Annotated in this window: 68 protein-coding genes (2 of these 68 only partly in view); 7 read left to right on the plus strand and 61 right to left on the minus strand. The window is 32.7% G+C overall.

All coding sequences use genetic code 11. The annotated features are described in order from the left end of the window. The 14 genes from V7P59_RS03085 to V7P59_RS03150 all read right to left on the minus strand — a co-directional run. Nucleotides 1-855 carry the 5' portion of a UDP-glycosyltransferase gene (locus V7P59_RS03085; protein ID WP_333808708.1) on the minus strand. Its footprint begins 543 nt before the window's first position, so only the first 855 of its 1,398 coding nucleotides appear in the window; its start codon is at nt 853-855; the stop codon falls past the left edge of the window. A gap of 63 nt (nt 856-918) precedes the next feature. After that, nucleotides 919-2,403 carry a hypothetical protein gene (locus tag V7P59_RS03090; RefSeq protein ID WP_333808710.1) on the minus strand — a complete coding sequence of 495 codons (1,485 nt, stop codon included), beginning with the start codon at nt 2,401-2,403 and terminating at the stop codon, nt 919-921. Nucleotide 2,404: 1 nt separating this feature from the next. Then, nucleotides 2,405-3,223: a polysaccharide pyruvyl transferase family protein gene (locus V7P59_RS03095; protein ID WP_333808712.1), complete on the minus strand. Its 819-nt coding sequence runs from the start codon at nt 3,221-3,223 to the stop codon at nt 2,405-2,407. A 1-nt stretch (nt 3,224) separates the two neighbouring features. Further along, nucleotides 3,225-4,100 carry an N-acetylneuraminate synthase family protein gene (locus V7P59_RS03100; RefSeq protein WP_333808713.1) on the minus strand — a complete coding sequence of 292 codons (876 nt, stop codon included), beginning with the start codon at nt 4,098-4,100 and terminating at the stop codon, nt 3,225-3,227. A gap of 398 nt (nt 4,101-4,498) precedes the next feature. Then, nucleotides 4,499-4,849 (minus strand): GIY-YIG nuclease family protein, encoded by a 351-nt coding sequence (locus V7P59_RS03105; RefSeq protein WP_333808715.1) that lies wholly within the window; start codon nt 4,847-4,849, stop codon nt 4,499-4,501. Between the two features lie 334 nt (nt 4,850-5,183). Continuing rightward, a complete protein-coding gene (locus tag V7P59_RS03110) occupies nt 5,184-6,341 on the minus strand; it encodes an acylneuraminate cytidylyltransferase (protein WP_333808717.1) in 1,158 nt (385 codons plus the stop codon). Nucleotide 6,342: 1 nt separating this feature from the next. Continuing rightward, nucleotides 6,343-7,476 carry a glycosyltransferase family 4 protein gene (locus V7P59_RS03115; RefSeq protein ID WP_333808719.1) on the minus strand — a complete coding sequence of 378 codons (1,134 nt, stop codon included), beginning with the start codon at nt 7,474-7,476 and terminating at the stop codon, nt 6,343-6,345. After that, nucleotides 7,473-8,546 carry a glycosyltransferase family 2 protein gene (locus V7P59_RS03120; protein ID WP_333808722.1) on the minus strand — a complete coding sequence of 358 codons (1,074 nt, stop codon included), beginning with the start codon at nt 8,544-8,546 and terminating at the stop codon, nt 7,473-7,475. The genes V7P59_RS03115 and V7P59_RS03120 overlap by 4 nt, the downstream gene beginning before the upstream one ends. After that, complete coding sequence (locus tag V7P59_RS03125) at nt 8,543-9,571, minus strand: glycosyltransferase family A protein (RefSeq protein WP_333808724.1); 1,029 nt, start codon at nt 9,569-9,571, stop codon at nt 8,543-8,545. Before V7P59_RS03125 ends, V7P59_RS03120 begins: the two co-directional genes overlap by 4 nt. 8 nt (nt 9,572-9,579) lie before the next feature. Next, nucleotides 9,580-10,365: a glycosyltransferase gene (locus V7P59_RS03130; protein WP_333808726.1), complete on the minus strand. Its 786-nt coding sequence runs from the start codon at nt 10,363-10,365 to the stop codon at nt 9,580-9,582. A gap of 5 nt (nt 10,366-10,370) precedes the next feature. Continuing rightward, nucleotides 10,371-11,204, minus strand: a complete 834-nt coding sequence (locus V7P59_RS03135) for a polysaccharide pyruvyl transferase family protein (protein ID WP_333808728.1) — start codon at nt 11,202-11,204, stop codon at nt 10,371-10,373. Next, entirely contained in the window at nt 11,197-11,784 is a 588-nt protein-coding gene (locus V7P59_RS03140; RefSeq protein WP_333808730.1) for a CatB-related O-acetyltransferase, read from the minus strand. The genes V7P59_RS03135 and V7P59_RS03140 overlap by 8 nt, the downstream gene beginning before the upstream one ends. After that, on the minus strand, nt 11,763-13,055 hold the full coding sequence (locus V7P59_RS03145; protein WP_333808732.1) for an ABC transporter ATP-binding protein: 1,293 nt from the start codon (nt 13,053-13,055) through the stop codon (nt 11,763-11,765). Before V7P59_RS03145 ends, V7P59_RS03140 begins: the two co-directional genes overlap by 22 nt. Before the next feature lie 490 nt (nt 13,056-13,545). Further along, nucleotides 13,546-14,415 (minus strand): ABC transporter permease, encoded by an 870-nt coding sequence (locus tag V7P59_RS03150; protein ID WP_333808734.1) that lies wholly within the window; start codon nt 14,413-14,415, stop codon nt 13,546-13,548. A 427-nt stretch (nt 14,416-14,842) separates the two neighbouring features. Here V7P59_RS03150 and V7P59_RS03155 point away from each other — a divergent pair, with 427 nt between their 5' ends. Beyond that, nucleotides 14,843-15,568 (plus strand): tyrosine-protein phosphatase, encoded by a 726-nt coding sequence (locus V7P59_RS03155; RefSeq protein WP_333808736.1) that lies wholly within the window; start codon nt 14,843-14,845, stop codon nt 15,566-15,568. A gap of 384 nt (nt 15,569-15,952) precedes the next feature. Here the strand turns inward: V7P59_RS03155 and V7P59_RS03160 are convergent, their stop codons facing one another. The 9 genes from V7P59_RS03160 to recR all read right to left on the minus strand — a co-directional run bounded on the left by V7P59_RS03160 (nt 15,953) and on the right by recR (nt 26,870). Continuing rightward, nucleotides 15,953-17,062, minus strand: coding sequence for a polysaccharide biosynthesis protein (locus V7P59_RS03160; RefSeq protein WP_333808739.1), 1,110 nt, complete (start codon nt 17,060-17,062; stop codon nt 15,953-15,955). Continuing rightward, complete coding sequence (locus tag V7P59_RS03165; RefSeq protein WP_333808741.1) at nt 17,059-18,198, minus strand: aminotransferase class I/II-fold pyridoxal phosphate-dependent enzyme; 1,140 nt, start codon at nt 18,196-18,198, stop codon at nt 17,059-17,061. The genes V7P59_RS03160 and V7P59_RS03165 overlap by 4 nt, the downstream gene beginning before the upstream one ends. 19 nt (nt 18,199-18,217) lie before the next feature. Then, a complete protein-coding gene (locus V7P59_RS03170; protein ID WP_333808743.1) occupies nt 18,218-18,820 on the minus strand; it encodes a sugar transferase in 603 nt (200 codons plus the stop codon). Between the two features lie 282 nt (nt 18,821-19,102). Continuing rightward, entirely contained in the window at nt 19,103-20,380 is a 1,278-nt protein-coding gene (locus V7P59_RS03175; RefSeq protein ID WP_333808745.1) for a nucleotide sugar dehydrogenase, read from the minus strand. Beyond that, nucleotides 20,380-21,774, minus strand: coding sequence for a UDP-glucose 6-dehydrogenase (locus V7P59_RS03180; RefSeq protein ID WP_333808747.1), 1,395 nt, complete (start codon nt 21,772-21,774; stop codon nt 20,380-20,382). Before V7P59_RS03180 ends, V7P59_RS03175 begins: the two co-directional genes overlap by 1 nt. An 85-nt stretch (nt 21,775-21,859) precedes the next feature. After that, on the minus strand, nt 21,860-22,840 hold the full coding sequence (locus V7P59_RS03185) for an SDR family oxidoreductase (protein WP_333808748.1): 981 nt from the start codon (nt 22,838-22,840) through the stop codon (nt 21,860-21,862). A gap of 11 nt (nt 22,841-22,851) precedes the next feature. Beyond that, nucleotides 22,852-25,311 carry a polysaccharide biosynthesis tyrosine autokinase gene (locus V7P59_RS03190; RefSeq protein ID WP_333808749.1) on the minus strand — a complete coding sequence of 820 codons (2,460 nt, stop codon included), beginning with the start codon at nt 25,309-25,311 and terminating at the stop codon, nt 22,852-22,854. A gap of 5 nt (nt 25,312-25,316) precedes the next feature. Then, a complete protein-coding gene (locus tag V7P59_RS03195) occupies nt 25,317-26,114 on the minus strand; it encodes a polysaccharide biosynthesis/export family protein (protein WP_333808750.1) in 798 nt (265 codons plus the stop codon). 135 nt (nt 26,115-26,249) lie between these two features. Beyond that, a complete protein-coding gene (gene recR, locus V7P59_RS03200) occupies nt 26,250-26,870 on the minus strand; it encodes a recombination mediator RecR (RefSeq protein WP_333808751.1) in 621 nt (206 codons plus the stop codon). A 78-nt stretch (nt 26,871-26,948) separates the two neighbouring features. Here recR and V7P59_RS03205 point away from each other — a divergent pair, with 78 nt between their 5' ends. Then, nucleotides 26,949-28,397, plus strand: coding sequence for a sodium:solute symporter (locus V7P59_RS03205; protein ID WP_333808752.1), 1,449 nt, complete (start codon nt 26,949-26,951; stop codon nt 28,395-28,397). Here the strand turns inward: V7P59_RS03205 and V7P59_RS03210 are convergent. Beyond that, nucleotides 28,368-28,724, minus strand: coding sequence for a CoA-binding protein (locus tag V7P59_RS03210; protein ID WP_333808753.1), 357 nt, complete (start codon nt 28,722-28,724; stop codon nt 28,368-28,370). The genes V7P59_RS03205 and V7P59_RS03210 overlap by 30 nt on opposite strands. Before the next feature lie 102 nt (nt 28,725-28,826). On the opposite strand from V7P59_RS03210, the gene V7P59_RS03215 reads away from it, so the two are divergent. Together V7P59_RS03215 and V7P59_RS03220 are read left to right on the plus strand one after the other, a co-directional pair. Further along, entirely contained in the window at nt 28,827-29,258 is a 432-nt protein-coding gene (locus V7P59_RS03215; RefSeq protein WP_333808754.1) for a hypothetical protein, read from the plus strand. 101 nt (nt 29,259-29,359) lie between these two features. Next, entirely contained in the window at nt 29,360-29,983 is a 624-nt protein-coding gene (locus V7P59_RS03220) for a MarC family NAAT transporter (protein ID WP_333808755.1), read from the plus strand. A 105-nt stretch (nt 29,984-30,088) separates the two neighbouring features. Here the strand turns inward: V7P59_RS03220 and ctlX are convergent, their stop codons facing one another. The 37 genes from ctlX to rpsL form a co-directional block, all read right to left on the minus strand. Next, a complete protein-coding gene (gene ctlX / locus V7P59_RS03225) occupies nt 30,089-31,024 on the minus strand; it encodes a citrulline utilization hydrolase CtlX (RefSeq protein WP_333808756.1) in 936 nt (311 codons plus the stop codon). Between the two features lie 78 nt (nt 31,025-31,102). Then, entirely contained in the window at nt 31,103-32,017 is a 915-nt protein-coding gene (locus V7P59_RS03230; RefSeq protein ID WP_333808757.1) for a dimethylarginine dimethylaminohydrolase family protein, read from the minus strand. Nucleotides 32,018-32,135: 118 nt separating this feature from the next. Continuing rightward, nucleotides 32,136-33,419: a citrate synthase gene (locus tag V7P59_RS03235; protein ID WP_333808758.1), complete on the minus strand. Its 1,284-nt coding sequence runs from the start codon at nt 33,417-33,419 to the stop codon at nt 32,136-32,138. A 199-nt stretch (nt 33,420-33,618) separates the two neighbouring features. Then, a complete protein-coding gene (gene eno, locus V7P59_RS03240) occupies nt 33,619-34,914 on the minus strand; it encodes a phosphopyruvate hydratase (protein WP_333808759.1) in 1,296 nt (431 codons plus the stop codon). A 100-nt stretch (nt 34,915-35,014) separates the two neighbouring features. After that, complete coding sequence (gene carA / locus V7P59_RS03245) at nt 35,015-36,124, minus strand: glutamine-hydrolyzing carbamoyl-phosphate synthase small subunit (RefSeq protein WP_333808760.1); 1,110 nt, start codon at nt 36,122-36,124, stop codon at nt 35,015-35,017. Between the two features lie 133 nt (nt 36,125-36,257). Further along, nucleotides 36,258-36,743, minus strand: a complete 486-nt coding sequence (rplQ, locus tag V7P59_RS03250) for a 50S ribosomal protein L17 (RefSeq protein WP_333808761.1) — start codon at nt 36,741-36,743, stop codon at nt 36,258-36,260. A gap of 62 nt (nt 36,744-36,805) precedes the next feature. Then, complete coding sequence (locus V7P59_RS03255; RefSeq protein ID WP_026725623.1) at nt 36,806-37,798, minus strand: DNA-directed RNA polymerase subunit alpha; 993 nt, start codon at nt 37,796-37,798, stop codon at nt 36,806-36,808. 20 nt (nt 37,799-37,818) lie between these two features. Beyond that, nucleotides 37,819-38,424, minus strand: coding sequence for a 30S ribosomal protein S4 (rpsD, locus tag V7P59_RS03260; protein WP_026725624.1), 606 nt, complete (start codon nt 38,422-38,424; stop codon nt 37,819-37,821). Between the two features lie 83 nt (nt 38,425-38,507). Beyond that, the gene (rpsK, locus tag V7P59_RS03265) at nt 38,508-38,891 is read right to left on the minus strand and encodes a 30S ribosomal protein S11 (RefSeq protein ID WP_008254446.1); all 384 of its coding nucleotides are present in this window, start codon (nt 38,889-38,891) and stop codon (nt 38,508-38,510) included. An 11-nt stretch (nt 38,892-38,902) separates the two neighbouring features. After that, on the minus strand, nt 38,903-39,277 hold the full coding sequence (gene rpsM / locus V7P59_RS03270) for a 30S ribosomal protein S13 (RefSeq protein WP_073583306.1): 375 nt from the start codon (nt 39,275-39,277) through the stop codon (nt 38,903-38,905). 2 nt (nt 39,278-39,279) lie between these two features. Continuing rightward, the gene (gene ykgO / locus V7P59_RS03275) at nt 39,280-39,396 is read right to left on the minus strand and encodes a type B 50S ribosomal protein L36 (protein ID WP_002987490.1); all 117 of its coding nucleotides are present in this window, start codon (nt 39,394-39,396) and stop codon (nt 39,280-39,282) included. A gap of 10 nt (nt 39,397-39,406) precedes the next feature. Further along, nucleotides 39,407-39,622, minus strand: coding sequence for a translation initiation factor IF-1 (infA, locus tag V7P59_RS03280; protein ID WP_026725626.1), 216 nt, complete (start codon nt 39,620-39,622; stop codon nt 39,407-39,409). A 5-nt stretch (nt 39,623-39,627) separates the two neighbouring features. Then, the gene (gene secY, locus V7P59_RS03285) at nt 39,628-40,971 is read right to left on the minus strand and encodes a preprotein translocase subunit SecY (protein ID WP_111566952.1); all 1,344 of its coding nucleotides are present in this window, start codon (nt 40,969-40,971) and stop codon (nt 39,628-39,630) included. A gap of 12 nt (nt 40,972-40,983) precedes the next feature. After that, a complete protein-coding gene (rplO, locus tag V7P59_RS03290) occupies nt 40,984-41,436 on the minus strand; it encodes a 50S ribosomal protein L15 (protein WP_073583310.1) in 453 nt (150 codons plus the stop codon). Between the two features lie 12 nt (nt 41,437-41,448). Beyond that, a complete protein-coding gene (rpmD, locus tag V7P59_RS03295) occupies nt 41,449-41,631 on the minus strand; it encodes a 50S ribosomal protein L30 (RefSeq protein ID WP_111566953.1) in 183 nt (60 codons plus the stop codon). 13 nt (nt 41,632-41,644) lie between these two features. Continuing rightward, entirely contained in the window at nt 41,645-42,169 is a 525-nt protein-coding gene (gene rpsE / locus V7P59_RS03300) for a 30S ribosomal protein S5 (RefSeq protein WP_035693159.1), read from the minus strand. 6 nt (nt 42,170-42,175) lie between these two features. Further along, complete coding sequence (gene rplR / locus V7P59_RS03305) at nt 42,176-42,526, minus strand: 50S ribosomal protein L18 (RefSeq protein WP_231836126.1); 351 nt, start codon at nt 42,524-42,526, stop codon at nt 42,176-42,178. 11 nt (nt 42,527-42,537) lie between these two features. Then, on the minus strand, nt 42,538-43,080 hold the full coding sequence (gene rplF, locus V7P59_RS03310) for a 50S ribosomal protein L6 (RefSeq protein ID WP_194095193.1): 543 nt from the start codon (nt 43,078-43,080) through the stop codon (nt 42,538-42,540). Nucleotides 43,081-43,095: 15 nt separating this feature from the next. Next, nucleotides 43,096-43,494 (minus strand): 30S ribosomal protein S8, encoded by a 399-nt coding sequence (gene rpsH / locus V7P59_RS03315; protein ID WP_231842246.1) that lies wholly within the window; start codon nt 43,492-43,494, stop codon nt 43,096-43,098. Nucleotides 43,495-43,599: 105 nt separating this feature from the next. Further along, nucleotides 43,600-43,869 (minus strand): 30S ribosomal protein S14, encoded by a 270-nt coding sequence (gene rpsN / locus V7P59_RS03320; RefSeq protein WP_014387709.1) that lies wholly within the window; start codon nt 43,867-43,869, stop codon nt 43,600-43,602. A gap of 3 nt (nt 43,870-43,872) precedes the next feature. Next, a complete protein-coding gene (gene rplE / locus V7P59_RS03325) occupies nt 43,873-44,424 on the minus strand; it encodes a 50S ribosomal protein L5 (RefSeq protein WP_333808762.1) in 552 nt (183 codons plus the stop codon). Nucleotides 44,425-44,426: 2 nt separating this feature from the next. Then, nucleotides 44,427-44,741, minus strand: coding sequence for a 50S ribosomal protein L24 (rplX, locus tag V7P59_RS03330; RefSeq protein WP_026725635.1), 315 nt, complete (start codon nt 44,739-44,741; stop codon nt 44,427-44,429). Between the two features lie 11 nt (nt 44,742-44,752). Further along, nucleotides 44,753-45,121, minus strand: a complete 369-nt coding sequence (rplN, locus tag V7P59_RS03335; protein WP_007803649.1) for a 50S ribosomal protein L14 — start codon at nt 45,119-45,121, stop codon at nt 44,753-44,755. 2 nt (nt 45,122-45,123) lie between these two features. Continuing rightward, nucleotides 45,124-45,381, minus strand: a complete 258-nt coding sequence (gene rpsQ / locus V7P59_RS03340) for a 30S ribosomal protein S17 (RefSeq protein ID WP_026725636.1) — start codon at nt 45,379-45,381, stop codon at nt 45,124-45,126. An 18-nt stretch (nt 45,382-45,399) separates the two neighbouring features. Continuing rightward, on the minus strand, nt 45,400-45,591 hold the full coding sequence (gene rpmC, locus V7P59_RS03345) for a 50S ribosomal protein L29 (protein WP_073583320.1): 192 nt from the start codon (nt 45,589-45,591) through the stop codon (nt 45,400-45,402). Between the two features lie 12 nt (nt 45,592-45,603). Beyond that, nucleotides 45,604-46,023, minus strand: coding sequence for a 50S ribosomal protein L16 (gene rplP, locus V7P59_RS03350; RefSeq protein WP_008254483.1), 420 nt, complete (start codon nt 46,021-46,023; stop codon nt 45,604-45,606). Nucleotides 46,024-46,042: 19 nt separating this feature from the next. After that, nucleotides 46,043-46,774 (minus strand): 30S ribosomal protein S3, encoded by a 732-nt coding sequence (rpsC, locus tag V7P59_RS03355; RefSeq protein ID WP_333808763.1) that lies wholly within the window; start codon nt 46,772-46,774, stop codon nt 46,043-46,045. 8 nt (nt 46,775-46,782) lie between these two features. Then, nucleotides 46,783-47,193: a 50S ribosomal protein L22 gene (gene rplV, locus V7P59_RS03360; RefSeq protein WP_194095206.1), complete on the minus strand. Its 411-nt coding sequence runs from the start codon at nt 47,191-47,193 to the stop codon at nt 46,783-46,785. Nucleotides 47,194-47,202: 9 nt separating this feature from the next. Beyond that, nucleotides 47,203-47,481, minus strand: coding sequence for a 30S ribosomal protein S19 (rpsS, locus tag V7P59_RS03365; protein ID WP_073583326.1), 279 nt, complete (start codon nt 47,479-47,481; stop codon nt 47,203-47,205). 10 nt (nt 47,482-47,491) lie between these two features. Further along, nucleotides 47,492-48,316 (minus strand): 50S ribosomal protein L2, encoded by an 825-nt coding sequence (rplB, locus tag V7P59_RS03370; RefSeq protein WP_333808764.1) that lies wholly within the window; start codon nt 48,314-48,316, stop codon nt 47,492-47,494. A 6-nt stretch (nt 48,317-48,322) separates the two neighbouring features. After that, nucleotides 48,323-48,613 (minus strand): 50S ribosomal protein L23, encoded by a 291-nt coding sequence (gene rplW / locus V7P59_RS03375; RefSeq protein WP_194095209.1) that lies wholly within the window; start codon nt 48,611-48,613, stop codon nt 48,323-48,325. Nucleotides 48,614-48,620: 7 nt separating this feature from the next. Beyond that, on the minus strand, nt 48,621-49,250 hold the full coding sequence (gene rplD, locus V7P59_RS03380; protein WP_194095210.1) for a 50S ribosomal protein L4: 630 nt from the start codon (nt 49,248-49,250) through the stop codon (nt 48,621-48,623). Next, the gene (gene rplC / locus V7P59_RS03385) at nt 49,250-49,867 is read right to left on the minus strand and encodes a 50S ribosomal protein L3 (protein WP_297869298.1); all 618 of its coding nucleotides are present in this window, start codon (nt 49,865-49,867) and stop codon (nt 49,250-49,252) included. The genes rplD and rplC overlap by 1 nt, the downstream gene beginning before the upstream one ends. 234 nt (nt 49,868-50,101) lie before the next feature. Further along, entirely contained in the window at nt 50,102-50,407 is a 306-nt protein-coding gene (rpsJ, locus tag V7P59_RS03390) for a 30S ribosomal protein S10 (RefSeq protein ID WP_009779180.1), read from the minus strand. A gap of 11 nt (nt 50,408-50,418) precedes the next feature. Beyond that, a complete protein-coding gene (gene fusA, locus V7P59_RS03395) occupies nt 50,419-52,575 on the minus strand; it encodes an elongation factor G (protein ID WP_333808765.1) in 2,157 nt (718 codons plus the stop codon). 11 nt (nt 52,576-52,586) lie between these two features. Beyond that, entirely contained in the window at nt 52,587-53,063 is a 477-nt protein-coding gene (gene rpsG / locus V7P59_RS03400) for a 30S ribosomal protein S7 (protein WP_291107331.1), read from the minus strand. A gap of 24 nt (nt 53,064-53,087) precedes the next feature. Then, nucleotides 53,088-53,495, minus strand: a complete 408-nt coding sequence (rpsL, locus tag V7P59_RS03405; RefSeq protein ID WP_231836113.1) for a 30S ribosomal protein S12 — start codon at nt 53,493-53,495, stop codon at nt 53,088-53,090. A gap of 334 nt (nt 53,496-53,829) precedes the next feature. Here rpsL and V7P59_RS03410 point away from each other — a divergent pair, with 334 nt between their 5' ends. From V7P59_RS03410 to V7P59_RS03420, 3 genes are all read left to right on the plus strand, one after another. Then, complete coding sequence (locus V7P59_RS03410) at nt 53,830-55,491, plus strand: hypothetical protein (RefSeq protein ID WP_333808766.1); 1,662 nt, start codon at nt 53,830-53,832, stop codon at nt 55,489-55,491. A 95-nt stretch (nt 55,492-55,586) separates the two neighbouring features. Beyond that, nucleotides 55,587-56,321 (plus strand): 23S rRNA (guanosine(2251)-2'-O)-methyltransferase RlmB, encoded by a 735-nt coding sequence (gene rlmB / locus V7P59_RS03415; RefSeq protein WP_333808767.1) that lies wholly within the window; start codon nt 55,587-55,589, stop codon nt 56,319-56,321. 42 nt (nt 56,322-56,363) lie between these two features. Continuing rightward, nucleotides 56,364-56,498 carry the start of a hypothetical protein gene (locus V7P59_RS03420; protein WP_333808768.1) on the plus strand. 228 nt of this gene lie beyond the right edge of the window, so 135 of the gene's 363 nt are visible here — the first part of the coding sequence; it begins with the start codon at nt 56,364-56,366; the stop codon falls past the right edge of the window.

Below are 56,498 nucleotides of genomic sequence, written 5' to 3' on the forward strand. Positions count from 1 at the left end.
TTCACGAACAGAAATCGCTAAATCTTCTAGATAATATTGATCTAATGGTGATGTTACTATATCGTCACCTGAAAAACAAATGTATTTTTTTTCTGGATCTAAATTATGTGTCGTATAAAAATCGTCTTTGGTTTGTAACAAACTCGTATCGAAATGACTTTCAAATTGAGGTGTTCCTGTTACAAAAACCTGATCAGGTTTTACATACGGGCAATATTGAAGCAATTCCTTCTTCATGTAATCGCTCCACACAAAATAAAAATCGGGTTCAATTAACGTGGTAGCTTTTGGTAAATTATCCCATGAAAAAATAAAAGAAGCCGTTGGAATTCCTAAATCTTGAGCCGCTAAAATAGGCGCAATGGCTTGAGTAGGTCGAGGGTTTGTACAAAAAACAATATCGGGTTTATGCTCTAGTAGTTGCTTTTTACAGTATTCGTATTTAGACGTACTTCGTTCTAACTTTTTAATTTTAGCTCGAATGCTCTCTACTCCTTTTTCAGTAGATTTTGTAGCTACTAAAAAATCGACATTTAAACTTTTGATGATATTTTTTATTCCTTTATAAGATTGTGGAAAATTATAAGTATTGTAAACCGTTTCGTTGAACTTTTTATCAAAAACATTTAACTCGCACCGCTTTCTAGCACGAGTATATACGGTAGTCCAAGGATGCAATTGATGATTTGTTATGTTTACCTCATCATATCCTAATTCTTCTTTTATTTTAAAAGGCGTATTATTCCAATACACAATTTCATATCCTAAAGCTGTACCTATAGCATTAAAATTGGTTAAAGCGAAATTACGCAAACCAACACCATCAGGTAAAAAAATAAAGGCTTTTTTACTCATTTTCAAATTCATTAAATAGAGGGCAAATATAGTATTTCCAAAAAGAAATTAAGAACTTAATTACTACGTATTTAGAAATGGATTAGGATATTCTTTGATAGATTCCATTCGATTTGAACTTTTTAAATTGTGAATACACGAAGCAACATCATTTAAAAATCGCTCTTCTTCTGGATTAAAATAGTAAACCAATTTACCATCTATATACTGAGAAAACATTTCTTTACCAATATTATTAATCAATATAGTGGGAACACCTAACAAATGCGCTTCAATTAAACAACCTGAAAAATTGGTTATATGAACAATTGAAGAAAGTAATGCTTTTGGCAATGGCGTTTCATCAATAGAACTTTGAATGATTGCTTTATCTTCAATTTGATTTTGAATTAAAAACACTTTAATTTCTTCTATTTTGATGTAATTTCTAGGATGCAATCGCAATATCCACTGATAGGGTAAATCCTTAATTAATTGAATAATTTTAGGCGTTAACATATCTTGAATTTCAAAAGGAAACGTTTGCAAACTGTAAATAATAGTGTTGCTCTCGCTTCTTTCAAAAGGATTATGTTTCAACCAATAATTAACGAAAGGCTGTCCTACCACTGTTGCAATACTATGATTTTTTGCACACCATTTTTCAATATTTATTTTTGAGAATTCATCCCAATTCCAAAATTCTTTAGGCAATAAAGCATATCCATCTGATGGAAATTTAGTCCATGCTGAAAAAACCATATGAATATTAGTTTGTGGACCGTGTTGAAAATCAATCGTTTTTATTCCCATTTGATTTGCGGTCAAAAGAGCTGCATACAAATCGTCATAACCATAAAAACCTAAAAAAACAACTGTTTTAGGTTGTGTCTTCTTGTAAAATCTTCTAAAGAAAGGTTGCAAAGCAACAACTCTTCTAGACCAGTTTTTCAAATCCGAAACGGAGAATCGCAACAAATCCAATCGAATAGGCAATTGCTTTAAATAAGCATAAAAATCATCATAATTTTCTAAAGAAATACTATCGTTTTTATGCATAAACTTTTCTTTAAACTTTAATAAATTCTTATAATTTCTTACTTCTTGTTCTAAAGAAATAACAGCTTCTTTATTAAAAGTATTAGGATAAACTTTTTGATATTCTACATTATAAACCTCATTTTTAAGATGGTGAATATCCACTAAAGAATCATAAAATCGATTAAAATAAAGTCCGTTTTGCTTTACCCTATGAATGTGTGAACCGAATAATAAATGTGATTTCTTTTTTAAACTAAAGAAGAAAAAGTTCAACTTAAAAAAAGAAGAAAAAATTAGAATCAGCTTAGAAAATATCGTTTTTTTTGAACTAGAAGGTTGTTTAACATCAGAAGTTATTTCCTCTTTTTTTATCTTTTTATTCATCATCATTAAAAGATGAATGTACAGTTTAATTCGGAGATAAGGCCATATTTTGATATGATTAATTTCCCATTTTTCAACCGGCCATTTTTCTTCAATATAAAGAATGATTTTTTTTATTTCGTCTTGGGAACAGATGCTATTCATATCAATTTTTAAAAGGACAAATTTGCATTAATCCATTTCTTAAATCTTCTAACACTTGAAGATTTGGCAATGAAACATATTGATCAAATAAGTTGTTCATTTCATCATTAGTGTAGGCTTCTGTTTTTATTTCAGGATGATAAAATGGAATTTGAACCGATTCCATATAATCTTGATATTTGATATCATCACCAAAAACTTTATCTGAAAATTTTTGCCAGACAGCTGGAATTCCATAAGTATGCGCAATTATTACACCGTGTAAAGAAGAAGAAATAATCTTCTCACATTGCAAAAATTCAATTGTTTTAGACTCAATATCATTAGTCATCATATCTATTAAATGAATGTCGGGTCTATTTTCAAACCACTTCTCTACTACTTTATAATCGTTGTAATGCGGAACGATGCCATATTGATATTTCTTTTCTACTTTTGGATTAAAATAGCGAGGTAATAACAAAGCAGGATCACCATAAACCTCAGGCACTTCATAGCCCAAATCCATTAAATACTTTCGGGTTTGAGGACCACGAACGGCTAAAAACTTAGCATTTTTAATTTTGATTTCCTTATTAATAATGCCACTTCCCCAAACAATACATTTGTGATTTACATTAGCTAAAATGCTTCCAATAGTTACATAAATGGGGGAGAAAAAATCTAAAAAAGAAAACTTTTTAGGCCAAGCAAAAACCACTTTTTTACCCGATATTTTTTCCACTAAAAATTTACCCAAGACATCTCCATAATTTTCTTTGGATTTGCCTTGGATAATTTTTTCGTTCCACCAAAATAGTCGGATAGTATTTTTAAACATACTAAACTTTCTTGTTTTTCAGTTTGTCTCTTTGTACTTGTTCAATGGGTAAAATATCTTGGCTTTTATATGCCAAGGCTTTATGAACCGCTTTCAAATCGCGGCATAATTTACGCAATCCTTCTGGTTCTAAAGAAGCTGCATGATCAGTTCCTTTCCAAGTTCTATCTAAAGTATAGTGACGTTCAATAACATTTGCTCCTAAGGTAAAAGCTGCTACATCAACTGCAATTCCTAAATGATGTCCAGAAAAACCAATATGTTTTACTTTATCACCATATTTTTCAATTAATAATTTGATATCCAACAAACAAACATCTTCAAATGGCACTGGATATCCAGAAGTACAATTGTACAAAACTAAATCTTTATTTCTCCCTTTTTCAATAAAGAAATTAACTAAATCATCCGCTTCTCCTTTTGTAGTCATTCCAGTTGAAATATGGATTTCCCCTTTGTAATTATCACATAACCAACCTAACATATCATAGTTATTGTTACATGCAGAAGGAATTTTAATATATTCAGGATTTAAAGATGCTATTTCTTTCGCTGAAGTCGTATCCCAAACAGATGTAGAATACACAATACCTATTTCTTCACAATAAGCTTTTAATTCAGCATGTTGCTTCACATCAAATTCCAAATACTCTCGGTGAGCACCATAAGTATCACCATAAGAGTTTGCAGGATTGGGATGTGGTGCATTATATTGATCTTCTGTCAATAATTCTTTATTATTACGCTTCTGAAATTTTACTGAATCCGCATTACAAAATATTTTAGCTATTTTGATTAGTTCTTTTGCGATTTCCATTTCACCTTTATGGTTACAACCAATTTCGGCGATTACGTAGGGTTTTTTATATTCTGACATTTTAATTCTATTAGAATGGCAAAGAAAAATAATTTTATCGAATAATCACAATGTTAAGTGATTATTCTTTGGCTAATTGAATTTAGAAAGGATAATAGTTGTCAAATCGAGCGTAGTCGAGACACTGTCATTTCGAGCTTGCCTGTACTGAGCTTAGTCGAAGTATCGAGATAGTTTTCATCAACCTTCAACTCCGCTCAGGGTGACAATAGTGGAATTACAATTTCTAAAGAACTACTGCTCTGTCATATCGAGCGAAGTCGAGATAGTTTTCATCAACCTTTAACACCGCTCAGGGTGACAATAGTGGAATTTAAATTTTCTTATAACAACTGCTCTGTCATATCGAGCGCAGTCGAGATACTCTTGTCAAGTTGAACGTAGTCGAGATACTTTTATCACATTGAGCGGTTGCCTGTTCCGTCTTTTTGGAATCGAGACTCCCTGTTTTTAAAATGAGTTTCATTCTTACACTCAGCAAAAATTGGCAATAAATCCCATTCTCCTTTAACTAAAGCTTCTTTCTTAGCTCTACTCCATTTTTTTATTTTCTTTTCAAAAGATATAGCTTGATTAGGCTCTAAAAATTCCTGATACCAAACTAACTCAACTGGTCGTCTTGAAAAAGTATAAGCATCTAAATACTTACCAGCATTATGCTCCGTAACTCTACGGTCTAAATTTGAAGTAATTCCAACATAATAAGAATCGTCGGAACATTTAAGGATGTAAACAAAATAAAGTTTCATGGCGTAAATATTTATAAATGTAAAAATAGGAATTATTTATAAATTAAAAAAGTCTCGACTCCGCTCGACTTGACAAAATCCTGCTTTAAATAAATAATAGTGGGAAATATATAACTTAAGAACTACTGCTCTGTCATATCGAGCGAAGTCGAGATAGTTTTCATTAGTTCTCGACTGCGCTCGAAGTGACAATAGTGGAATTACAATTTCTAAAGAACTACAGTTTTGTCATATCGAGCGGAGTCGAGACTGTAACTTCGAGCAAAGTTGAGATATTTTCAAATCGAACGAAATCGAGGCTGTCATATCGAGCGCAGTCGAGATTAATCGAAAATTAAAATCTACTATTATACTTAATCACCCACTCACAAACTTCTCTAATAGCGCCATCAGCAGAATTGTAAGATAACGTAAAATCTACGTGTTGTTTTACTAATGCAGTGGCATTCGCTGGAGCAAATGACCAACCAACCGTACAAAGGTTTGCCAAATCATTTACATCATCGCCCACATAAGCTAAATTAGCCCAGGAAGTTTGTTGTTGATTGATGAAATTTTGCAAAAAGGAATACTTGTCTTTAACTCCTAAAAAAGTATGCTTAATTTGAAGTTTTTGCATACGTTTTGATACTAAATCAGAATTCTCAGAAGTGATTACGACAACTTCAACGTTATGTTGTCTTAGAATTTCTAATCCCATACCGTCACGCATATCAAACTTTTTCATCAACTCGCCTTCTGCACCATAATAAACACACCCATCTGTAAAAACGCCATCAACATCTAATACTAAATAATGGATTCGTTCCTGTTTCTTAAACGATTTTTGGCGTTCTGCTAGTAAACTTTCAATAATTGTCCAATCGGAAAGACTATCGATTTCCATTAAAGTTTCTTCTGGCATTTCAACTAAACCTATGATTTCACTTACCCTGTTTTTACTTTTAATGAAAGCATCTTTTGTTGTAACATAAACAGCTCCATTTTCCATCAACAAACCAGCAAAATCTTGTCTTCTCGGTCTGTTAAAAACATCGTAATTTTGAGGAGTTCCATCTGTATTCCAAGTAAAACGATGTGTCTTTACTACACTTAATGCTGATGTTTTTCCCTCAACACTTATTTGATATAAAGTATTATTAATATCTTGTGAGGTAGTTAATGGTGACGTAGCTTGCAACAAACATAAAACATCAAAATCATAATTAATTTTTTCGGCAAACTCTATCATAGCACTTTCTGTTGATGCTGTATCGTTTGCGTTTTCATCATTGCGAAGTAACCCTTTTACTTTTGAAGTCCAATGATATTCTTTACTTATAAAGTTTAAAATTTCCTCATCATCTGTAAACACATAAACTTCGTCTAAATCAGAAAAAATAGCGGCACCTAAAACCCATGAAAACAAAGGACGACCTAATAATTTCTTTTTATTTTTTCCAGGAATTCCTTTGGAACCTTTACGTAATGGAATTATGGCTACTTTTTTCATTTTAATTTAATTTTTTATAGATAGAAATCACTTCATTTTTAACTTTTATGTAATGTAACTTTGGAACAATTTTTATTTGATTTAAACTTTCTGCATTGTCAAAATTACAATTATTGAGAGCACGATTTACAATTTCTTTTATTTTTTGTTCATCCTCACAATCTTCAATCAACAAACCATTTACACCATTTTGAATCAATTCAGCAGTGGCACCTCCCGGATTGGATTGGATTGGAAAAGCACCCATAAAAATAGCTTCTAACATGGTATTTGGCATTCCGTCCGAATTACTATTTCCTATACAAATTAAAGACTTACCCATTAATTTCAACACTTCTTCGTGCAGAATTTTACCTAAAATCTGGAAATTCTTCCACTTTTTTAACTCCGAGTTAGTTACATATTCAAAAGTTTGAGGATCAGAACCAAAAACTACAATTTCATAATTAAGTAATTGTTCTTTTAAAGTTGTTATCGCTTTTAAAACCGGAATAGCTCTTCCTGAACGACCTTGAAAGCCTTTTATCAGAATAGTTTTTCGTTGTGAAATAGGCAATTTATAGGTTTCCATTTCGTTTAACTCAAAACCACCACCACCAGGAAATACACCTAAGAATTCACCTGAAAATCCGTATTGTTTGGCAATTTCATAATCGCGAAGGCAATCGGTAAATAAATAATTAATTCGGGGTAAAACACGTTTAATATCTTTTAAGTAAGCAGGTTCGTTTTGAAAATAAAACAAATCGCTTCCCCAAGAGGAGTAAATCCATTTTTGAGCTGGATTTTTTTCCATTACTTCAATTATGGGAGAACAAGACAAATACAAAGCAAAGCTGTGTACAACGTCGGGTTTAATCTCATTCAAATAATTTTCAAAAGTTTTAGCTGTGTCTTTTTCGTTAAATTGCTGAATGAATTTATATAATTTCGGAAACTTATTTTTAACCAATATACGCCCTGGATAATCCCATTTTAATTTCCAATCTACTTTTTGTTGTATCCATGAAATTTTAGAAACGTGCTGGCTCATTCCTGTAATATCAAACCAATACACTTCGTGTCCGGCATCTTGTAGTTGATTTGCCCAACGAAAGAAATGCAAAGTAGGTATGGAAACCATTAAAATTTTCATACTACAAAATTTATAACTAAAACAATTTTATTCGTTTGTCTATTAAACGAATAGTGATAAGGACAATTGCGATAATTTTTTATAATTTCTTCCAATACTAAATTGTTTACATATTCCATTTCATAAAAAGGAAGTGCTTTTTTTCCTAGAATTCTTTTGATAAAATTTTTATTTTTCTCTTTGCTCGAAAGATCATGAATTTCTATTTGAATTACTTCATTTTTAAAGTTTTTCAATTGCGCTAATAGAGCATTCACTTGAAGTGAAGAAGAGGAAATAATTATTTTCTTTTCAGGAAATTGCAATTTTTGATAATCAGCATCATGAGTTAATTGTCCCCAATTTTGATACTGATTAACTACCGTACGTTTATTGTTTTGCGTTTGAATCATGTAAGCATGATTGATGCGTTCTAGTTGTGAATGGTAAGGATGGGTACTCTTTTTACTGCGATACGCTTTTGGATGCCATTGATGTTTCACCAAAACTTGTTCTTCATAAAATACAACTTGCAATCCTAAATTCTGCATTCGGATATGAGCATCGGTATCTTCTGCACCCCAACCCTGATAAAACTCATCAAAACCATTGACGCTTTTTAAACTTACTGTTGGGAACATAGTATTCCCCGTTACATCTTTACCGCCTTTGAAATCTATCTTAAAATCTTCAAAACTTTGTTTTTTAACCGATTCTGTCTCGCTTAAAAATCCGTACTGAAAATAATGTACGATATTAGGATTTGCAATACTTTTCAAAGTTTGAATATAGTTGGGATGAAAAATCAAATCAATATCACCTACCACAAAAAAAGGTTGGGAAGATTTTTGAAGCGCTATATTAATAGCACGACATTTGCTCCACAACTGACCCGAAGTGGGACAAGAAATAAATTGAATTTGAGGATATTGAAGCACTAATGTATTTAGTTCGTTCAAATACGTTTCGTTTGAACCATAATCAACCAGAAACCATTCAAAATCAACATCGGATTGGTTTTGAAGAGAATCCAAACAATTTTTAATGATTCGGATATCCCGATTTCTATTGGTTAAAACTAAAGTAATCAAGATGTAAAATTATTTATTTGTTCTTTTGTTAATCCTTTACTTTTTAAAAGTACCCTTTTTATAGGTTTAAAGTACAATATTTTTTTAAATAGATATTCCGAAAACAAATATTCTAATCGATTTCTTTTTAAAACAGTAAATTTCGAATATGTATTTTCCTTTTTGGGAACTTCGATAAGTGAATGATACATTTCATTCATCCAAGGTTCCATATGATTTCCTAAATGATACGCATAATTATCGTAAGTAGACAATCGATAACCTCCTCTTCTTATAACTGGAAAATCTGTATATAAATGTTCACTATCGCCACCTAATTTAAATTTGCTGTTTTCTTTAGGTAATTCTTGAAAAACTTCACTTTTATATGTAGCTACAAAATGAGGGCAACCTAAAACAGCAATGGTTCCATTTTTTGATTCAAGTGTTCCTATAGCATCTCTCCATTTTTCATCTAACCAAGGCCAACCAATACTATTTGCAAAACGAGTTAAGGCTTCTGAATTTTTAACAGCTCTAAAAAAAAGTTTTTTTGAAAATAAATGATGTAACCAAATATTGGCTGTCAAATGAAAATGCTTTCTGAAAACGGGTACAGGAGAAACGGCTCCTGCTTTAGGAAAAGCTTCAAAAACTTCCGAAACAGCTTCTTCCCATCCATTACAAAACAAAACATCGGCATCTGTTATGGTTATTAAGCGTTCTTCAGCAGTTCTAAGCGCTTTTAAAATACTATTGATTTTTCCGATGGCTTCTTTTTCAATAATTAACTCATCGATAAAACCTTTTTTTTGTAATTCATAAAGTTTATCATTTACCGAATCACATGAGTTATTACTTACTACGGATATTTTTAATGGAGTTGCGCTAGTTTTAATAACCGAAAACAAACAATATTCAAATATAGGATAAGCTTCTTTGTAATAGTCTTCTTCATTTGGAATATACAAAGGAATAATTACCCGATGTGAAGAATCACTCGGATTTAATAATACATCCTTTGAAATATTTATTCCTTTTCTCATAAAAACAATTAATAATCAAACTTTTTAGGCTTTTTTATAACAAATTTAAAAACAAATAGCAATCTTCTTAAAGAGTAATAAATATTAACCCCAAATAATTTACAATTATTAATATTAAAAATCAAAAAACCTTTTAATACACTAATAAAAGAAATATCTTGGTGCCAAATTTGATAATTACCTAATAAATCTCTAGTAAATCTAAAATAATTTTGAGAATCACTTCTTTTTATCTCATAATTAAAAACTACTGGAGCAAAATCAATATCATACCCTTCTTTCAAAACTCTTTTAGTCCAATCTTTATCCTCAAAAGTCGGAACTAATTCATTAAATGGTATTTTTTGCCATACAAATTTATTAAAAGCAGATCCCGAAAAAATTAAACCTGATTTGTTTGGATCTTGTCTTGCCGAAATACCACTTATAAAATTTCTATAATCATTTGTTGAATGTAAACATCTAAGACCTGCCAAATTTGGATTTTGAAGAAATTTTTCTTTAATAACCTTAAAAAAATCTGGACTAACTGGATAAGAGTGAGCACTAAAAATCACAATATACTGATGTTTTGCTGCCTCAGCTGCTATATTAGCACTTCCTCCATAAGAAAATTTTTCAATCGTTTTAAATTTTGCACCATACTTTAATGTAACATCCTTGCTATTATCAGTTGAAAGATTATCTAATACAATAATTTCATCAATATCACCTGAATATCGATTTTTTAAATTAGACAATAGAAACTCTAAGGCTTTTGACTGATTTTTATTTCTTATGACTACTGATAACATATTTGTTAGAAACTTTTAAAATGATTATTTTTAAACGGACACGAAGCAAATAAAACTTCTTGTGTTTCTATTAAATTATCTTTTGATGGTAATAATATAGAAGTATTTTCACTTAATAATTTTTCAAAATCAGCAACCGAACTTTCAGAAGGATTGACATAAAATTCTTTAGAATACGTGATATTTAATGACTCAAAATAATCATAGAACTTTATATTATCTCCGGCTAATTTATTAGAAAATTTAACCCACAAAGCAGGTATTTCATAAGCATGAGATACAATCACACCATGCAAAGAAGAAGAAATAATTTGCTGACATTCTAGTATTTCTTGAGTTGTTTTTACAACATCATTAGTCATTAAATTAATCACTTTTATTGTTGCATCATCTTTAAATCGAGTAACAATAGCATCATAATCAACATAATGCGGAATGATTCCTAGAATGTACTTTTTTTCAACATTATTAGGTATAAATTTAGGCAATAACAAGGCAGGATCACCATATACTTCAGGAACTTGATAGCCCAATTCTAATAAACGTTTTCTAGTTCTTGGTCCACGAACAGCTACAAATTTTGCAGCCCTAACATTTTCATTTTGTTTAATAATACCACTTCCCCAAACAATTGAATTTTTACTGGCAGCACAAATAATACTTCCAACGGTTACATAATGCCTAATAACCCATTTATACCAGCGATGCATAGGATGCGAAACTTTAACCACTTTTTTACCCGATAATTTTTCTGCTAAAAAAGGAGCTAAAATATCTCCGTAATTATCAATCTCTCCTTGCGCTTTGAGTGCCCACCAATAAACATGAATTTTATTCATTAGCATTATAATTTTTAAAGAAGAAATCTTTATTTGCTTTTATTTTTTCATCATCCCAGTTCCACCATTCTGAAGCTAGAAGTATTTTTTTTGAAGCTTCTGTAAATCTATCTTTTATAAACTTAGCCGGAACTCCTCCTACAATGGTGTAAGGTTCAACATCTTTTGTTACTACGCTTCCAGTTCCAATTATTGCTCCATGACCAATTTTAACATTTGGCAAAACACTTACATTGTCTCCAATCCAAACATCGCTTCCTATTTCTATTGAAAATTTGTTTGTGTGAAGGTTATCTTTTTTTGGCTTTTCTTGAAAATATTTTTTGTAAAAACCATATTGCATAACTGCAAAATTGTAATCGTGATTAGATGTAATAAATTTTATATCTCTCCCGAATGCGCAAAATGAACCAATTTTAACTTTACCTGAACCTCTTATTTCAAAATTTCCATTGTGAAAAGTTTCTTTACCAACTTCAATATTTTTTGTAGGCAGAATTAGCACTGGAAGTTTTTCGTATTCCAATACATTTTTCAACTTCTTTGAAAACCAATGTTTTATTTTTGATTTAATTCCCATTTTGCATCAGAATAAACATATAAATTCCCTTTTGGAATTCTTCCTGTTCCATAAACATCATTAGGCACTACTGTAAAACCTAAACATTCTTCTTTTATATCAATAGTAGTATTATTTTCTGCCAAAGCAATTGTAACTACGTAATCACCTGGCATTAATTTTAAATCTGAAGCAGTTGCTTTAAAAACAAAATCTCCTTTTGAATCAAAAACAAAATCAGTTATTTCATGTGATCGTATAGCTGCAATTCTTGTACCACTGGCAGTAGAAATAATAATACTTGCTTTTAGATTATTATACACTTGTTTTGCCAACACAAAAATGGAAAACTCTAAAATATTTCCCATTAAAACACCACTTGAATTGGAACGTTCGCCTTTTAAATTCAAAGAACTAACTTCAAACTTAGCAATTTGAATAGGAACTTCTTTTTTTTCAAACTCAATATAATTATTACTATTGAATGAAAAAATACTACTTTTTAGATATAAATTGATAGTTTCATCTATATCACCAAAGAAAACTGTTTTTCCATTTTCAATTAACATTCCTCTCGTACACAAACTTCTAACCGCTGCCATATTATGACTCACAAACAAAACCGTTCTACCTTCGCTTTTAGAAATGTCTTGCATTTTTCCAATCGCTTTCTTTTGAAATTCGGCATCACCTACAGCTAATACTTCGTCTACAACTAAAATTTCAGGCTCTAAGAAAGCTGCTACTGCAAAAGCTAAACGAACGGTCATTCCACTACTGTAGCGTTTGGTTGGTGTATCGATGTAGCGTTCGCAACCACTAAAAGCTACTATTTCATCCAGTTTTGAAGTGATTTCTTTTTTGGTCATTCCTAAAATTGCACCATTCAAATAGATGTTTTCTCTACCAGTTAATTCTGGATTAAAACCCGTTCCAACTTCTAATAAAGAAGCAATTCTCCCTCTAGATTTTATAACACCCGTAGTAGGTGCTGTTACTTTTGATAATATTTTTAGTAACGTAGATTTCCCAGCTCCATTTTTTCCAATAATACCTAAAACTTCTCCTCTGTTAACTTCAAAATTGATATCTTGTAATGCCCAAACATAGTCGCTATTTCCCTTTGAACTTCTGTCATTGGTTTCGCCTACTTTCAAATAAGGATCTTCTTTTCCACGAATAGCATGCCACCATCGATTCAAATCATGACTCAATGTTCCGGTGCCCACAGTTCCTAAACGGTATTGTTTAGAAATGTTTTCGGCTTTTAATATGATATCTTTTTTACTCATTTTATTTTTAAATCCATTTTGTCATACTGAGCGAAGCCTATTGTTTTCATTAGTTCTCGATTCCGAAAAAGTCGGAACAGGCAAACGTTCGAAATGACAATCGTATCAATGCAATTCTAAATTAATTATTTTTAGGAACACAGATGAAAGAAATTTTAGAAATTTAAACATAGTGTTCTTTGTGTAAAACTTAGTGTTCTCTGTTGTTAAAAGAAATCCGCAACACCCCTAAAGTCCCTCCGAATGATCGGAACAAGCTCTCAAGGGGACAATCTTTCTAAGAACTTTTCATTTTAACTCAATTCAAAAAAGAAAATCAGTCATCATCAGCGCTTCGAAGAACCCCTTTCATCCGCCTACCAATCTCCCAATCTCCTAGTCTCAAAATCTTCCAATCTCCAAGTCACCCTCTCTCCCCATCACCCATCATCCATCACCCATCACCCATCATCCATCACCCATCACCCATCACCCATCATCCATCACCACACTAAACCGTATCGATAAAACTTTTTTCAGTCTTGTTAAAAATCAATAACCCTACAAAAAAGACTACAATAGTTACTCCAACTGTATAAAGCAATCCTGAAACAGAAATACTTCCTTCATGTAATAACATATAGCGTGCTGTTTCTATTACATAAGCCAATGGATTATATTCAATTAACCAACCAAAAGCTGGTAATTTCTCTTTTAATAATGCCATGGGATACATAACTGCCGAAACATACATTAAAAGCTGAACGCCAAATCCAACCAAGAAACTTAAATCACGATATTTGGTAACCAATGAAGAAATTATCATTCCTAATCCTAAACCAAGAATTCCCATTATGGCAACTAATATTGGAAAAAACAAAGTAGCTGCTGTCAATTGGATTGACATTCCTTGGAAAGCATAATAAATATAAAAAACAACAAAAATTAAAAACTGAATTCCAAATTTAACCAAATTTGAAATCACAATTGACAAAGGAACAATAAGCCTTGGAAAATAAACTTTCCCAAATATAGAAGCATTTTTCTTAAAAGTGTCCGAAGTATCGTTTAAACAAGAAGTAAAATAATTCCAAACCATTACACCTCCTAAATTAAACAAAAAGGCAGGTGTTGTTCCTGTTTCTATTCCAGCAACATTGTTAAAAATAATCGTAAAAATAATCGAGGTAAACAAAGGCTGAATCAAATACCAAAGCGGACCTAAAATAGTTTGCTTGTAAACCGTTACTACATCACGTTTTACAAACAACATCAGTAAATCTCGGTATCGCCAAACTTCTTTGAGATTTAGTGAGAAAAATTTGTTTTTAGGCGCAATCTCAAACAACCATTCTTCATCTGAAAACTCGGTTTTATTCATGTAATAATGTACTTTCTTTATTAATGTTCAAAATTAACCTTTTTTAAATAAGAAGCAAACTTTATTCCGCAAAGACTATTTTAAAAAATCATATTTCAACACCAAAACAAATAACAAGTTTTATTGTAAAACCCAATCATAACTCTTTTAAAACCCAATTATGAACCTAACTTTGAAGAGTAGATAAAGAGTAGATAAAGGGAAGATAGAGTATAGTTAATGTATGGTTGGTGTATTGATAGTGTATGGTTAGTGTATGGTTAGTGTATGACAGAAGTATGGATTAAGTATGACAGAAGTATGGTAGAAGTATAAAAAACATATCTTGAAAAAGAAGTTTAACAATAAAATTATATTGCATCTATTGTTTTTTTATGCAACATTTCACAAATCAAAAAAACCTTATCTTTGCGCCAAATAAGTAGCAATGTTATCTCTTTTTAAAAGCAAACCAAAACTTTCTCAAGTTATTCCTACTGGATATACAGACATTCACTCTCATATTTTACCAGGAATAGATGATGGTGCTAAAACCCTAAATGATACAGAATTTCTTTTAGAAGAAATGCAGAAATTAGGTTTTGCTAAATGCATTGCTACACCCCATACCATGAACAATATTTGGGATAATACTCCACCAACAATTAATGATGCCTTACAGCAAATAAAATCTAAACTCAACCTACCTTTTGAAATCACTACCGCCTCCGAATATTTATTAGACGAATCGGTACTATTAAAAGCAAAAAACAAAACACTTCTTACTTTAAAAGAGAATTACATTCTAATAGAATTATCGTATTTAAACCCTCCTATACAGTTATACGATTTTTTATACCAAATTCAACTTTCAGGATATCAAGTCATCTTAGCTCATCCAGAAAGATATAGCTATTCTCATACCAATAAAAAAGAATACCAAAAACTCAAAAAAGCAGGCTGTTTCTTTCAATTAAACTTATTATCAACAGTAGGATATTACGGAAAAGAAGTTGCAGAAACGGCAAATTATTTACTAAAAGAAAATCTTTACGATTTTACAGGTTCTGATATTCATCACAAAAATCATATTAAGGCTTTTCAAAGCAAATTAATATTCAATAACGGTGAAAAAATTACGGAAGTAATGAAGAAAAATGATTTTTTTAAGTAGAATACTATAAACTCTTTCAAGTTCAAATACAATCTCGAAGATTCGGGACGAAAAATCGAAAATTAGTTTTCAGTCTCAAAGAAAATCCGTAAATATCTGCATTCAAATTTTACCACAAAGACCACAAAGAATACACAAAGAGCACAAAAGAAAAGAAGTTGTATGAGTGTCAATAAAGTATCAGTTGTACAAGAGGTTCCTGGCGGAATAACAAAATGGTGATTAATCGACGTCCTCAATATTCTTCTCTCCCAATCTCAAAATCTCCCAATCTCCCCATCACCCAGTCTCCAAATCTCACAGTCTCCCAGTCTCCAAATCTCCAAATCTCCAAATCTCACAGTCTCCCAGTCTCCCCATCTCCAAATCACCCTATCTCAAAAACTAATCCAAATCAGTATACACCGAATGTTTACTTTTAAACTCAGGAACAATTTTTTTCATTTCTTTTACTATATCGACCTCCTGTAAAGTAGTTAAATGAAGTAAAAATGCGCTTATTTCTTTTGCCTTTTGTTCTTTTTGACTATTATTTACTGGCTGAACCAACTTAATTTGAGGATGATTCGTTTCAACCAACACATCATTTATTGTTGTTAAATCCTCCTGTAATTTTTCGCCAGGTCGTAACCCAATCCATTCGATCTTGATATCGATTTCGGGAAGTAAACCCGCAGATACAATCATTTGATGAGCTAAATCAACTATTCGGATAGGCGCTCCCATATCAAACATAAAAATTTCACCTCCTTTGCCCATAGCTCCAGCTTCTAAAACCAATTCACAAGCTTGTGTCAGCGTCATAAAATAACGTTCCATTTCAGGATGTGTAATTGTTACTGGACCTCCTGCTTTAATTTGTCGACTAAATATAGGTCCAACAGATCCGCTTGAACCAAAAACATTCCCAAATCGTGTAATAATGAAATTCGTTTTTTCGCTCATTTCGTTTTCAGACAGAATGTATTGTTCTGCAATTCGCTTACTTGCTCCCATAATACTGCTGGGATTTACAGCTTTATCTGTAGAAATAAAAACAAAAGTTTTAACGTGAAATGCAACTGCTAAATCAGCAATGATTTTGGTGCCCAAAACATTATTCTGAATAGCTTGATAAGGAAATCCTTCTAAAAGTGGTACATGTTTATTAGCCGCAGTATGATAAACAATATCAGGTTGATGCGTTGCGAATAACTGTTGCATTAACTTTTCATCCTTGATATCTCCTAAATAAGGAATCAATTGAGTTGTTTTTTGGATACCTTCTAATTTCAAACACAATTTATTTAAGGGCATTTCTGCCACATCAACTAAAAGCAATGTCTTTGGAACATACAATAACAATTGTTTTACTATTTCGCTCCCAATAGAGCCTGCAGCACCTGTTACTAAAATGATTTTTCCTGAAACTTGTTCCGAAATTTGCTCTTTATGAAGCAAAGCTTGTGGTACTTGTAACAACTGTTCTATTTGAAATTTCCGTTCTTTTGTCATACTTCAAATGGTTTAAAAAACGAAACTAAAGCATCTTTAATGCGATTTAAATCCTCTCCTGACAAACTTGAGCCAGAAGGTAAACACAAGCCTTTTTTAAATACATCTTCAGCAAATCCATCTCCAAAATACAAACAATCTTGAAACAAAGGTTGCAAATGCATAGGTTTCCAAACAGGTCTCGATTCGATATTATGTTGTTCTAAGTGCATTCTCAAAGCTTCTCGCTTTTCATAAGAATCCAAAAGAATTACATTCAACCAATGATTAGATACAAAATCGGTATCAGGTTCTTCAAATAAAGTTACTCCTGAAAGCTCATTAAAAAATTGTTTATAATAAATATGATTTTGTCGTCTAGATAAAATATGATTTTGAAGCACCTCTAATTGCCCTAACCCAATACTTGCGGCAATATTACTCATGCGATAATTATATCCCATTTGAATATGTTCGTAATGCGGAGCGTTTTCTTTAGCTTGAGTAGCCAAAAATATAGCCTGCTTTTTTTCATGTTCTGAATGGGTTATTAAAGCTCCACCACCTGAAGTCGTAATAATTTTATTGCCATTGAAAGATAATACTCCAAAATTCCCAAAAGTTCCACAAAACTTCCCTTTATAAGTACTTCCTAAAGCTTCTGCACTGTCTTCTAAAATAGGAATATTATATTTTTTAGAAACTGTGATAATTTCATTCATTTTAGCGGGCATCCCGTATAAATGAACTATTAAAATTACCTTGGGTTGGATACCATTTTTTAGACGGTTCTTAATGGCCTCTTCTAAAGCTATTGGGCACATATTCCAAGTATCTTTTTCACTTCCAATAAAAATAGGTTTAGCACCTAAATAAAGAACAGGATTTACAGATGCGATAAAAGTTAAACTTTGGCATAACACCTCATCATTTTTTTTAACTCCTAATAATTGCAATCCTAAATGAATGGCCGCTGTTCCTGATTGTAAAGCAACAACTTGATGATTATCTCCTATGAAATCAGCTAATTTATTTTCGAATAAAGTAATATGAGGTCCAACAGGCGCAATCCAATTATCTTGAAAAGCCTGAGCAATATAATCTTGCTCGGTTCCTCCCATATGAGGCGGCGATAAAAGAATGCGTTTTAGATTCATATAATATTGCTGATTAACCTTACCATTGTCCTTCAAAAGGTTCTATAGGAATGTCGCTCTGTGGACGATTCTTTTTGAAGTTGAAAAGGGTAACAAATGTTAAAAATAGTATTTTGCAGTCAAAAATAAAAGAAATATGATGCACATAATATACATCTAAGTCAAAACGTTCCTCCCAAGTTAACGCATTACGCCCTTTTACCTGAACATAACCTGTAATTCCTGGCAAAACCTGATGCCTTTGATTTTGATAATCAGAATACAAATGCACATAATCAGGCAACAAAGGTCTTGGTCCAACCAAACTCATATTTCCTTGCAACACATTAATCAATTGTGGTAATTCATCTAAAGAAGTGATACGAAGAAATTTTCCAAAAGCAGTAATTCGAGCATCATCAGGTAATAATTTACCAGATGCATCTCGCTCATTTGTCATGGTTTGAAATTTATAAATAGGAAAAAGCTCTAAATCTTTCCCTACGCGAGTTTGGATAAAAAAGATTTGCTTTTGCAAAAAGAAAAGAATCAAAACAATTATAATAAAAACAGGACTTAACAAGAAAAGCGCCATCAATGCGACTAGTTTATCCAATACTATTTTTATTCCATTTTGATACATAGGTTTTCAAGGGCAAGTTCAAAAATCAAGTTTAATTTTTAGCATATAAGTAAAAAATCATGTTTAATTAAGTTGAAAAGTTCATAAAAGAGATACTTGACACCATAACAAACGTTGTATTCTTAATATCTCATATCCCAATCAATCAGTCCCCCAATCTCCCCTACACATTTTCTTCCTCTATCTCAATCTCTCAATCACTACGTCTCCACGTCACCCTCTCTCCAAGTCTCAAAATATCCCTCTCTCCAAGTCTCAAAATCTCCCTCTCACCAAGTCTCCCTATAGTCTTCCGTCTACTTTTCCAGAAAGAAATCCCTTCACATCATACACAACATTCGTCTCTTTGGTTAGAGCAGCTATATCTAAATCCGCGAATTCTTTATGCGAAACTCCTAAAACCAATGCATCAAATTTTGAATTAGGAAGGGTTTGAGTAGTTTCAATTCCATATTCATGCTTAACTTCTTCTGGTTTAGCCCATGGGTCGTAAATGGTAATATGGATTCCATATTCTTTTAAAGCGTGAACAATATCAACAATCTTGGTATTTCGAACATCTGGACAGTTTTCTTTAAAAGTGACTCCTAAAAGTAACAATTGAGCTTCATGTAGAACAATTTCTTTTTTAATCATCAACTTAACTACTTGCGAAGCTACGTATTCTCCCATACTGTCATTCATACGACGGCCTGCCAAAATGATTTCGGGATGATAGCCTGCTTCCAAAGCTTTTTGTGCTAAATAGTATGGATCAACACCAATACAATGACCCCCAACTAATCCGGGTTTAAAAGGAAGAAAATTCCATTTGGTTCCAGCCGCTTCTAAAACTGCTTTCGTATCAATTTCTAAGATATTGAAAATTTTTGCCAATTCATTCACAAACGCAATGTTAATATCGCGTTGCGAATTTTCAATTACTTTAGCTGCCTCTGCTACTTTAATTGTGGGTGCTAAATGCGTTCCTGCTGTTACTACACTGCTATATAAAGCGTCAACTTTTACGCCTATTTCTGGTGTAGAACCTGCAGTTACTTTTAATATTTTCTCTACAGTATGTTCTTTATCTCCTGGATTAATTCGTTCTGGAGAATATCCTGCAAAGAAGTCTTCATTAAATTTCAAACCCGATAATTTTTCTAACACTGGAACGCATTCCTCTTCTGTAACTCCTGGATACACAGTAGATTCATAAATTACAATATCGCCTTTCTTTAAAACTTTAGCAACGGTTTCACTAGCCTTATAAAGCGGTGTTAAATCAGGTTTATTATGTTTGTCTACAGGGGTTGGAACTGTAACAATATAATAATTACAATCCGCTATATCGGCTAATTGATTTGAACAAAATAATCCTTTTTCATTTAAAGAATGAGTTACCAAAACGGATTTCAGTAAATCTTCTTCAACTTCTAACGTCACGTCAATTCCTTGATTTAATTCAGAAATACGTTGTTGATTAATATCAAAACCAATCACTGGATACTTTGTTGCAAATAATCTTGCCAATGGCAAACCTACATATCCTAAACCTATTATTGCAATTTTTACACTCATTATCTCGACCCAATTCCTTGGTAAATAAATCCTATTTTTTCTAATTCTTCTTTATTCAAAATGTTTCTACCATCAAAAATGAAAGCTGGTTTCAACATATTATCATAAATTTTTTGCCAATCTTGGGTTTTAAACTCATCCCATTCAGTTAAAACGGCAATTGCATGTGCATTTTGGCAAGCATCATAAGCATTTGTCATTACTTGTACTCCTTGTTTATTTTCAGACTCTGAACGCGTTTCTAAATAATTCAAATCGAATTGAATTTGTTCTTCTCCAACTTTTGGATCAAAAACAGCAATTGATGCTTGTTCACTCAATAAATCATCTGCAACATAAATAGCAGCTGACTCTCTTGTATCGTTTGTGTCTTTTTTGAAAGCCCAACCCAAGAAAGCAATTTTCTTACCTGAAACTGTATTATACAAGGTTCTAATAATATTTTTAGCGAAACGACGTTTTTGATGATCGTTCATAATAATTACTTGTTCCCAATAATCAGCAACTTCATTTAATCCGTATGACTTAGCAATATAAACTAAATTTAAAATATCTTTCTGAAAACACGAACCTCCAAAACCTACCGAAGCTTTTAAGAATTTTGATCCAATACGACTATCCATTCCTATTGCTTTGGCTACTTCATTAACATCAGCTCCGGTTACTTCGCACAACTCACTCAAGGCATTTATAGAAGAAACACGTTGGGCTAAAAAAGCATTAGCAGTTAATTTTGATAATTCAGATGACCAAACATTTGTGGTTAAAATTCTATCTTTTGGAACCCAATTAGCATAAATATCTACTAATGTTTGGATTGCTTTTTGTCCTTCAGCAGAGGTATCCCCACCAATTAAAACGCGATCTGGAGCAAACAAATCTTCAATAGCAGTTCCTTCTGCTAAAAATTCTGGATTAGATAAAATTTGAAACTGAACCCCATTTCCTGTATGCTCTAAAATTTCTTTTATGGCACTTGCTGTTCTAACGGGCAATGTTGATTTTTCAACCACAATTTTATCAGTTTTGGCTACACGTGCAATTTGGCGCGCACATAATTCAATATATTTTAAATCCGCAGCCATTCCCTTACCAACACCATAAGTTTTAGTAGGAGTATTTACCGAAATAAAAATCATATCAGCTTCATCTATAGCTTTATCAACTTCGGTGGAAAAAAACAAGTTTCTACCACGAGCTTCTGCCACTACGTCACCTAATCCTGGCTCATAAATTGGAATATTATTTACATCTTCATCATTCCAAGCCGCAATTCTTTTCTCATTTAAATCGACTACTGTAACTTTAATATGCGGACATTTTTGTGCTATCACAGCCATTGTAGGACCACCAACATATCCAGCTCCAATACAACAAATATTTTTTATATTCATAAACATATTTTATATCAACAATAGAATACTATTGTCATTTTATAACTATTTTTAAATTTCAATCTCCCATCCCCTAGTCTCCAACTCATCTCTTCTCCCAATACCATTTAACGGTTTCTTTCAATCCATCACGCATAGAAAACTGAGGTTTATATCCCAATAATTGCTTAGCTTTTTCAATACTGGCTAAAGAATGAGGTATATCACCTACTCTATTGGGGCCATATATAATAGCAACATCTTTTATTTTATCATCAAACTCCGATAGAAATTCTTTAAGTGTATTCACTAATTGATTTAAAGTTGTTCTTTCTCCAAAAGCTGTATTATATACTGTATTAATTGCCTCTGAATTTTCAACAACCATTGCCAATTCATTCATCTGAATAACATTATCAATATAAGTAAAATCTCTCGAAAAATCTCCAGTTCCGTTTATAACTGGACTTTCATAGGCTAAAAATTGGGCAACAAATTTAGGAATTACAGCCGCATAAGCACCATTTGGATCTTGATTTCTTCCAAAAACATTAAAATAACGCAACCCAATAGTTTCTATTCCGTAGGTTTTTGCAAACACATCAGCATATAGTTCGTTAACATATTTTGTAACTGCATAAGGTGATAATGGTTTCCCAATAATATCTTCTATTTTAGGTAATACTTCTGAATCGCCATAAGTAGAAGAACTAGCTGCATAAATAAATCGTTTAACTTTGGCATCTCTAGCTGCAACTAACATATTTAAAAATCCGGAAACATTGACATCATTTGTAGTAATGGGATCATTAATAGAACGTGGTACACTTCCTAAAGCAGCTTGATGCAAAACATAATCAACACCTATAACTGCTTCATGACAAGTTACTATATTTCGAATATCGCCTTCAATTAAAGAAAAATTGGAATCAGAAAAAAAATCTTCAATATTATGTTTATAACCCGTAGAAAAATTATCTAAACAAACTACTTGATTATTGTTCTTCAAAAAATACGCACACAAATTAGAACCAATAAAACCAGCTCCACCCGTAATAAGTATTTTTTTATTTGTAATCTTTGTCATTTTGTAAGATACTAACTATTTTTCTTAAACTTATCCATCCACTTTTGCCATCCTTTTTTAGGCTCTACCTCATCATGATAAGCTTCGCCATAAGCTCCATAACCGTATCCATAGCCATAGCCATAACCATATTTAGCTTTGTTTTGGAAACCATTAAATACAACACTAATATTCTGTAATTCACCACGTTTATGTTTATCATTTACTACATTTAGCATTCCTTTTTTAGTAAATCCTTGTCTTGTAACATATAATGTAGCATCACAGAAATGGGCTAACTCAAGAGCATCTGAAACCAATCCTACTGGTGGCGTATCTAAAACGATATAATCATACTTGCCTTTCAATTCTTCAATCATTTCAGCCATAGCTTCACTCATTAATAACTCTGATGGATTTGGTGGAATTGGTCCAGAAGGTATAACATCTAAATTAGGAATGTGTGTTTTTTGAATTACTTCATCAATGGTTTTCTGACCAATTAAATAATTTACAACACCTGTAATATTATCGATATTGAAATCACCAAAAATTCTTGGCTTTCTTAAATCTAAACCAACAATCACTGTCTTTTTATCACTCAAAGCAAAAACAGTAGCTAAATTTATTGAACAAAACGTTTTACCTTCACCACTTACAGATGATGTTAACATTAAAATTTTAGCACCTTCTTTTTGTTGTTTCTTATACATAAACTGTAATGATGAACGTATAGCCCTAAATGATTCTGCTAAAGGTGATTTAGGTTTTTCAAAAACAGATAAATTATTTTCGGTATTTTTCTTTCCTATAACTCCAATGAGAGGAATTGCAGTTAGTTTTTGTATGTCTTCAACTGAATTAATATTATTGTCTAATAAAGTTATAACAAAAACTATAAGCAACGGAATTAAAAATCCAATAAGAGCTGCTAAAATATAGTTTATACTGGTTTTAGGTCCTCTTAATCCTCCACCAACATCTTTTGCAGGATCTAAAAACTTAATATCTGAAATATTGGCTGCTTTTACAATTTCGGCTTCGCTCCTTTTCTCTAAAAAAGTGCTATATATTTTATCTTTTAAATTGTATTTACGCGTTATTTTTATATGTTCTTGTTTGTTTTCTGGTAATAGACTGGCTTCACCTTCAGCTTTTGCAATATTTTTATTAATTAATGATAAATCTAATGCCAATCCGCTTTTAGCACTTGCTATGTTTTCTAACAACACCTTTTTTGTAGATTCCATTTCCACATCAAATTCAGAAAACATTTTTTTGTTTTTTACTGAATAAGACATGCTCGCTCGCTCTGCTGAAAGTTGAATTAATTTTGAAACATTTCCCACTACATTTGGATCATCGATGCCTGCCACAGAAGGTGCTGGTAATTTAGAATAATCAGTAGTTTTCTCTAAATAGTTTTTTAGTAAATTATAATAGGCAATTTTTCTATTAACAGCATCTTTCTCAACATCATAACCTGATAATTTTGCACTTAGAAGTCCACTTCCTCCTTCTTCTTCTAATTCAAAAATATTCTTACCTCGTCTAAATTCTTTTAATTCGTTTTCTGCTTCTTTTATTTGCCCTTCCATTTCTTTTAAAGTACTATCGATGAAACCAATAGTATTGTTGGCAAATTGATTTTTACTTTCTAACTGAATTTTTCTAAGAACATCTATTGTTGTATTTAAGTACTCAACAAGTCGGTATTTATTAGGACCTTCCATTTGTAAACGCACAACAGATAAAGCCTTAGCATCTGCACTTACATCAATACCTCTATAAGCAGCAACAGTTGAATTAAAATCATCAAAACGAACGTAATATTCTTGATTAGCATAATCATAGGCTTCAGGTTTAATGATTAATTTAAGATTCAAAAATGGTAATTCTATCAATTCGTTAATTTTAAACACTTTTTTAAATTCACCACCTGAAACATTTACTGGCTTTACAGCCAAATCAGCATATTGTATTACTGAAGCAGAAGTAGTCTCTCCAAAATCAACACTTAATTCATACTGAGAAGGGGAAAGAAATTTAATCTTTATTAATTGTCCAAATAATTGCCCTTTTGTTTTATCTATCTCTACATAAAACGGTACTTCTCCATATGCATCTTGATAAAAATATTCTCCTTTTTTTAGATACTTTATATAGTATTGAAGCCTATCCACTACGATTTCATTATGCGAACGTGATTTTAAAGTGGTAATAATAGTTTGTACTTTATCTGAAGTTCCTCCCCAATTAAAAACCAAACTCGTATTTGAAGTAAAAAATGGATTATTTTGATCTTCTACAACAATTAAAGATTCCATTCCGTAAATACTTTCTTTTCTAATATTTACATTATAAGCATATACAAAAGTAAGAATCAACGAAATTACAAACCACTTCCAATAGCTAATAATTTTAAAAAGAAATCCTTTAAAATCAAATGAATTCTGAGATTCAAAAAAATTAAAATCTTTAGTATCTAACATTTATTTTATAAAGTTTTAGACAATACAAGTAATGTCGTTATTAAAGAAATTGCTGTCATTATAGTAGCAACAGATTGCATACCTGTTACACCCGTGCCCCAAGATTTTTGCTTTAATGGCTTTACAATTATATAATCATTTGGCTGAATATAAAAATAAGGAGAATTCATGGCATTAGCATCAGTTAAATCAATATGGTAAGTTTCAAAACCATGAGGAAATTTTCTAATAATTTGAACTTCTTTGCGGTTTCCAGTTGTAGTAATATCTCCTGAGTTTGCAATAGCTTCCATAATGGTAGCTCTATCTTGATATAAAACCCCCATTCCAGGACTACCAATTTCTCCGTTAATAGTATAGCGTAAACCTGCCAATTTTACCGTAACAAAAATATTAGCTTCTTTTCTAAAATATTCTTCAAGCAATTGCTTCTCAATTTTTTGTCTTACTTCATCCGTTGTATAACCTAATACATTTAGTTCTCCTAAAACAGGAACTCTAATATTTCCATGGTCATCTACCGTATATCCATTAAAATATAATGTTTGCGGAGATGCTTGATTTTGCCCTGAACCAGAAACTTGCGAAACAGAAAACATATCCACTAATTTTTGATCTAAAGCTTTTATATTGATACTTAATATATCGTTTGTTTGAATTCGATAAGGTTTTGAAGCAAGTTGTGATACCTTAATTGAATCCGATTTTGAAGTAGCACTTGGCTGCAAATAAGTTAAGTCCTTGTTAGAGATACAAGAGGTTAACAAAGCTGTAAGTAGGGCTAAAAAAACTATTTTTTTCATGTGTTAACTGTACTGAAAACGCTTGACTTTTAAGAACAAATCTTTAAAAAAGACAAACTTCACTAAATTAGGTAACAAATATAGTTTTTACAATTAAAATAATGAAGTTATTAGTGATTTTTGATGAAATTTTTGTTAATAAGGCTTTATAGAAGTTTCAAATGGAATCCGATTTAACAAACTTCTACCTAAAGTTACTTCATCTGCATATTCCAATTCATCGCCCACAGCAATTCCTCGAGCTATTGTTGAAGTCTTAATTTCAAATTCCTTAATTTGTTTATAAATATAAAAATTGGTTGTATCGCCTTCCATCGTAGAACTCAGTGCAAAAATAATTTCGGAAACATTTCCTTCTTTTACTTTATCTACAAGCGAACTAATTTTTAATTGACTTGGTCCAACACCCTCAATTGGGGAAATTTTCCCTCCTAAAACATGGTAAACCCCTTTAAACATTCCTGTATTTTCCAACGCCATAACATCACGAACGTCTTCTACCACACAAATGATAGATTTATCTCGAGAAACATTTGAACAAATTCCACAAATATCATCATCAGAAATGGTATGACATTCTTTACAATATTGAATATCATTTCGCATAGTCGTTAAAGCGGAAGACAAAATTTCTGTTTGTTCTAAAGGTTGTTTTAGCAAATGCAAAACCAATCGCAATGCCGTTCTTTTACCAATTCCTGGCAATTGAGACATTTCGTTAACCGCATTTTCAAGTAATTTAGATGGTAATTCCATAACGCAAAATTACAAAACTAAGTGCAAATCTGTATTCATTTACATTTTCTTTTATCTTTGCCATAAACTAATCCAATTATGCAACCTACATCAATCCTTTTACTGATTTTAGGCTATTTTTCAATTTTAATTTTATTCTCTTATTTTACGGGAAGGAAAAACGACAATTCTAACGAATCTTTCTTCAAAGCAAACAGACAAGCCCCTTGGTATTTAGTTGCTTTTGGAATGATAGGTGCCTCATTATCGGGGGTGACTTTTATTTCTGTTCCAGGAAAAGTTGAAGGTTCTCAATTTGTTTATTTCCAACTTGTTTTAGGTTACATAGTAGGTTATTTTGTTATTGGAACTGTTTTATTACCATTATATTACAAACTCAATTTAACTTCTATTTATAGCTATTTAGGAGATCGATTTGGACGATTTTCGTATAAAACTGGAGCTTGGTTTTTTATTATTTCAAGAACAGTTGGTTCCAATTTAAGATTGCTTTTAGTTGCCGATGTTTTACAAACTTTAGTATTTGAAAAACTCGGAATTCCGTATTGGATTACCGTTTCTACAACCATTTTTTTAATATGGGTTTACACTTTTAAGTCGGGGATTAAAACTATAATTTGGACAGATACTCTTCAAACATTTTTCATGTTGCTTTCAGTAGCAATTTGCATTGTTACGGTTTCTGAAGATTTAGGATTAAACATCAATACCATTTCAGGATTCATTGCTGATAGTGATTTCTCAAAAACTTTCTTTTTTGAAGATCCAAGTGTTCCTGAATATTTTTGGAAACAATTTTTATCTGGAGCATTTATCGCAATTGTAATGACTGGTTTAGATCAAGACATGATGCAAAAAAACCTAACATGTAGAAGTTTAAAAGATGCTCAAAAAAACATGTTTTGGTTTACAATCGTATTAACTTTTGTAAATTTTATGTTCTTAGTTTTAGGACTTTTATTTACCGAGTATGCTTTAAAAAACAATATTGATGCTCACAAAGACCAATTGTTTCCCATATTAGCTAATGAGCATTTAGGAACTATTGTGGCTTTCAGTTTTATATTAGGGCTTATTGCTGCTGCTTACTCAAGTGCCGATAGTGCTTTAACTTCATTAACTACATCATTTAGCATTGACATTTTGGAAATAGAGAAAAAATACGATTCTTCAAAACAAATTGCTATTAGAAAACGTATTCACTTAAGTTTTGTGTTTGTATCAATTTTTGTGATTTTACTTTTTAAATATGCTTTCAACGATTCAAGTATTATTGATAAAGTACTAAAATTTGCAGGATTTACATACGGACCTCTATTAGGTTTATACAGTTTTGGTTTGTTTACAAAATGGAAAATTAAAGACAAATTTACCCCTTTAGTAGCAATAACGTCAGTAATTTTATCCATTCTTTTAAACTTAAAAAGCGAAGCCTGGTTTGGATTCGCCTTTGGATTTGAAATTTTAATTGTAAATGGTTTACTTACATTTATTGGATTAATATTGATTCGTAGCAAGCAAAACTAGAGTACACGCTACTTCATATTGAATATTATTAGCTTGCAATATTTTATAAAACTCAGGATTTTCGGTTCCTGGATTAAAAATAACACGTCTTGGCTTTAAAGAAAGAATGTAATCGTAATACTCTTGTTGCGCTTTTGGATTGAGATACAAAGTTACAGTATCTACTGCATGAAAATCCAATTTTTCTGTTTCAATTGGAATATCAAATGCCATTCCTTTTTTGGCTCCAATAGCCACTACTTGATGACTTTTATCTACTAAATTATGAATGGCTTTATACGAATATCGCTCTTTGTTTGTGGAAGCTCCAATAACTAATGTTTTCATTTTACTACTATTTAGAAATTTAAAGTTACGATAAATAAACAAATAATAAAAATTTGCTAAAGTCTGATTGTGAAACAATTTTTGAAGTAATTTTAAACAAAAATGCTTTACAATATCTCCAATAAAGACCCAAAAAATGAAAGAGAAATCAACGAATTGGTTGGCAAGCCTTTTTCATTAATTGACAACATCAAAAAAGGCGGCATTGGTTCTCCAAAATTATTCATCACAAGATGCAGTCAAGAAATTTATAATTTATTACATGTAAATAACACTGTAAAATTCTGCAACATTGAATTAAGACCAAAAGGAATTATTATTGGTTTTCAATCTAGGTTAGATATTTATGCTTTGGTTATTCCTTATTATAAGTTGGTTGTATTTAAACCTGGAGATTCTATTACTTTTCATATCGATCATCATTACATTTCTATAGATTGCTCAAAAAACAGCAAAGGAGTACAGAAATTTATAGATAAAATGGAATTGGAAAAAGAAAAAAACATTCCACTTTCTCCATTAGATACTTATTAGTTTTTCTAAACTTACGATTTCTAAACCTAAAAGTAATTTAGATTTTTTTTTGAATCAAAAATAAAATAATTACCTTGTACTATATTTGTAAAAATTTTACGATGGAATTATTTATTTATCTATTTGCCGCTTTATTTTCGGTACTAAACCCAATTGGAACTGTTCCTATTTTCGTTGCTTTAACCGAAGGTTATACAAGTGCAGAAAGAGCCAAAGTTTCATTAATTACGAGTATTAACGTATTAATTATATTACTGATTTCGTTTTTTATTGGTCAGTATGTGTTAAGCTTTTTTGGAATAACTATTACCGCATTACGTATTGCTGGAGGAATTATTATTACTAGCTCTGGATTTGGGTTACTAAACGGGAATTTCAATAAAAATAAAGGAATCAACAAAAAAGTTCAAAAAGAAGCTCAAAACAGAACACACATTGCACTTACTCCTTTAGCAATGCCTATGCTAGCTGGTCCTGGATCTATTTCATTGCTTATTGCTTACTATCAAGAACACAATTCTACTTCAGACATTATTATTTCTACACTATCAATAACAGTTGTTGCTGTTACAATTTACTTAGTTCTTCGAAGCGCTCATTATTTAGCCAAATTATTAGGTTCTTCTGGAATTGTGGCAATTTCAAGAATTATTGGTTTCTTAACAATTGCTATTGGTATTCAATATATAATTAGTGCTGTATTAAGTATTATTAGAGGAATTTAAAAAAGTTGGAAATCGGAAGTTGGAAAATAAAAAAAATCCCAAATTTAGAATTAGTTCTAAGTTTGGGATTTTTATTTTTTAAAATCACTAGAAATGATGTTACAGTTATTCTTTTGGTAAGAAAATTTCTGCCATCATACAACGAGCACTTCCACCACCACAAGCTTCAATTGTATCTAAACTTGAACTTACAATAGTTACGTGTTCTTCTAATTGCGCTATTTGCTTTTTAGTTAAACTTTGGTGAGCTGAAGCACTCATAATTAAATATCTTCTGTCATCGTTTCCTTTTACTTCTAACATATTTCCTGCGAAGTTGTTTACTTGATCTTCAGTGATAAGAATTACTTCTTTTTCATCACCTTTCAAGCTATCTAAAACCATTTTGCGTTCTTTTTTGTCATCGATACAATCTGCACAAATAACCGCAAAAGTTTCGCCCACACACATAATTACATTCGTGTGATAAATGTGTTTTCTTTCTCCATTAACTGTTTGAAACGCTTCAAAAATCACAGGTGTAAATTCGAAATCTTCACAAAATTCGATAAACAACTCTTCATCTGCTCTTGGTGATAAAGCACAATACGCTTTTCCGTTTGCTCTATCTAAAACAATACTTCCCGTTCCTTCTAGGAAAACATTATCTTCTTCAGCAGAAGTATAATCCATTATCTCATTGATAACGAATCCTTTTTCTTCTAAAGTATCTAAAATATCCTCTCTTCTTTCTAATCGACGGTTTTCAGCAAACATTGGATATAAAACGACATCACCATTTTCATGAAATGAAATCCAGTTGTTTGGAAAAATGCTGTCTGGTGTATCAGGACTTAATGTATCCTCAACTACCACCACATTTAAACCTATCATTTTAAGTTTTTGCACAAAAGTATCAAACTCTTCTTGTGCTTTTGCATTTACCGATTCAGGCGTTAAATTATCCAATACTTTTTGATAATAATTATTCACCGCTGTTTGTTCGTTCATACGGAATGCTACCGGACGAATCATCAATATGGAGTTAGTTGTTTGGTTCATTTTATATTTTTGTTTGAAGTTTCAGGTTTCAGGTTTCAAGTTTTAGAACTTGGAACGTTAAACTTGAAACAAAGTTTTTTAATCTCTAATCAAAGGTAAAGTTGAACATCTCAACAATCCTTCTTGTTTTGCAATTTCAGCATACGGAATTTCTTCTACTGTAAATCCGTTTTCACGCAACCAATTGTTTAGTCTCGTAAAATTCTTTTCAGAAACAACAACATCTGGAGCAATAGAAAACACATTAGAATTCATGTGATACATTTCCTCTCTCTCGATGTGGAATAAATTCTCTTTTCCGAATAAATTCACTAGGAACATATAATCTGCTTCTTCACGGAAACCACTTTTGTAAATGATTCCTTTGTTTGTTCCCACAGGTTGAAAACAACAATCTAAATGTAACGCATTATCACGAGGTTCAATTTTCGATTTTACTAAATCAAACTCTTTAACAATTTTATTAGGAAACAATTCTTTTATAAAATTAACCCCTTGCATATTTGTTCTTGCTGTGATATAATCTTTATAATCTGAACCTTTATAAGTTCCGATGAAGATATATTCGTTCCATGGCATTACGTCGCCACCTTCAATATGTACTTCATCTGGTGGACGCACTACTTTTTTAGGGTCAATTTGATCGATTATGTATTGAATAGCGTCTAATTCACGCTCTCGATCTGGCAAAATATTAGCTTTGATAAAAATGTCATCGATTACAAATCCGATGTCTCTAGCAAAAATTTGATTATAATTTTCAATGATTTGAGGTCTGTAAACTTTTACGCCGTATTTCTGGAACACTTGATTAAAAGCTTCCATTTCCTTTACCATATCTTCTTCTATTGGATAGGTTCCGGCTTTAATATGCTCTAATGATTTTGGATCATAGGCTTCTTCGATGGTAGGTGTTGGACCGTTACTAACAGCGGTTCCTAACACCACGGCCCTCAATCGGGAAGTTTCGTTTTTTATGTTTAATTGTAACATAACTTAGGTTTTATTGGATATGGATAATTTTGCCTTTAGGCAAATATACGGAAATGAAGATTAATAAACCATTAGTTTTAACGTATAAAAAAACCCATCATTGATGGGTTTCTTAAAATTATCTATCTTTCATTTCCTTAAAAGTACGTAGTGGATAACCAGTATAAACTTGTCTTGGACGACCAATTGGTTCTTTATTAATTCTCATTTCTTTCCATTGTGCAATCCAACCTGGTAAACGACCAATTGCAAATAAAACGGTAAACATTTCAACTGGGATTCCCATAGCACGGTAGATAATTCCTGAATAGAAATCTACGTTTGGATATAAGTTTCTTGATTTGAAATATTCATCTTCTAATGCTACTTTTTCTAATTGTTTTGCGATATCTAATAATGGATCATCAACTCCTAACGCTGTTAATACATCATCAGCTGCTTTTTTAATGATGGTAGCTCTTGGATCAAAGTTTTTATAAACACGGTGACCGAATCCCATTAAACGGAACGGATCATCTTTGTCTTTTGCTTTTAAAACGAATTTAGCTACATCACCACCATTATCATGAATTTCTTGTAACATTTCTAAAACCGCTTGGTTAGCACCTCCATGAAGTGGTCCCCAAAGTGCAGAAACTCCTGCAGAAATTGAAGCAAATAATCCAGCATGAGAAGAACCTACAATTCTTACCGTAGAAGTAGAACAGTTTTGTTCATGATCTGCGTGTAAGATGAATAATTTATCTAAAGCTTCGATAACTTTTGCGTCTGCTTTGTAAGGTCCTGTTGGTAATTCAAACATTAAACGCATGAAGTTTTCAACGTAACCTTTTGTATTATCATAGTAATTTAATGGATATCCCATTGATTTTCTGTAAGTCCAAGTAGCAATTACCAAGAATTTACCCATAGTTTTGCAAACTGCCTCATACATTTCTTTCTCGTTATGAGGATTTACAGATTTAGGATTGAAGGCTGTCAACGCACTTGTTAATGAAGCCAAAACACCCATTGGGTGAGCTGTTTTAGGGAAACCATCGATGATGTTTTTCATTTCCTCATTAACTAAAGTGTATTTACGGATATCGTTCTCAAATTTTGTTAATTGAGCAGCTGTTGGCAACTCTCCAAAAATTAACAAATAAGAAACTTCTAAGAAATTCGCTTTATCAGCTAAATCTTCAATAGCATATCCTCTGTAACGTAAAATTCCTTCTTCACCATCTAAGAAAGTAATTTCACTTGTACATGATCCTGAATTTTTATAACCTGGATCAATTGTAATAGCACCAGATGCACTACGCAACTTGTCTATATCGATAGCAACTTCATTTTCAGTCCCCACAATTACAGGGAACTCATACTTTTTGCCATCAAGCTCTAATATTGCAGTTTTTGACATATTATTTATGTAGTATTTTATGATAAAATTAAAGTGAATTGCGAATTTAACAAATAATAATCAAACAATAAAGAAAATAACTATAATTTATGGTTAAATAATATACATGAAAAACCCTTTCAAAAGTAAGATTCTGAAAGGGTTGATTATTTTAATATTGAAAACCTCCGAGTTTCGGAATTGTATACCAATAAATTTGCTATTTTTTTACTTTAAAAGCATTTACACCAGGGAAATAAGCCACATCTGCTAATTCTTCTTCAATTCTTAATAATTGATTGTATTTTGCCATACGATCAGAACGAGAGGCCGAACCTGTTTTGATTTGTCCACAGTTCAAAGCCACTGCTAAATCAGCAATTGTGTTATCTTCTGTTTCTCCAGAACGGTGTGACATTACTGAAGTATATCCTGCATTATGTGCCATATTAACTGCTGCAATGGTTTCAGTTAAAGTTCCAATTTGATTAACTTTAATTAAAATTGAATTCGCAATAGATTGGTTAATTCCTCGAGATAATCTTTCTACATTTGTAACAAATAAATCATCTCCAACTAATTGTACTTTATTACCGATTTTTTCAGTCAATAGTTTCCAACCTTCCCAATCGTCTTCGTACATTCCGTCTTCGATAGAAATAATGGGATATTTTTCTGTTAATTCTGCTAAATAAGAAGCTTGCTCTTCAGAAGTTCTTATTTTTCCAGTTTCACCTTCAAATTTAGTGTAATCGTATTTCCCGTTTACATAAAATTCTGAAGCCGCACAGTCTAAAGCGATCATAACATCGTCACCAAAAGTATAACCTGCATTAGTAACGGCTAATTTGATTGAATCTAAAGCGTCTTCTGTTCCACCAGCTAAATTTGGAGCAAATCCACCTTCATCACCTACTGCAGTAGATAAATTTCTATCGTGCAATACTTTTTTCAAGTTGTGAAAGATTTCAGTTCCCATTTGCATCGCATGAGTGAAATCTTTTGCTTTCACAGGCATAATCATGAATTCTTGAAACGCAATCGGAGCATCTGAATGCGAACCACCGTTGATGATATTCATCATTGGAACTGGTAATGTATTAGCAGAAACACCACCAATATATCGATACAATGGCAATCCTAATTCGTTTGCAGCTGCTTTAGCAACTGCTAAAGAAACGCCTAAAATAGCATTAGCACCTAAATTCGATTTATTAGCTGTTCCGTCTAATTCAATCATCATTTTGTCGATTAAATTTTGTTCGAAAACCGACATTCCTACAATCGCTTCTGCAATTTTTGTATTTACATTTTCAGCCGCTTTTAAAACTCCTTTTCCCATGAAAGCTTTACCGCCATCACGAAGTTCTACTGCTTCATGTTCTCCGGTAGAAGCGCCACTTGGCACAGCTGCTCTTCCTAAAATTCCGTTATCTGTAACTACATCAACTTCGATTGTTGGATTTCCACGCGAATCTAAAATTTGTCTTGCGTGAACTTTGATAATTATACTCATTAGATATTTTTTTAAGTTACTATTATTCGAATAATAACAAATTTATAATTTAAACTATAATGATATTGAAAATCTCAAAAAACTTATAAACGATAACGTTTTAGTTAATCGAAGATTTTATATTTTCAATAAATTGGTCAAATAAATAGCTTGAATCGTGTGGCCCAGGACTTGCTTCTGGATGGTATTGTACTGAAAAACAATTTTTCGATTTCATTCGCATACCGGCTACCGTTCCATCATTTAAATGTTCGTGAGTTAGTTCAAAATCTGGATGTTTGTCTAATTCTTCTCTTACGATAGCAAAACCGTGATTTTGAGAAGTAATTTCACCTTTTCCTGTAATCACATTTTTAACTGGGTGATTAATCCCTCGGTGACCGTTGAACATTTTGTAAGTTGAAATTCCGTTTGCTAATCCAATGATTTGGTGACCTAGACAAATTCCAAACAAAGGCTTGTCTTCATTTAAAATTTGACGCGCTACTTCTTGAGCTGATTCTAGAGGTTCTGGATCACCGGGTCCGTTTGATAAGAAATAACCATCAGGGTTAAATGCTTTCAAATCTTCAAAAGAAGCATTATATGGGAAAACTTTGATATAGCAATCTCTCTTTGCTAAATTTCTAAGGATATTGGTTTTGATTCCTAAATCTAAAGCAGAAATTTTATATTTAGCCGTTTCTTCACCGAAGAAGTAAGGCTCTTTAGTAGAAACTTTAGAAGCCAACTCTAAACCATTCATATCTGGAACTTGAGCTAATTTTTCTTTTAACTCTTCAATTGGAGTTCCATCAGTACAAATCACCGCATTCATAGCACCGTTATCTCTGATATAACTTACCAATGCTCTTGTATCTACGTCTGAAATTACAATAAGATTTTGTTTGCTTAAATAATCGAACAAACTCTCTGAAGCATCTACTCGAGAATAATTAAAACTAAAATTTTTACAAACTAATCCAGATATTTTAACGGAATCAGATTCTACTTCTTTTTCGTTTACACCATAATTTCCAATGTGTGCATTAGTTGTAACCATGATTTGTCCGAAGTAAGACGGATCAGTAAAAATTTCTTGGTAACCTGTAGTTCCCGTATTAAAAGCGACTTCACCAAAAGTAACTCCTTCAATTCCGATTGATTTTCCGTGAAAAATGGTTCCGTCTTTAAGAAGTAAAACGGCCTTAGAGCGATTGTTGTATTTCATTGTGTTGTGTTGTTGTGGGTGCAAATTTAGTTATAAAAGTTGTTTTTTTCAACTGTTTGAATTGTAAAACCAAAAAAAAAGGATAAACTTAAAAAAGTCTATCCTTATTATTTTTACATGAATACTTTCATGATTATTCTGTAGCTTCAGTATTTTCAGAAGTTTCAGTAGCTGGAGCTTCAGGAGCAGTACCTTCCGCTTTTTTAGCTCTACCACGACGAGTCGTTTTCTTAACTTCTTTTTTACCACCATTATACAATGTGTTGAAATCTACTAACTCAATCATTGCCATATCAGCGTTATCTCCTAAACGGTTACCTAACTTGATGATACGAGTGTATCCTCCTGGACGGTCACCAACTTTAGCAGCAACTTCTCTGAAAAGCTCAGTAACTGCATATTTGTTTCTTAAATAAGAAAAACAAATACGACGGTTGTGAGTTGTATCTTCTTTAGATTTTGTAACTAATGGTTCAACAAATTGTTTTAAAGCTTTAGCTTTAGCAACAGTAGTGTTAATACGCTTATGCTCAATTAACGAACAAGCCATATTAGCTAACATAGCTTTTCTATGTCCTGTTTGTCTACTTAAATGATTATTCTTTTTTCCGTGTCTCATGACGTCTATTATTTATCTTCATCTTGCATCAATCCTTTCAAGGAGCGCAAAATATGAAGCAATTATTCTTTATCTAACTTGTATTTAGTTAAATCCATTCCGAAAGTTAGGTTTTTATTAGCCACTAACTCATCTAATTCAGTTAACGATTTTTTACCAAAATTACGGAATTTCATTAAGTCGTTCTTGTTGAAAGATACTAAATCACCTAATGTATCAACTTCAGCCGCTTTTAAACAATTTAATGCTCTCACAGATAAGTCCATATCAACTAACTTAGTTTTCAATAACTGTCTCATGTGAAGTGACTCTTCATCATAAGACTCAGTTTGAGCAATTTCATCTGCCTCAAGAGTAATTCTTTCGTCAGAGAACAACATAAAATGGTGGATTAACGTCTTAGCTGCCTCAGTTAATGCATCTTTAGGATGGATAGAACCATCTGTAATGATTTCAAAAACTAATTTTTCATAGTCGGTTTTTTGTTCCACACGGAAATTCTCAATAGCATATTTTACATTCTTTACTGGAGTGTAAATAGAATCTGTAAAAATTGTTCCAATTGGAGCATTTGATTTTTTGTTCTCTTCAGCAGGAACATATCCTCTACCTTTTTCGATAGAAAGTTCCATGTTGATAGATGTTTTGCTGTCTAAATTACAGATTACTAAATCTGGATTTAAAACTTGAAAACCAGAGATGAATTTTTGAAAATCACCTGCAGTTATCTTATCTTTACCTGAAAGAGAGATAGAAACAGACTCATTATCGATATCCTCAATTTGACGTTTGAAACGTACTTGCTTAAGGTTTAAGATAATCTCTGTTACATCTTCAACCACACCAGAAATGGTAGAGAACTCATGTTCTACACCTTCAATTCTTACTGATGTAATTGCATATCCTTCAAGAGAAGAAAGCAAAACTCTTCTAAGTGCATTACCAACAGTCAATCCGTAACCAGGTTCCAAAGGTCTAAATTCAAATTTACCTTCGAAATCCGTAGAATCGATCATGATAACTTTATCGGGCTTTTGAAAATTAAATATTGCCATATTTCGACTAATGTCAATTATTATTTGTTATACAACTCAACGATTAGTTGTTCTTTAATGTTTTCTGGAATTTGAAGTCTTTGAGGTACAGAAACGAAAGTACCTTCTTTAGTATCATTATTCCAAGTAATCCACTCATAAACTTGAGAAGATGCAGCTAAAGAACGGTCAATAGCTTCAAGAGATTTTGATTTTTCACGTACAGCAACTTTATCACCCGCTTTTAAGTGGTAAGAAGGTACATTAACAACTTCACCATTTACAGTGATGTGTCTGTGAGATACAATTTGACGAGCAGCTCTACGAGAAGGAGCAATACCCATTCTGTAAACTACGTTATCTAAACGAGCTTCACATAATTGTAATAAGATTTCACCTGTTACTCCAGAAGCAGCAGATGCTTTTTTGAATAAGTTTCTGAATTGTTTTTCTAAAATACCGTAAGTATATTTAGCTTTTTGCTTTTCCATTAACTGAACAGCATATTCAGATTTTTTACCTCTCTTTTTAGCTAAACCATGTTGCCCTGGAGGGTAATTTCTTTTTTCGAAGGCTTTATCGTCTCCGAAGATTGCTTCGCCAAATTTACGAGCAATTTTTGTTTTTGGACCAGTATATCTTGCCATTTTAAAAAATTAAAAAAGGTAGGAATTATGAATTCAGGTCTATATCCTTCGATAATTTTAAACCTACCCGTGTTATACTTAAATTATACTCTTCTTCTTTTCGGAGGACGACATCCGTTGTGAGGCATTGGAGTTACATCAATGATTTCAGTAACTTCAACTCCTGAGTTATGGATTGATCTAATAGCAGATTCTCTACCATTTCCTGGACCTTTCACATAAACTTTCACTTTTTTAAGTCCAGCTTCAAGAGCTACTTTACTACAATCTTCTGCTGCCATTTGAGCTGCATAAGGAGTATTCTTTTTAGAACCTCTAAAGCCCATTTTACCAGCTGAAGACCAAGAAATTACTTCACCTTTCTTGTTTGTTAAAGAAATGATGATGTTGTTAAAAGTAGCATTAATATGTGCTTCTCCCGAAGATTCAACGATAACTTTACGTTTTTTTGCAGTTGCTTTAGCCATATTATTACTTATTATTTAGTTGCTTTTTTCTTGTTAGCAACAGTTTTTCTCTTACCTTTTCTAGTTCTAGAGTTGTTTTTAGTTCTTTGACCTCTTAATGGAAGTCCAGCTCTATGACGAATACCTCTTTGACATCCGATATCCATTAAACGTTTGATGTTTAATTGAACTTCTGAACGCAATTCACCTTCAATTTTGTAATATGATACCGCATCACGGATTGCTCCGATCTCGTCATCATTCCAATCTTGAACTTTCTTGTCTTCGCTCACTTGAGCTTTAGCTAAAATATCTTTAGCTCTGCTTTTACCAATACCAAAAATGTATGTTAAAGCAATGATTCCTCTTTTTTGTTTAGGTATATCTACCCCTGCAATTCTTGCCATAATTATCCTTGTCTTTGTTTAAATCTAGGATTCTTTTTGTTAATAACGTATAATCTTCCTTTTCTACGTACAATAATGCACTCGGCACTTCTCTTTTTAACTGATGCTCTTACTTTCATTTTAATAGCTTTAGTATCTATAAGTAATTCTTGCTTTAGACAAGTCGTAAGGGCTCATTTCAAGTTTCACCTTGTCTCCTGGCAATAATTTAATATAATGCATACGCATTTTACCAGAGATATGAGCAATTACAACGTGTCCGTTTTCTAATTCTACACGAAACATAGCATTTGATAATGCTTCAATAATTGTTCCGTCTTGTTCTATTGCTGATTGTTTTGCCATAAAAATTAAGCCACTGCTTTTCTATTTTTACCACTTTTCATCAAACCATCATAGTGTTTATTCAATAAATAAGAATTTATTTGTTGAATAGTATCTATTGCAACTCCAACCATGATTAGTAAAGAAGTACCACCATAAAAATAACCCCAAGCACCTTGTACTCCAAGTAAACTTACTGCAACAGCTGGGAACACAGCTACTAAAGCAAGAAATAACGAACCTGGAAAAGTAATTAAAGACATAATTTTATCTAGGTAATCTCCAGTTTCAACACCTGGTTTAACACCTGGAATGAAACCTCCACTTCTTTTTAAATCATCAGCCATCTTGTTAGTTGGTACTGTAATTGCGGTGTAAAAGTACGTAAAAATTACGATTAACAAAGCAAAAACAATATTATATACTAGACCAAATGGATCGTTGAACATTCCTGCAATAGAAAGCGCAGTATCTGATTCTTTTGCTAAACCAGAAACAGCAGCAGGAATAAACATAATAGCTTGTGCAAAAATGATCGGCATAACACCTGATGCATTTAGTTTTAATGGGATAAACTGTCTGTTACCACCCATCATGTCTTCTTCAAAATCCCCAGAAACGGTACGTCTTGCATACTGTACTGGAATTTTTCTTACAGCCATTACTAATAAAATACATGCAATTATTACTAAGAACCAAAGTATTAATTCAATTACAATCATCATAACTCCTCCATTTGCTTGAGAAGTTCTAGATGAAAACTCTTGAATAAAAGCTTGTGGCATTCTTGCAATAATACCTACCATTATCAATAAAGAGATACCATTACCAATACCTTTATCAGTAATTTTTTCTCCTAACCACATAGCAAAAATAGTACCAGTTACTAAGATTAGTACTGATGAGAAAATGAAAGTTGGACCAGTTAACATAAATGCTTCACCTGGCAAAGTTCTGTACAAGTTATAAATATAACCAGGACCTTGAACTAAGGTAATTAAGATTGTTAACCATCTTGTAATTTGGTTAATTTTCTTTCTACCACTTTCACCGTCTTTTTGTAATTTTTGTAAATATGGCACCGCAATCCCCATTAATTGAACTACGATAGAAGCTGATATGTATGGCATGATACCTAATGCAAATACAGAAGCTTGCGAAAACGCACCTCCTGTAAATACATTGATTAACCATCCGATACCTTCATCAGTTTGGTTTGTAAGATTTGTCAATTTAGTAGCATCAATCCCCGGAAGGGTTACTTGTGCACCAAAACGGTACACTAATAATAATCCAAGAGTTAATAAAATACGATTTTTTAACTCTTCGATTTTCCAAACGTTGATGAATGAATCTATAAATTTCTTCATTTTACTAAAGGATTATAAAGTTACAGCTTCTCCTCCAGCAGCCTCGATAGCCGCTTTTGCAGATGCAGTAAATTTGTGAGCACTTACTTTAAGTTTTGTTTTTAGCTCACCTCTTCCTAAAATCTTTACTAAGCTATTTTTTGTAGCTAAACGAGTATCTACAAATACAGAAAAATCAACTGTATCAGTTACTACACCGTTATCTACTAATAATTGTAACGAATCAAGATTAATACCTTGATATTCTACTCTATTGATGTTCTTGAAACCAAACTTAGGAACACGTCTTTGAAGTGGCATTTGACCTCCTTCAAAACCAATTTTCTTAGAGTATCCAGAACGAGACTTAGCTCCTTTGTGACCACGTGCAGCAGTACCACCTTTACCAGAACCTTCTCCTCTACCTACTCTTTTATTTTGGTTGTGAACTGAACCTTCAGCTGGTTGTAAGTTACTTAAATTCATAACTGTATAGTGTTATTTAGTTTCTTCAACAGAAACTAAGTGTTTAACTTTATTTACCATTCCAAGGATAGCAGGATTTGCATCATGCTCAACAACTTGTCCCATTTTACGAAGACCTAAAGCTTCCAAAGTTCTCTTTTGATCAAGAGGACAATTGATTTTACTTCTTACTTGTTTTACTTTTAATTTTGCCATGATTTCCTGTTAATTAACCTTTGAATACTTTTTCTAAAGATACTCCTCTTTGTTTAGCTACAGTAGCAGCACTTCTCATTTGTAATAAAGCATCAAAAGTTGCTTTTACCACATTGTGAGGGTTAGATGAACCTTGCGATTTAGATAATACATCGTGAACACCTACAGACTCCAATACCGCACGAACAGCACCACCAGCAATAACTCCAGTACCGTGAGAAGCAGGCATTAAGAATACTCTAGCACCACCAAATTTACCTTTTTGCTCATGAGGAACAGATTGACCTTGAAGAGGAATTCTCACTAAATTTTTCTTAGCATCTTCCACCGCTTTAGCGATTGCTTCAGAAACATCTTTAGATTTTCCTAATCCATGACCCACTACTCCGTTTTCATCACCAACTACTACGATAGCAGAGAAACCAAATGCTCTACCTCCTTTAGTAACTTTAGTAACACGATTTACACTCACCAAACGATCTTTTAATTCAAGACCTCCTGGTTTTACAATCTCTACGTTTTTATAATTATGATACATAATTTCTTAGAATTTAAGTCCAGCTTCTCTAGCTCCTTCAGCTAATGATTTCACACGTCCATGGTATAAATACCCACCTCTATCAAAAGAGATTGTAGTGATACCTGCTTTAAGAGCTTTTTCAGCAACTAATTTACCAACTGCTTTTGCAGTTTCAACAGCAGTTCCTTGTGCAACACCTTTATCTCTTGATGAAGCTGCTACTAAAGTAGTACCGTTTACATCATCTATGATTTGCGCATAGATTTCTTTATTACTTCTGAATACAGAAAGTCTTGGTTGAGCAGCAGTTCCGCTTACAATCTTTCTGATTCTGAACTTAATTCTTTGTCTTCTTTCAGATTTTGTTAATGACATAGTCTTAATTTTTAAGCTGATTTACCTGCTTTTCTTCTTAGTTCTTCTCCTACAAACTTAACTCCTTTTCCTTTATATGGCTCAGGTTTGCGGAAACCTCTGATCTTCGCAGCTACTTGACCTAATAATTGTTTGTCGAATGAAGATAATTTCACTATCGGATTTTTACCTTTTTCTGATACTGTTTCAACAGTAACTTCTTTTACAACTTCTAGAACGATGTTGTGAGAGAAACCTAAAGCTAAATCAAGTTTTTGACCTTGATTAGAAGCTCTGTATCCAACTCCAACTAACTCTAATTCTTTTGTAAAACCTTCAGAAACACCAACAATCATATTGTTGATTAATGCACGATAAAGTCCGTGTTTCGCTCTCTCAGTTTTATAATCAGATGAACGTTCAACGATAACTTGGTTATCTTCGATTTTAACGGTTACATCAGAAAATTCTTGAGTAAGCTCGCCTAATTTTCCTTTTACTGTAATTACAGCATCTTTAACTTCTACAGTTACTCCAGCTGGAATTGCAATTGGATTTTTACCTATTCTTGACATTGTCTCGTCTTTTTATTAATATACGTAACAAATTACCTCTCCACCAACATTTAATTGCTTAGCTTGTTTTCCTGTCATCAATCCTTTTGATGTAGAAACAATAGCAATACCTAAACCATTTAAGATTCTTGGCAAGTCTGATGAACTAGCATATTTACGTAAACCTGGTTTACTAATTCTTTGGATATCTTTGATTACAGACTCTTTCGTGTCTTTATCATATTTAAGTGCAATTTTGATTGTACCTTGAACAGTAGAATCATCAAATTTGTAACTTAAGATATATCCTTGATCGAATAAAATCTTTGTGATTTCTTTCTTCATATTAGAAGCAGGAATTTCAACCACTTTGTGGTTGGCTCTTACTGCATTTCTAACACGCGTTAGATAATCGGCAATTGGATCTGTATACATATGTATAGATTTGCGGTTATGGTTTTCAATCCGCCCTCAGCGGATTGAACCTTTAACCAATTAAACTTATTTTTTGGATTGCAAAAGTAATAACTTTTTTTGGAATTACCAAGATGCTTTTTTAACACCTGGAATTAATCCTTGATTTGCCATTTCACGGAAAGTTACACGAGAAATACCAAACTGACGCATATACCCTCTTGGTCTACCTGTTAATTTACAACGATTGTGTACTCTAACTGGACAAGAATTTTTTGGTAATTTTTGTAAACCTTCGAAATCACCAGCTTCTTTTAAAGCTTTTCTTTTCTCAGCATACTTTTCTACTAATGCAATTCTTTTCACCTCACGGGCTTTCATTGATTCTTTAGCCATGTCTTAATTCTTTTTAAAAGGTAATCCTAATTCCGCTAATAATGCTTTTGCTTCTTTGTCTGTTTCAGCAGAAGTTACAAAAGTAATATCAAAACCAGCAATTTTATTTACTTTATCAATATCAATTTCTGGGAAAATGATTTGTTCTAACACTCCTAAATTGTAGTTTCCTCTACCATCAAATCCAGTTGATTTGATTCCGTTGAAGTCTCTTACACGTGGTAAAGATGAAGTAATCAATCTATCTAAGAATTCATACATTCTTTCTCCACGTAACGTTACTTTAGCACCAATTGGCATACCTTTTCTTAATTTAAAAGACGCAACGTCTTTTTTAGAAATAGTAGCAACTGCTTTTTGCCCAGTAATTTTTGTTAATTCTTCAACAGCGTAATCTACTAATTTTTTATCAGATACAGCTGCACCAACTCCGCGGCTTACAACAATTTTTTCAAGTTTAGGAACTTGCATTACATTTTTGTAACCGAACTCTTCTTTAAGAGCAGCAATAACTCTACTCTTATATTCTTCTTTTAGTCTAGGAATATATGCCATAACTATAGTACTTGATTAGATTTTTTTGAAAATCTCACTTTCTTGTCTCCTTCTTGTTTGAAACCAACTTTAGTAACTTCTTTTGACTTAGGGTCAATCAAAGACAAGTTAGACACATGAATAGGAGCTTCTTTCTTAACGATTCCTCCTTGAGGGTTTTTAGCACTTGGTTTTGTATGTTTCGAAACCATGTTAACTCCTTCAACAACCGCTTTGTTTTTCTCACGAAGAACTCTAAGAACTTTACCTTCAGAACCTTTGTGGTCTCCAGCAATAACTCTTACGATATCTCCTGATTTAATTTTTAGCTTTATCATTTGTATAAGAATTAAAGCACTTCAGGTGCTAATGATACAATTTTCATGAATTGTTTTTCACGAAGTTCTCTGGCAACCGGACCAAAAACACGAGTTCCTCTCATTTCTCCTGCAGCGTTTAACAATACACATGCGTTATCGTCAAAACGGATGTAAGATCCATCAGCTCTTCTCACTTCTTTTTTGGTACGTACAACTACTGCAGTTGATACTGCTCCTTTTTTAACGTTTCCGTTTGGAGTTGCATCTTTAATTGAAACTACAATTTTGTCACCAACAGAGGCATAACGACGTTTCGTTCCTCCTAAAACACGGATCGTAAGAACTTCTTTCGCTCCTGTGTTATCTGCTACTTTTAATCTTGACTCTTGTTGTACCATAATTACTTCGCTCTTTCAATGATTTCAACTAATCTCCAACATTTAGATTTACTTAATGGACGTGTTTCCATAATTCTTACAGTATCTCCAATGTTACAATCGTTTGTTTCGTCGTGTGCAACATATTTCTTAGTTTTCAACACGAACTTACCGTATAATGGGTGTTTCACTTTTGTAGTTTGTGACACAACAATAGATTTCTCCATTTTGTTTGAAGTCACCACACCAATTCTCTCTTTTCTTAAATTTCTTTTTTCCATCTTTCAGCTAGTGTACAATTATTGTAACTCTCTTTTAGTTAACTCTGTGTGTAATCTCGCAACTGATCTTCTTAAAGTTCTTAACTGAAGAGGATTTTGAATTGGAGATATTGCATGAGCATTTTTTAGGTCGGTATACGTTTTCTTTAACTGACTAAGTTGTTCTTGTAACTCAGCTGCAGATAGATTTTTAATTTCTGATTGTTTCATAATAAATTTTGATTATGCTTCGAAATCTCTAGCAACGATAAACTTAGTTTTAACAGGAAGTTTTTGAGCTGCTAAGCGTAATGCTTCTTTAGCAACTGATAGAGGCACGCCTCCAACTTCAAACATAATTTTACCAGGTTTAACAACTGCAGCCCAATATTCAACTGCACCTTTACCTTTACCCATACGTACTTCTAATGGTTTCTTTGTAATAGGCTTATCTGGAAATATTTTGATCCATAATTGACCCTCTCTTTTCATGAAACGTGTTGCTGCGATACGAGCTGCTTCAATTTGACGAGAAGTAATAAATGAAGAATCTAAAGATTTGATACCAAACATTCCGTTAGAAAGCTCGTGTCCTCTTTGAGAAACGCCTTTCATTCTACCTTTCTGTACCTTACGGTATTTTGTTCTTTTAGGCTGTAACATTTTTCTTTAGTTTAAATAATTACTTTCTTTTGCGTGCGTTTGGTTTACCTTCTCTTTTTGGAGCAGATGATCCTGATGATTTAGACTGTTTTTTGTCCATACCAACTAACGGAGAAAGATCTCTTTTCCCATAAACCTCACCTTTCATTATCCATACTTTGATACCCATTCTACCATAAGTAGTATGCGCTTCAGCTAATGAATAATCAATATCAGCTCTGAAAGTTGACAAAGGAATTCTACCTTCTTTAAAGTGTTCAGAACGTGCCATTTCAGCACCGTTTAAACGTCCAGAAATCATAACTTTGATACCTTCAGCATTCATTCTCATTGCAGCCGCGATAGCCATTTTAATAGCTCTTCTGTAAGAGATTCTGCTTTCAATTTGACGAGCGATAGAAGTTGCTACTAAGTAAGCATCTAACTCAGGTCTTTTGATTTCAAAGATGTTGATTTGAACTTCTTTGTCAGTAATTTTCTTAAGTTCTTCTTTTAACTTGTCTACCTCTTGACCACCTTTTCCGATAATGATACCAGGTCTAGCAGTAGTGATAGTAACGGTTACAAGTTTTAAAGTTCTCTCGATAATTATTTTAGATACACTAGCTTTAGATAAACGTGCATGGATGTATTTACGGATTTTAGCATCTTCAGCGATTTTATCACCGTAATCATTTCCTCCATACCAGTTTGAGTCCCATCCTCTGATGATACCAAGTCTATTTCCGATTGGATTTGTCTTTTGTCCCATACTGTTTATTAATTGCTTTGTGTGTTATTATTTGATCCTAACACGATTGTTACGTGGTTAGAACGCTTTCTAATTCTGTGTGCACGACCTTGTGGAGCTGGACGAAGTCTTTTTAACATCATTCCACCATCTACAGTAATCGTTTTTACAAATAAGCCAGCTTCTTCTAAATTAGCATCAGCATTTTTTTGCTGATAGTTATTAATTGCTGATAACAACAATTTCTCTAATTTTCTTGAAGCTTCTTTTTGACTAAATCTTAATATATTAAGAGCCATTTCTACTTTCTGACCTCTAACTAAATCTGCAACTAAACGCATTTTTCTAGGTGAAGTAGGGCAGTTATTTAATTTAGCGAAAGCCACTTGTGCTTTAGCCTCTTTAGTCTGCTCTGCTCTTTCTCTTTTACGAACTCCCATAGCTTCCTATTATTTTTTACCTTTATTTTTAGCCCCAGCATGACCTCTAAAAGATCTTGTTGGTGAAAACTCTCCTAATTTGTGTCCTACCATGTTCTCAGTTACATATACTGGAACAAATTGACGACCATTGTGAACTGCGATAGTTTGCCCAACAAAATCTGGAGTAATCATAGATGCTCTAGACCAAGTCTTTACAACACCTTTGTTACCACCTGCGATATTTTCTTGAACTTTCTTCTCTAATTTATAGTGAACGAATGGTCCTTTTTTTAATGAACGTGCCATGTCTATCTAATTATTTCTTTCTACGTTCTACAATATACTTATTACTCGGGTTAACTTTAGAACGAGTTCTATAACCTTTAGCAGGTAAACCTTTTCTTGAACGTGGGTGACCTCCTGAAGAACGTCCTTCACCACCTCCCATTGGGTGATCAACTGGGTTCATTGCTACTGGTCTTGTTCTTGGTCTTCTACCTAACCATCTTGATCTACCAGCTTTACCTGATACGATTAATTGGTGGTCTGAGTTAGAAACTGCTCCGATTGTAGCCATACAAGTTAACAAGATTAATCTTGTTTCTCCTGAAGGCATTTTGATTGTAGCATATTTCCCATCTCTTGCCATTAACTGAGCGAAAGTTCCTGCTGAACGAGCGATTACAGCTCCTTGACCTGGTCTTAATTCGATACACGAAATAACAGTTCCTAGAGGAATTTTACTTAAAGGCATTGCATTTCCAATTTCTGGAGCAGCATCTTCACCTGAAACTACAGTTTGTCCAACTTGTAATCCATTTTGCGCAATGATGTAAGTTTTAGCTCCATCTGCATAATACAATAATGAAATAAATGCTGAACGATTTGGATCGTACTCGATTGTTTTAACTGTTGCTGGAATTCCAACTTTAGCTCTTTTGAAATCGATAATACGATACTTTTGTTTGTGACCACCGCCTGTGTAACGCATGGTCATCTTTCCTTGACTATTTCTACCTCCTGAGTTTTTTTTCGGTGCGATTAATGAACGCTCCGGCTTATCAGTTGTAATAGTGTCAAAGCTATTTACAACTCTAAAACGCTGACCCGGGGTAATAGGTTTTAATTTTCTAACTGACATTTTCTATTAGATATTAGTATAAAAATCTATTGTTTCTCCCTCTTGTACTTGAACAACTGCTTTTTTGTAAGCATTTGTTTTGCCACTGATTAAACCACTTTTGGTATATTTAACACTTCTATCAGCTCTGTAGTTCATTGTATTAACTGCAACCACATTCACACCATAAGCTGCTTCGATAGCATTTTTGATTTGAATTTTATTTGCATTTTTTGCAACTACAAAACCAAAACGGTTAAAAACTTCACCATCTTTAGTTATTTTTTCAGTTATAATAGGCTTAATTATGATACTCATAATCTTATTATTTACTTAAATTAGCTTCAATTCCGTCTACAGCACCCTCTAAAAGAACTAAACTTTTTGCATTTAAAATTGCATAAGTGCTTAATTCTGAAGTAGTTACAACGCTAGACGCTTTTAAATTGCGTGACGACAAATATACATTTTTATTTGTATCACCCAACACAAATAATGATTTTTTGTTCTCTAACCCTAAAGCTTTCAATACGTTAATGAAATTTTTAGTGCTTGGTGTATCAAATGTAAAATCTTCAACCACTACCAAATTAGACTCATTTACCTTTAAAGATAAAGCTGATTTTCTAGCTAATCTTTTTAAGTTTTTGTTTAATTTGAAAGAATAACTTCTTGGTCTAGGCCCAAAAATAGTACCTCCACCTTTGAAAACTGGACTCTTAGCAGATCCTGCACGAGCAGTACCAGTTCCTTTTTGTTTTTTGATTTTACGAGTACTTCCTGCAACCTCAGCTCTTTCTTTAGCTTTGTGAGTACCTTGTCTTTGATTAGCCAAATATTGTTTTACATCTAAGTAAACCGCATGTTTGTTTGGCTCAATTGCGAAAACTGAATCAGAAAGTTGAACTTTTCTTCCAGTTTCTTTTCCGTTGATATCTAAAACTTTTACTTCCATTACTTCTGAACGATTACATAAGAGTTTTTGTGTCCAGGAATCGCTCCTTTAACTAAAAGCAAGTTCTTTTCAGCAACCACTTTTAAAACTCTAAGGTTTTGTACTGTTACATTTTCTCCTCCCATTCTACCTGCCATGCGCATTCCTTTGAATACTCTTGACGGATAAGATGAAGCTCCAACAGAACCCGGCGCTCTTAAACGGTTATGTTGACCGTGAGTTGACTGACCAACCCCGCCAAAACCATGACGTTTAACAACCCCTTGGAATCCTTTTCCTTTAGAAACTCCAACAACATCAACAAATTCACCTTCAGCGAATAAGTCAACAGCGATTACATCGCCTAATTTGTACTCCGTTTCAAAACCTTTGAATTCAACTACTTTCTTTTTCGCAACTGTTCCAGCTTTCTTAAAGTGACCTAACTCAGCTTTAATTGAATGCTTTTCAGTTTTGTCATCGAAACCTAATTGGATAGCTTCATAGCCATCTACATCTTTGGTTCTGACTTGGGTAACAACGCATGGACCACACTCGATTACAGTACAAGGAATGTTTTTCCCGTTCTCATCAAAGATGCTAGTCATGCCAATTTTTCTTCCGATTAACCCAGACATATTAAACTAATTATTAATTAAACTCTTATTTATAATACAAATAGTATTTGCACACTACTCATTTTGAGGGTGCAAATATATAAATTATTTTTTAATTATCGCAAAAATAAATAGTTAAGTAAAAAATCCTTCAAAAAAGGACATTTTACTTACTAAAAATGATAAGAAAAAAAACCGTAATGTTCACATTAACGGTTTTTTATAGCAATCATTGCATTTTTGCAATGGTGTTTATCACACTTTAATTTCTACTTCAACTCCTGAAGGTAACTCTAATTTCATTAAAGCATCGATAGTTTTAGAAGAAGAACTGTAGATATCTAACAATCTCTTGTAAGAACTTAATTCGAATTGCTCTCTTGATTTTTTGTTAACGTGTGGAGAACGTAATACAGTAAAAATCTTTTTGTGTGTAGGTAATGGAATTGGACCCGTTACCACAGCACCTGTACTTTTTACAGTCTTAACGATTTTCTCAGCAGACTTATCTACTAAGTTATGATCGTATGATTTTAATTTTATTCTGATTTTTTGACTCATCTCTTTAAAAATTAAGCGTTACCTTTTGCTTTTTTGATTACAGCTTCTGAAATGTTAGAAGGTGTTTCTTCATAGTGAGAGAACTCCATAGTAGATGTAGCTCTACCAGAAGACAATGTTCTTAATGTAGTAACATATCCAAACATTTCTGATAAAGGAACATTAGCTTTGATAGTTTTAGCACCATTTCTGTCACCCATATCATTTACTTGACCTCTACGACGGTTCAAGTCACCTACGATATCACCCATGTTTTCTTCTGGAGTAATAACTTCGATTTTCATGATTGGTTCAAGAATAACAGCTCCTGCAGCTTTTGCTACTTCTTTATAACCCATTTTAGCTGCTAATTCAAATGACAATGCATCAGAATCCACAGGGTGGAACGAACCATCTAATAAAGTAACTTTTAAACTGTCTACAGCATAACCAGCTAAAGGACCTTGCTTCATAGCTTCTCTAAATCCTTTTTCTACAGCAGGAATATATTCTTTTGGTACGTTACCACCTTTAACTTCGTTGATAAACTGTAATCCAACAAATGGTTTACCATCAACTTCGTCAGCAGGCTCAAGACGGAATACGATATCCCCGAATTTACCACGACCTCCAGATTGTTTTTTATAAACTTCTCTATGTTGAGCTGATTTAGTGAAAGCTTCTTTGTACTCTACTTGAGGCTCACCTTGGTTAACTTCCACTTTGAACTCACGTTTCATACGATCAATTAAGATATCTAAGTGAAGCTCACCCATACCAGAAATAATAGTTTGACCAGAAGCCTCATCAGTTCTAACTGTAAACGTAGGATCTTCCTCAGCTAATTTAGCTAAAGCCATACCCATTTTATCTACGTCAGCTTTTGTTTTAGGCTCGATCGCGATACCAATTACTGGATCTGGGAATTTCATAGACTCAAGGATAATTGGGTGTTTTTCATCACACATTGTATCTCCAGTCTTAATATCTTTAAATCCTACAGCAGCTCCAATATCTCCAGCCTCGATAAATTCGATTGGATTTTGTTTGTTAGCGTGCATTTGGTAGATACGAGAAATACGCTCTTTGTTTCCAGAACGAGTATTCAAGATGTAAGAACCTGCATCTAAACGACCTGAATAAGCACGGAAGAAAGCTAAACGACCAACATAAGGGTCAGTTGCAATTTTAAATGCTAAAGCAGCGAAAGGCTCTTTTGTATCAGGACGACGCATGATTTTTACTTGATCTTCCTCTAATTTATCTTTATCATCAGGGTGAATACCTTCGATACCTTCTTTATCTAATGGAGATGGTAAATACTTACAAACTGCATCTAACATGAATTGAACTCCTTTGTTTTTGAAAGAAGAACCACAAATCATTGGGATGATTGCCATGTCAATAGTAGCAGCACGTAAAGCATTGTTGATTTCTTCCTCAGTAATTGAGTTTTCATCTTCCATATACTTTTCTAATAGGTTTTCGTCGTAAGTAGCAATCTCTTCAATTAAAATTGAACGATATTCTTTTACTTCAGCCACCATATCAGCAGGAATATCAACGATATCAAAAGTAGCACCTTGCGTTTCATCATGCCATACAATAGCTTGATTCTTCACTAAGTCAACTACTCCTTTGAAATCTTGCTCTTCACCAATTGGTAAAGTGATTGCAACTGCGTTTGATTTCAACATATCTTTAACTTGTTGACAAACAGCCAAGAAGTTAGAACCTTGACGGTCCATTTTGTTTACGAATCCCATACGAGGAACTCTGTACTGATCTGCTAATCTCCAGTTAGTTTCAGATTGAGGCTCAACACCATCAACCGCACTAAATAAGAATACTAAACCATCTAATACACGTAATGAACGGTTTACCTCTACTGTAAAGTCAACGTGACCAGGAGTATCGATAATGTTAAAGTGATACGGTTTAGATTCAGGTAAAATTTTACCTTGGTTTGTTGGGAAATTCCACTCACAAGTTGTAGCAGCCGAAGTAATAGTAATACCTCTTTCTTGCTCTTGTGCCATCCAGTCCATTGTTGCAGCACCATCGTGTACTTCACCAATTTTGTGTGATTTTCCTGTATAGAATAAGATACGCTCAGTTGTTGTTGTTTTACCAGCATCAATGTGAGCCGCAATTCCTATGTTTCTTGTATATTTTAAATCTCTAGCCATTTCTTTATGAATTAAAATCTAAAGTGAGAGAAAGCTTTATTAGCTTCTGCCATTTTGTGAGTATCCATTCTTTTCTTAACAGCAGCACCTTCTTCTTTAGCAGCAGCTAAAATTTCAGACGCTAACTTAGCAGCCATCGATTTTTCATTTCTTTTTCTTGCATACAAAATCATCCATTTGATAGCGTAAGAAATTTTTCTATCTGGACGAATTGGCATTGGAATTTGAAATGTAGCTCCACCTACACGACGAGAACGAACCTCTACGTGTGGCATTACATTTGTTAATGCATCTTTCCAAATTTCTAATGCAGATTTTTCTGCATCTTGCTTTTTGTTTTCTACGATTTCTAATGCATCATAGAACACTTTAAAAGCAGTTGATTTTTTACCATCCCACATTAAGTTGTTCACAAAACGTGTAACTAACTGATCGTTAAATTTTGGATCTGGTAAAAGAGGTCTTTTTTTGGCCTGTCTTTTTCTCATGTCTTTTGTTTAAAAGATTTTAAATTACTTTTTCTTTCCAGCTGCAGCAGGTGCTTGTCCTGGTTTTGGACGTTTAGCTCCATACTTAGATCTACGTTGTGTTCTACCTGCAACACCCGCAGTGTCTAATGCTCCACGTACGATGTGGTAACGTACTCCTGGTAAATCTTTTACTCTTCCACCTCTAACTAATACTATCGAGTGCTCTTGTAAATTGTGACCTTCTCCAGGAATGTATGCATTCACCTCGTTTCCGTTTGTTAAACGAACCCTAGCTACCTTTCTCATTGCTGAGTTTGGTTTCTTAGGAGTTGTTGTGTAAACACGAGTACACACACCTCTTCTTTGAGGACAAGAATCTAAAGCAGCCGATTTACTCTTCTTAGTTATTTGGGTTCTCCCTGTTCTTACTAATTGTTGAATTGTTGGCATAATTAAATACTAAAAATTTTTAATGTTTAAAATTCCCGCTTTTTACGGGGTTGCAAATGTAGGAATTATTTTTTACTTTCCAAATCATAATTTATTAATTTTCAATGCGATTTGATTTTACAAGGTTTTGATTGTTATTCTAATACAAAAAAGAAAGACAAAAACAATCTAGCCCCGATGGGAGCTAACTACCTTGTAGTGCGGACAGCGGGAATAAGGATTACAAGAATCCCCGAGCCATTCGCTCCTGATTCTGAAACAATCTCGAAGCTTCGGGACAGAATGACAAAACAGATATAAAATTTATTTTGCTTTTTTTCGTTTCTTTACAGCAATGAAATTCATCTATTCTTTTTTAGTTCTTTTTTGTTTCCAATTTTCATTGGGGCAAAATTTCTATTTAAGAATTGTAGGAACATCCGAAAAAGAAATCAAAACCATAGATAGTTTGCAATACGAATCTAAACATTCAACAGTTGCTTCTATTTTAGAAGAGCAAAAGCGTTTTGAAACTAAATTAACAAATCAAGGTTTTTTTGATTGGCTGCTTTTAGAACAAAATAAAACAAACGACAGCAGTTTTGTTTTTAAATATAGTTTAGGAAAAGTTATAAAAAAGAACACCATATATATAGGTAAACTTTCCAATGAAGAAAAAATGCTTTTACAACTTGAAAAAGACACTTTAATTATCACCACGAATGAAGTAGAAAGTTTTATGAAGACTAAAGTGGCTCTATTAGAAAAGAAAGGCTATTCGTTAGCTAATTTACAATTGGTGAATCAACGAAAAATTGGAAATGATTTATTTTCTGACTTACAACTGAAACTCAATTCGAAAAGAAATATTACCGATTTAGTAATTGTAGGTTACGATAAATTTCCTGCAGGAATAAAAAAAGCAATTACCAAGAAAGCTAAAAAAGCAACTTTTAATCAGGATAATTTAAAACAGATTAACGATACTTTTGACAAGTTACAATTCATAAATCAAATAAAATATCCCGAAATTTTATTCACCACCGATTCCACAAAGATTTTTGTTTACGTGGAAAAATCGAAACCAAATAAATTTGATGGTTTCATTGGTTTTTCAAATGATGACCAAAGCAAATTAACTTTTAACGGCTATTTAGATTTACAATTGCAAAACATTTTGAATTCGGGTGAAAAGTTTAGTTTGTATTGGAAAAACGATGGCAATCGACAAACTTCGTTTAACATAGGAACTGAATTACCGTATATCTTCAAAAGTCCGATTGGAATTAAAGCCAATTTGAGAATTTTTAAACAAGATTCCACTTTTCAAAATACGGTTACCGATTTAAATTTGGGCTACTATTTTACTTACAACACCAAAGCATTTATTGGTTACCAAAAAACTACTTCTGTTGATATTCAGAAAATAAATTCGTTTAGCTTGAATGATTTTACGAATACCTTTTTAACTTCGAGTTTTGAACATCTTGAATTGAATCCTGATAGTTTTATTTTTCCTGAAAGAGGAAAAGTTTTTGTGAAATTAGGAACAGGAAATCGCACGATTACATCTCAAAAAACGAGTCAATTTTTTACGCAGCTTGATGTGAACTATCATTTTAATTTGAATCTTAAGAACAGTATTTTTGTAAGAAATCAGACTTTTTATTTACAGAGTGATGATTATGTAATTAACGAGTTGTTCCGATTTGGAGGCATCAATTCGATTAGAGGTTTTAACGAAAACAGCCTACAAGCGAATGCTTACAGCGGAATTATTGCTGAATATCGTTATTTAGTTGCTTCAAATTTATACTTACACTCCATTACTGATTTTGGTTATTTTCAAGACAAAACTTCCAATACAAAAGATCGATTGTTAGGTTTGGGATTTGGTTTTGGATTATTTACAAAAAACGGATTATTCAATTTAGTTTACGCCAACGGAAGCACGAGCGACCAAGCCATAGAACTTTCGAATTCGATTGTACATATTAGCTTTAAAACTAATTTTTAGGCCCCTAACCCCCGAAGGGGGAATTTAAAAGGTTATTATATTTTTAGATATTAAAACCATTAGAGTTTCTAATTAAAAATGACTATTTTTGCCCCATGGAAAAAGACAACCAAATATTCGGGATTAGGGCGATAATTGAAGCAATTAACGCAAAAAAAGAAATTGATAAAGTTTTCATTCAAAAAGATGCGCAAGGCGACTTGATGCAAGATTTGATGAAAACGATGAAAAGAAACAACATCAACTTTTCCTACGTTCCTGTTGAAAAACTAAACCGATTGACTCCAAACAATCACCAAGGTGCAGTGGCTACCATTGCTCCTATTTCTTTTGTTGCATTGGAAACTATGGTTGAAAGCGTTATTGAAAGTGGTAAAAAACCTTTATTCCTAATTTTAGATCAATTGTCTGATGCACGTAACTTTGGCGCTATCATCAGAACTGCAGAATGTACTGGTGTTGATGGAATTATTATCCAAAAACAAGGTTCAGCTCCTGTGAATGGTGATACAGTTAAAACTTCTGCTGGTGCCGTTTTTAATGTACCAATTTGTAAAGTAGATCACATTAAAGATGCCATTTTCTATTTGCAAGGAAGCGGAATCAAAACCGTTGCAGCAACTGAAAAAACAGAGCAAAACATTTACGACATTAACTTCAACGAAGGCGTTGCCATTATTATGGGTAGCGAAGACAGAGGTGTGAATCCTTCTGTATTAAAAATTGTAGATGAAAAAGCAAAATTACCTATGTTTGGAACTATTGAATCATTGAATGTTTCGGTAGCTTGTGGTGCTTTTTTGTATGAGGCTTTGAGACAGAGAATGTAGTTAAGTATTCAGTCACAGTGTTCAGTATTCAAAATAATACTTATGAGAACAATATTCTTTAGTTTAATATTTCTTTTTTCAATTTTATCATATAGTCAAGATGATTTGATTGGAAAATTCTGTTCTAATCTAACGGAACAAAATGAAATCCCAAATACTTTACAAAGATGCTATACT

The organism is Flavobacterium sp. (genome assembly GCF_036782315.1).
GTDB lineage: Bacteria > Bacteroidota > Bacteroidia > Flavobacteriales > Flavobacteriaceae > Flavobacterium.

Excerpts from the sequence above, each read along its gene's own strand:
- V7P59_RS03090 (WP_333808710.1), bottom strand. The coding sequence starts at position 2,403 with ATGAATAGCATCTGTTCCCAAGACGAAATAAAAAAAATCATTCTTTAT.
- V7P59_RS03095 (WP_333808712.1), bottom strand. The coding sequence starts at position 3,223 with ATGTTTAAAAATACTATCCGACTATTTTGGTGGAACGAAAAAATTATC.
- V7P59_RS03100 (WP_333808713.1), bottom strand. The coding sequence starts at position 4,100 with ATGTCAGAATATAAAAAACCCTACGTAATCGCCGAAATTGGTTGTAAC.
- V7P59_RS03105 (WP_333808715.1), bottom strand. The coding sequence starts at position 4,849 with ATGAAACTTTATTTTGTTTACATCCTTAAATGTTCCGACGATTCTTAT.
- V7P59_RS03110 (WP_333808717.1), bottom strand. The coding sequence starts at position 6,341 with ATGAAAAAAGTAGCCATAATTCCATTACGTAAAGGTTCCAAAGGAATT.
- V7P59_RS03115 (WP_333808719.1), bottom strand. The coding sequence starts at position 7,476 with ATGAAAATTTTAATGGTTTCCATACCTACTTTGCATTTCTTTCGTTGG.
- V7P59_RS03125 (WP_333808724.1), bottom strand. The coding sequence starts at position 9,571 with ATGAGAAAAGGAATAAATATTTCAAAGGATGTATTATTAAATCCGAGT.
- V7P59_RS03130 (WP_333808726.1), bottom strand. The coding sequence starts at position 10,365 with ATGTTATCAGTAGTCATAAGAAATAAAAATCAGTCAAAAGCCTTAGAG.
- V7P59_RS03135 (WP_333808728.1), bottom strand. The coding sequence starts at position 11,204 with ATGAATAAAATTCATGTTTATTGGTGGGCACTCAAAGCGCAAGGAGAG.
- V7P59_RS03140 (WP_333808730.1), bottom strand. The coding sequence starts at position 11,784 with ATGGGAATTAAATCAAAAATAAAACATTGGTTTTCAAAGAAGTTGAAA.
- V7P59_RS03145 (WP_333808732.1), bottom strand. The coding sequence starts at position 13,055 with ATGAGTAAAAAAGATATCATATTAAAAGCCGAAAACATTTCTAAACAA.
- V7P59_RS03150 (WP_333808734.1), bottom strand. The coding sequence starts at position 14,415 with ATGAATAAAACCGAGTTTTCAGATGAAGAATGGTTGTTTGAGATTGCG.
- V7P59_RS03155 (WP_333808736.1), top strand. The coding sequence starts at position 14,843 with ATGTTATCTCTTTTTAAAAGCAAACCAAAACTTTCTCAAGTTATTCCT.
- V7P59_RS03160 (WP_333808739.1), bottom strand. The coding sequence starts at position 17,062 with ATGACAAAAGAACGGAAATTTCAAATAGAACAGTTGTTACAAGTACCA.
- V7P59_RS03165 (WP_333808741.1), bottom strand. The coding sequence starts at position 18,198 with ATGAATCTAAAACGCATTCTTTTATCGCCGCCTCATATGGGAGGAACC.
- V7P59_RS03170 (WP_333808743.1), bottom strand. The coding sequence starts at position 18,820 with ATGTATCAAAATGGAATAAAAATAGTATTGGATAAACTAGTCGCATTG.
- V7P59_RS03175 (WP_333808745.1), bottom strand. The coding sequence starts at position 20,380 with ATGAGTGTAAAAATTGCAATAATAGGTTTAGGATATGTAGGTTTGCCA.
- V7P59_RS03180 (WP_333808747.1), bottom strand. The coding sequence starts at position 21,774 with ATGAATATAAAAAATATTTGTTGTATTGGAGCTGGATATGTTGGTGGT.
- V7P59_RS03185 (WP_333808748.1), bottom strand. The coding sequence starts at position 22,840 with ATGACAAAGATTACAAATAAAAAAATACTTATTACGGGTGGAGCTGGT.
- V7P59_RS03190 (WP_333808749.1), bottom strand. The coding sequence starts at position 25,311 with ATGTTAGATACTAAAGATTTTAATTTTTTTGAATCTCAGAATTCATTT.
- V7P59_RS03195 (WP_333808750.1), bottom strand. The coding sequence starts at position 26,114 with ATGAAAAAAATAGTTTTTTTAGCCCTACTTACAGCTTTGTTAACCTCT.
- recR (WP_333808751.1), bottom strand. The coding sequence starts at position 26,870 with ATGGAATTACCATCTAAATTACTTGAAAATGCGGTTAACGAAATGTCT.
- V7P59_RS03205 (WP_333808752.1), top strand. The coding sequence starts at position 26,949 with ATGCAACCTACATCAATCCTTTTACTGATTTTAGGCTATTTTTCAATT.
- V7P59_RS03210 (WP_333808753.1), bottom strand. The coding sequence starts at position 28,724 with ATGAAAACATTAGTTATTGGAGCTTCCACAAACAAAGAGCGATATTCG.
- V7P59_RS03215 (WP_333808754.1), top strand. The coding sequence starts at position 28,827 with ATGCTTTACAATATCTCCAATAAAGACCCAAAAAATGAAAGAGAAATC.
- V7P59_RS03220 (WP_333808755.1), top strand. The coding sequence starts at position 29,360 with ATGGAATTATTTATTTATCTATTTGCCGCTTTATTTTCGGTACTAAAC.
- ctlX (WP_333808756.1), bottom strand. The coding sequence starts at position 31,024 with ATGAACCAAACAACTAACTCCATATTGATGATTCGTCCGGTAGCATTC.
- V7P59_RS03230 (WP_333808757.1), bottom strand. The coding sequence starts at position 32,017 with ATGTTACAATTAAACATAAAAAACGAAACTTCCCGATTGAGGGCCGTG.
- V7P59_RS03235 (WP_333808758.1), bottom strand. The coding sequence starts at position 33,419 with ATGTCAAAAACTGCAATATTAGAGCTTGATGGCAAAAAGTATGAGTTC.
- eno (WP_333808759.1), bottom strand. The coding sequence starts at position 34,914 with ATGAGTATAATTATCAAAGTTCACGCAAGACAAATTTTAGATTCGCGT.
- carA (WP_333808760.1), bottom strand. The coding sequence starts at position 36,124 with ATGAAATACAACAATCGCTCTAAGGCCGTTTTACTTCTTAAAGACGGA.
- rplQ (WP_333808761.1), bottom strand. The coding sequence starts at position 36,743 with ATGAGACACGGAAAAAAGAATAATCATTTAAGTAGACAAACAGGACAT.
- V7P59_RS03255 (WP_026725623.1), bottom strand. The coding sequence starts at position 37,798 with ATGGCAATATTTAATTTTCAAAAGCCCGATAAAGTTATCATGATCGAT.
- rpsD (WP_026725624.1), bottom strand. The coding sequence starts at position 38,424 with ATGGCAAGATATACTGGTCCAAAAACAAAAATTGCTCGTAAATTTGGC.
- rpsK (WP_008254446.1), bottom strand. The coding sequence starts at position 38,891 with ATGGCTAAAGCAACTGCAAAAAAACGTAAAGTTATCGTTGAATCTTCG.
- rpsM (WP_073583306.1), bottom strand. The coding sequence starts at position 39,277 with ATGGCAAGAATTGCAGGGGTAGATATACCTAAACAAAAAAGAGGAATC.
- ykgO (WP_002987490.1), bottom strand. The coding sequence starts at position 39,396 with ATGAAAGTAAGAGCATCAGTTAAAAAGAGAAGTGCCGAGTGCATTATT.
- infA (WP_026725626.1), bottom strand. The coding sequence starts at position 39,622 with ATGGCAAAACAATCAGCAATAGAACAAGACGGAACAATTATTGAAGCA.
- secY (WP_111566952.1), bottom strand. The coding sequence starts at position 40,971 with ATGAAGAAATTTATAGATTCATTCATCAACGTTTGGAAAATCGAAGAG.
- rplO (WP_073583310.1), bottom strand. The coding sequence starts at position 41,436 with ATGAATTTAAGTAACTTACAACCAGCTGAAGGTTCAGTTCACAACCAA.
- rpmD (WP_111566953.1), bottom strand. The coding sequence starts at position 41,631 with ATGGCAAAATTAAAAGTAAAACAAGTAAGAAGTAAAATCAATTGTCCT.
- rpsE (WP_035693159.1), bottom strand. The coding sequence starts at position 42,169 with ATGTATCATAATTATAAAAACGTAGAGATTGTAAAACCAGGAGGTCTT.
- rplR (WP_231836126.1), bottom strand. The coding sequence starts at position 42,526 with ATGTCATTAACAAAATCTGAAAGAAGACAAAGAATTAAGTTCAGAATC.
- rplF (WP_194095193.1), bottom strand. The coding sequence starts at position 43,080 with ATGTCAAGAATAGGTAAAAATCCAATTGCAATTCCAGCTGGAGTAACT.
- rpsH (WP_231842246.1), bottom strand. The coding sequence starts at position 43,494 with ATGTATACAGATCCAATTGCCGATTATCTAACGCGTGTTAGAAATGCA.
- rpsN (WP_014387709.1), bottom strand. The coding sequence starts at position 43,869 with ATGGCTAAAGAATCAATGAAAGCCCGTGAGGTGAAAAGAATTGCATTA.
- rplE (WP_333808762.1), bottom strand. The coding sequence starts at position 44,424 with ATGGCATATATTCCTAGACTAAAAGAAGAATATAAGAGTAGAGTTATT.
- rplX (WP_026725635.1), bottom strand. The coding sequence starts at position 44,741 with ATGATAAAGCTAAAAATTAAATCAGGAGATATCGTAAGAGTTATTGCT.
- rplN (WP_007803649.1), bottom strand. The coding sequence starts at position 45,121 with ATGGTACAACAAGAGTCAAGATTAAAAGTAGCAGATAACACAGGAGCG.
- rpsQ (WP_026725636.1), bottom strand. The coding sequence starts at position 45,381 with ATGGAAAAAAGAAATTTAAGAAAAGAGAGAATTGGTGTGGTGACTTCA.
- rpmC (WP_073583320.1), bottom strand. The coding sequence starts at position 45,591 with ATGAAACAATCAGAAATTAAAAATCTATCTGCAGCTGAGTTACAAGAA.
- rplP (WP_008254483.1), bottom strand. The coding sequence starts at position 46,023 with ATGTTACAGCCTAAAAGAACAAAATACCGTAAGGTACAGAAAGGTAGA.
- rpsC (WP_333808763.1), bottom strand. The coding sequence starts at position 46,774 with ATGGGACAAAAGACAAATCCAATCGGAAATAGACTTGGTATCATCAGA.
- rplV (WP_194095206.1), bottom strand. The coding sequence starts at position 47,193 with ATGGGAGTTCGTAAAAGAGAAAGAGCAGAGCAGACTAAAGAGGCTAAA.
- rpsS (WP_073583326.1), bottom strand. The coding sequence starts at position 47,481 with ATGGCACGTTCATTAAAAAAAGGACCATTCGTTCACTATAAATTAGAG.
- rplB (WP_333808764.1), bottom strand. The coding sequence starts at position 48,316 with ATGTCAGTTAGAAAATTAAAACCTATTACCCCGGGTCAGCGTTTTAGA.
- rplW (WP_194095209.1), bottom strand. The coding sequence starts at position 48,613 with ATGAGTATCATAATTAAGCCTATTATAACTGAAAAAATAACTAAAGAT.
- rplD (WP_194095210.1), bottom strand. The coding sequence starts at position 49,250 with ATGGAAGTAAAAGTTTTAGATATCAACGGAAAAGAAACTGGAAGAAAA.
- rplC (WP_297869298.1), bottom strand. The coding sequence starts at position 49,867 with ATGTCTGGGTTAATCGGAAGAAAAATTGGCATGACTAGCATCTTTGAT.
- rpsJ (WP_009779180.1), bottom strand. The coding sequence starts at position 50,407 with ATGAGTCAAAAAATCAGAATAAAATTAAAATCATACGATCATAACTTA.
- fusA (WP_333808765.1), bottom strand. The coding sequence starts at position 52,575 with ATGGCTAGAGATTTAAAATATACAAGAAACATAGGAATTGCGGCTCAC.
- rpsG (WP_291107331.1), bottom strand. The coding sequence starts at position 53,063 with ATGAGAAAAAGACAGGCCAAAAAAAGACCTCTTTTACCAGATCCAAAA.
- rpsL (WP_231836113.1), bottom strand. The coding sequence starts at position 53,495 with ATGCCAACAATTCAACAATTAGTAAGAACAGGGAGAACCCAAATAACT.
- V7P59_RS03410 (WP_333808766.1), top strand. The coding sequence starts at position 53,830 with ATGAAATTCATCTATTCTTTTTTAGTTCTTTTTTGTTTCCAATTTTCA.
- rlmB (WP_333808767.1), top strand. The coding sequence starts at position 55,587 with ATGGAAAAAGACAACCAAATATTCGGGATTAGGGCGATAATTGAAGCA.